The 55880-nt window shown below is 64.2% G+C and carries 58 protein-coding genes and 1 pseudogene (1 of these 59 running past the window's edge); 2 read left to right on the forward strand and 57 right to left on the reverse strand.

Going from position 1 to position 55880, the window contains the following annotated elements; genetic code table 11:
* The 13 genes and pseudogenes from ACNFCI_RS08435 to ccmA form a co-directional block, all read right to left on the reverse strand.
* Positions 1–216: pseudogene (locus ACNFCI_RS08435) on the reverse strand (IS256 family transposase); the annotation flags it as partial.
* Positions 217–384: 168 nt separating this feature from the next.
* Positions 385–1173: a PhzF family phenazine biosynthesis protein gene (locus tag ACNFCI_RS08440; protein WP_084858196.1), complete on the reverse strand. Its 789-nt coding sequence runs from the start codon at positions 1171–1173 to the stop codon at positions 385–387.
* Between the two features lie 51 nt (positions 1174–1224).
* Positions 1225–2163, reverse strand: a complete 939-nt coding sequence (locus ACNFCI_RS08445; protein ID WP_368830007.1) for an NAD(P)-dependent oxidoreductase — start codon at positions 2161–2163, stop codon at positions 1225–1227.
* Between the two features lie 102 nt (positions 2164–2265).
* A complete protein-coding gene (locus ACNFCI_RS08450; RefSeq protein WP_084858198.1) occupies positions 2266–2685 on the reverse strand; it encodes a hypothetical protein in 420 nt (139 codons plus the stop codon).
* Between the two features lie 12 nt (positions 2686–2697).
* Positions 2698–3891, reverse strand: a complete 1194-nt coding sequence (gene ccmI, locus ACNFCI_RS08455; protein ID WP_084858199.1) for a c-type cytochrome biogenesis protein CcmI — start codon at positions 3889–3891, stop codon at positions 2698–2700.
* Positions 3884–4360, reverse strand: a complete 477-nt coding sequence (locus tag ACNFCI_RS08460; RefSeq protein ID WP_368830008.1) for a cytochrome c-type biogenesis protein CcmH — start codon at positions 4358–4360, stop codon at positions 3884–3886. Before ACNFCI_RS08460 ends, ccmI begins: the two co-directional genes overlap by 8 nt.
* On the reverse strand, positions 4357–4893 hold the full coding sequence (locus tag ACNFCI_RS08465; RefSeq protein ID WP_084858201.1) for a DsbE family thiol:disulfide interchange protein: 537 nt from the start codon (positions 4891–4893) through the stop codon (positions 4357–4359). The genes ACNFCI_RS08460 and ACNFCI_RS08465 overlap by 4 nt, the downstream gene beginning before the upstream one ends.
* Positions 4890–6863, reverse strand: a complete 1974-nt coding sequence (locus ACNFCI_RS08470; protein ID WP_172403046.1) for a heme lyase CcmF/NrfE family subunit — start codon at positions 6861–6863, stop codon at positions 4890–4892. Before ACNFCI_RS08470 ends, ACNFCI_RS08465 begins: the two co-directional genes overlap by 4 nt.
* 11 nt (positions 6864–6874) lie before the next feature.
* Positions 6875–7330 carry a cytochrome c maturation protein CcmE gene (gene ccmE, locus ACNFCI_RS08475; protein WP_084858203.1) on the reverse strand — a complete coding sequence of 152 codons (456 nt, stop codon included), beginning with the start codon at positions 7328–7330 and terminating at the stop codon, positions 6875–6877.
* Positions 7327–7503 carry a heme exporter protein CcmD gene (ccmD, locus tag ACNFCI_RS08480; protein ID WP_084858204.1) on the reverse strand — a complete coding sequence of 59 codons (177 nt, stop codon included), beginning with the start codon at positions 7501–7503 and terminating at the stop codon, positions 7327–7329. Before ccmD ends, ccmE begins: the two co-directional genes overlap by 4 nt.
* Positions 7503–8267 carry a heme ABC transporter permease gene (locus ACNFCI_RS08485; RefSeq protein WP_368830009.1) on the reverse strand — a complete coding sequence of 255 codons (765 nt, stop codon included), beginning with the start codon at positions 8265–8267 and terminating at the stop codon, positions 7503–7505. Before ACNFCI_RS08485 ends, ccmD begins: the two co-directional genes overlap by 1 nt.
* Before the next feature lie 46 nt (positions 8268–8313).
* Positions 8314–8991, reverse strand: coding sequence for a heme exporter protein CcmB (gene ccmB, locus ACNFCI_RS08490; RefSeq protein ID WP_411969532.1), 678 nt, complete (start codon positions 8989–8991; stop codon positions 8314–8316).
* Positions 8979–9611, reverse strand: coding sequence for a cytochrome c biogenesis heme-transporting ATPase CcmA (ccmA, locus tag ACNFCI_RS08495; RefSeq protein ID WP_084858206.1), 633 nt, complete (start codon positions 9609–9611; stop codon positions 8979–8981). The genes ccmB and ccmA overlap by 13 nt, the downstream gene beginning before the upstream one ends.
* 178 nt (positions 9612–9789) lie before the next feature.
* Here ccmA and ACNFCI_RS08500 point away from each other — a divergent pair, with 178 nt between their 5' ends.
* Together ACNFCI_RS08500 and ACNFCI_RS08505 are read left to right on the forward strand one after the other, a co-directional pair.
* Positions 9790–11355 carry a flagellar hook-length control protein FliK gene (locus tag ACNFCI_RS08500; protein WP_368830010.1) on the forward strand — a complete coding sequence of 522 codons (1566 nt, stop codon included), beginning with the start codon at positions 9790–9792 and terminating at the stop codon, positions 11353–11355.
* Positions 11352–11681 (forward strand): EscU/YscU/HrcU family type III secretion system export apparatus switch protein, encoded by a 330-nt coding sequence (locus tag ACNFCI_RS08505; protein WP_368830011.1) that lies wholly within the window; start codon positions 11352–11354, stop codon positions 11679–11681. The genes ACNFCI_RS08500 and ACNFCI_RS08505 overlap by 4 nt, the downstream gene beginning before the upstream one ends.
* 179 nt (positions 11682–11860) lie before the next feature.
* Here the strand turns inward: ACNFCI_RS08505 and ACNFCI_RS08510 are convergent, their stop codons facing one another.
* The 44 genes from ACNFCI_RS08510 to flgJ all read right to left on the reverse strand — a co-directional run.
* A complete protein-coding gene (locus ACNFCI_RS08510) occupies positions 11861–12256 on the reverse strand; it encodes a DUF2802 domain-containing protein (RefSeq protein WP_084858209.1) in 396 nt (131 codons plus the stop codon).
* Between the two features lies 1 nt (position 12257).
* Positions 12258–12737: a chemotaxis protein CheW gene (locus ACNFCI_RS08515; RefSeq protein ID WP_016393802.1), complete on the reverse strand. Its 480-nt coding sequence runs from the start codon at positions 12735–12737 to the stop codon at positions 12258–12260.
* A gap of 40 nt (positions 12738–12777) precedes the next feature.
* Positions 12778–13641, reverse strand: a complete 864-nt coding sequence (locus tag ACNFCI_RS08520; protein WP_324815535.1) for a CheW domain-containing protein — start codon at positions 13639–13641, stop codon at positions 12778–12780.
* On the reverse strand, positions 13641–14429 hold the full coding sequence (locus ACNFCI_RS08525) for a ParA family protein (protein WP_084858211.1): 789 nt from the start codon (positions 14427–14429) through the stop codon (positions 13641–13643). Before ACNFCI_RS08525 ends, ACNFCI_RS08520 begins: the two co-directional genes overlap by 1 nt.
* Positions 14430–14521: 92 nt before the next feature.
* Positions 14522–15379 carry a flagellar motor protein MotD gene (gene motD, locus ACNFCI_RS08530; protein WP_084858212.1) on the reverse strand — a complete coding sequence of 286 codons (858 nt, stop codon included), beginning with the start codon at positions 15377–15379 and terminating at the stop codon, positions 14522–14524.
* 3 nt (positions 15380–15382) lie between these two features.
* Positions 15383–16123 carry a flagellar motor protein gene (locus ACNFCI_RS08535; RefSeq protein WP_084858213.1) on the reverse strand — a complete coding sequence of 247 codons (741 nt, stop codon included), beginning with the start codon at positions 16121–16123 and terminating at the stop codon, positions 15383–15385.
* On the reverse strand, positions 16123–17253 hold the full coding sequence (locus tag ACNFCI_RS08540) for a protein-glutamate methylesterase/protein-glutamine glutaminase (protein WP_084858214.1): 1131 nt from the start codon (positions 17251–17253) through the stop codon (positions 16123–16125). Before ACNFCI_RS08540 ends, ACNFCI_RS08535 begins: the two co-directional genes overlap by 1 nt.
* A gap of 45 nt (positions 17254–17298) precedes the next feature.
* Positions 17299–19527, reverse strand: coding sequence for a chemotaxis protein CheA (locus ACNFCI_RS08545; RefSeq protein WP_324815529.1), 2229 nt, complete (start codon positions 19525–19527; stop codon positions 17299–17301).
* Between the two features lie 12 nt (positions 19528–19539).
* Positions 19540–20328 carry a protein phosphatase CheZ gene (locus ACNFCI_RS08550; protein ID WP_084858216.1) on the reverse strand — a complete coding sequence of 263 codons (789 nt, stop codon included), beginning with the start codon at positions 20326–20328 and terminating at the stop codon, positions 19540–19542.
* 18 nt (positions 20329–20346) lie between these two features.
* Positions 20347–20721, reverse strand: coding sequence for a chemotaxis response regulator CheY (locus ACNFCI_RS08555; protein WP_011534888.1), 375 nt, complete (start codon positions 20719–20721; stop codon positions 20347–20349).
* Positions 20722–20825: 104 nt separating this feature from the next.
* The gene (gene fliA / locus ACNFCI_RS08560) at positions 20826–21566 is read right to left on the reverse strand and encodes an RNA polymerase sigma factor FliA (RefSeq protein ID WP_084858217.1); all 741 of its coding nucleotides are present in this window, start codon (positions 21564–21566) and stop codon (positions 20826–20828) included.
* Positions 21563–22396: a flagellar synthesis regulator FleN gene (fleN, locus tag ACNFCI_RS08565; protein ID WP_224456383.1), complete on the reverse strand. Its 834-nt coding sequence runs from the start codon at positions 22394–22396 to the stop codon at positions 21563–21565. Before fleN ends, fliA begins: the two co-directional genes overlap by 4 nt.
* 88 nt (positions 22397–22484) lie before the next feature.
* The gene (gene flhF / locus ACNFCI_RS08570) at positions 22485–23795 is read right to left on the reverse strand and encodes a flagellar biosynthesis protein FlhF (protein WP_368830012.1); all 1311 of its coding nucleotides are present in this window, start codon (positions 23793–23795) and stop codon (positions 22485–22487) included.
* Between the two features lie 11 nt (positions 23796–23806).
* Complete coding sequence (gene flhA, locus ACNFCI_RS08575) at positions 23807–25936, reverse strand: flagellar biosynthesis protein FlhA (protein ID WP_084858220.1); 2130 nt, start codon at positions 25934–25936, stop codon at positions 23807–23809.
* Between the two features lie 184 nt (positions 25937–26120).
* On the reverse strand, positions 26121–27263 hold the full coding sequence (gene flhB / locus ACNFCI_RS08580; RefSeq protein ID WP_368830013.1) for a flagellar biosynthesis protein FlhB: 1143 nt from the start codon (positions 27261–27263) through the stop codon (positions 26121–26123).
* A 2-nt stretch (positions 27264–27265) separates the two neighbouring features.
* Positions 27266–28042: a flagellar biosynthetic protein FliR gene (gene fliR / locus ACNFCI_RS08585; protein ID WP_084858222.1), complete on the reverse strand. Its 777-nt coding sequence runs from the start codon at positions 28040–28042 to the stop codon at positions 27266–27268.
* A gap of 7 nt (positions 28043–28049) precedes the next feature.
* A complete protein-coding gene (gene fliQ, locus ACNFCI_RS08590; protein ID WP_224456386.1) occupies positions 28050–28319 on the reverse strand; it encodes a flagellar biosynthesis protein FliQ in 270 nt (89 codons plus the stop codon).
* Between the two features lie 21 nt (positions 28320–28340).
* A complete protein-coding gene (gene fliP, locus ACNFCI_RS08595; RefSeq protein ID WP_084858224.1) occupies positions 28341–29108 on the reverse strand; it encodes a flagellar type III secretion system pore protein FliP in 768 nt (255 codons plus the stop codon).
* Positions 29108–29542 carry a flagellar biosynthetic protein FliO gene (gene fliO, locus ACNFCI_RS08600; RefSeq protein WP_368830014.1) on the reverse strand — a complete coding sequence of 145 codons (435 nt, stop codon included), beginning with the start codon at positions 29540–29542 and terminating at the stop codon, positions 29108–29110. The genes fliP and fliO overlap by 1 nt, the downstream gene beginning before the upstream one ends.
* A 12-nt stretch (positions 29543–29554) precedes the next feature.
* Complete coding sequence (fliN, locus tag ACNFCI_RS08605; protein WP_084858327.1) at positions 29555–30019, reverse strand: flagellar motor switch protein FliN; 465 nt, start codon at positions 30017–30019, stop codon at positions 29555–29557.
* Between the two features lie 47 nt (positions 30020–30066).
* Complete coding sequence (gene fliM / locus ACNFCI_RS08610) at positions 30067–31035, reverse strand: flagellar motor switch protein FliM (protein ID WP_084858225.1); 969 nt, start codon at positions 31033–31035, stop codon at positions 30067–30069.
* Positions 31036–31044: 9 nt separating this feature from the next.
* Positions 31045–31542, reverse strand: a complete 498-nt coding sequence (fliL, locus tag ACNFCI_RS08615) for a flagellar basal body-associated protein FliL (RefSeq protein WP_084858226.1) — start codon at positions 31540–31542, stop codon at positions 31045–31047.
* 217 nt (positions 31543–31759) lie between these two features.
* On the reverse strand, positions 31760–33019 hold the full coding sequence (locus tag ACNFCI_RS08620) for a flagellar hook-length control protein FliK (RefSeq protein ID WP_368830015.1): 1260 nt from the start codon (positions 33017–33019) through the stop codon (positions 31760–31762).
* A 71-nt stretch (positions 33020–33090) separates the two neighbouring features.
* Positions 33091–33438 (reverse strand): Hpt domain-containing protein, encoded by a 348-nt coding sequence (locus ACNFCI_RS08625; RefSeq protein ID WP_368830016.1) that lies wholly within the window; start codon positions 33436–33438, stop codon positions 33091–33093.
* 60 nt (positions 33439–33498) lie between these two features.
* Positions 33499–35190, reverse strand: a complete 1692-nt coding sequence (locus ACNFCI_RS08630) for a SpoIIE family protein phosphatase (RefSeq protein ID WP_368830017.1) — start codon at positions 35188–35190, stop codon at positions 33499–33501.
* A gap of 7 nt (positions 35191–35197) precedes the next feature.
* Complete coding sequence (locus tag ACNFCI_RS08635; RefSeq protein ID WP_084858229.1) at positions 35198–35503, reverse strand: STAS domain-containing protein; 306 nt, start codon at positions 35501–35503, stop codon at positions 35198–35200.
* 219 nt (positions 35504–35722) lie between these two features.
* Positions 35723–36175, reverse strand: a complete 453-nt coding sequence (gene fliJ, locus ACNFCI_RS08640; RefSeq protein WP_084858230.1) for a flagellar export protein FliJ — start codon at positions 36173–36175, stop codon at positions 35723–35725.
* A 6-nt stretch (positions 36176–36181) separates the two neighbouring features.
* The gene (gene fliI / locus ACNFCI_RS08645; RefSeq protein WP_084858231.1) at positions 36182–37540 is read right to left on the reverse strand and encodes a flagellar protein export ATPase FliI; all 1359 of its coding nucleotides are present in this window, start codon (positions 37538–37540) and stop codon (positions 36182–36184) included.
* Positions 37530–38300 carry a flagellar assembly protein FliH gene (gene fliH, locus ACNFCI_RS08650; RefSeq protein ID WP_368830018.1) on the reverse strand — a complete coding sequence of 257 codons (771 nt, stop codon included), beginning with the start codon at positions 38298–38300 and terminating at the stop codon, positions 37530–37532. Before fliH ends, fliI begins: the two co-directional genes overlap by 11 nt.
* A gap of 173 nt (positions 38301–38473) precedes the next feature.
* Positions 38474–39493 carry a flagellar motor switch protein FliG gene (gene fliG, locus ACNFCI_RS08655; RefSeq protein WP_084858232.1) on the reverse strand — a complete coding sequence of 340 codons (1020 nt, stop codon included), beginning with the start codon at positions 39491–39493 and terminating at the stop codon, positions 38474–38476.
* Positions 39486–41267: a flagellar basal-body MS-ring/collar protein FliF gene (fliF, locus tag ACNFCI_RS08660; protein WP_368830019.1), complete on the reverse strand. Its 1782-nt coding sequence runs from the start codon at positions 41265–41267 to the stop codon at positions 39486–39488. Before fliF ends, fliG begins: the two co-directional genes overlap by 8 nt.
* A 14-nt stretch (positions 41268–41281) precedes the next feature.
* Positions 41282–41614: a flagellar hook-basal body complex protein FliE gene (gene fliE / locus ACNFCI_RS08665; protein ID WP_084858234.1), complete on the reverse strand. Its 333-nt coding sequence runs from the start codon at positions 41612–41614 to the stop codon at positions 41282–41284.
* A 105-nt stretch (positions 41615–41719) separates the two neighbouring features.
* Complete coding sequence (locus tag ACNFCI_RS08670; RefSeq protein WP_368830020.1) at positions 41720–43081, reverse strand: sigma-54-dependent transcriptional regulator; 1362 nt, start codon at positions 43079–43081, stop codon at positions 41720–41722.
* Positions 43081–44298 (reverse strand): sensor histidine kinase, encoded by a 1218-nt coding sequence (locus ACNFCI_RS08675; protein ID WP_084858236.1) that lies wholly within the window; start codon positions 44296–44298, stop codon positions 43081–43083. The genes ACNFCI_RS08670 and ACNFCI_RS08675 overlap by 1 nt, the downstream gene beginning before the upstream one ends.
* A 213-nt stretch (positions 44299–44511) precedes the next feature.
* Entirely contained in the window at positions 44512–45987 is a 1476-nt protein-coding gene (gene fleQ / locus ACNFCI_RS08680; protein WP_084858237.1) for a transcriptional regulator FleQ, read from the reverse strand.
* A gap of 169 nt (positions 45988–46156) precedes the next feature.
* Positions 46157–46450, reverse strand: a complete 294-nt coding sequence (locus tag ACNFCI_RS08685) for a flagellar protein FliT (protein WP_084858238.1) — start codon at positions 46448–46450, stop codon at positions 46157–46159.
* Between the two features lie 17 nt (positions 46451–46467).
* Positions 46468–46863, reverse strand: coding sequence for a flagellar export chaperone FliS (gene fliS, locus ACNFCI_RS08690; RefSeq protein ID WP_084858239.1), 396 nt, complete (start codon positions 46861–46863; stop codon positions 46468–46470).
* Between the two features lie 70 nt (positions 46864–46933).
* Positions 46934–48289: a flagellar filament capping protein FliD gene (gene fliD / locus ACNFCI_RS08695; RefSeq protein WP_368830021.1), complete on the reverse strand. Its 1356-nt coding sequence runs from the start codon at positions 48287–48289 to the stop codon at positions 46934–46936.
* A gap of 80 nt (positions 48290–48369) precedes the next feature.
* Positions 48370–48720 carry a flagellar protein FlaG gene (locus ACNFCI_RS08700; protein ID WP_368830022.1) on the reverse strand — a complete coding sequence of 117 codons (351 nt, stop codon included), beginning with the start codon at positions 48718–48720 and terminating at the stop codon, positions 48370–48372.
* A 78-nt stretch (positions 48721–48798) separates the two neighbouring features.
* Positions 48799–50475, reverse strand: a complete 1677-nt coding sequence (locus tag ACNFCI_RS08705) for a flagellin (protein ID WP_368830023.1) — start codon at positions 50473–50475, stop codon at positions 48799–48801.
* A 370-nt stretch (positions 50476–50845) separates the two neighbouring features.
* Positions 50846–51775 (reverse strand): ketoacyl-ACP synthase III, encoded by a 930-nt coding sequence (locus ACNFCI_RS08710; RefSeq protein ID WP_368830024.1) that lies wholly within the window; start codon positions 51773–51775, stop codon positions 50846–50848.
* Positions 51776–52101: 326 nt separating this feature from the next.
* The gene (locus ACNFCI_RS08715) at positions 52102–53667 is read right to left on the reverse strand and encodes a flagellar hook-associated protein 3 (protein WP_084858244.1); all 1566 of its coding nucleotides are present in this window, start codon (positions 53665–53667) and stop codon (positions 52102–52104) included.
* 14 nt (positions 53668–53681) lie between these two features.
* Complete coding sequence (gene flgK / locus ACNFCI_RS08720) at positions 53682–55724, reverse strand: flagellar hook-associated protein FlgK (RefSeq protein WP_324813548.1); 2043 nt, start codon at positions 55722–55724, stop codon at positions 53682–53684.
* A gap of 10 nt (positions 55725–55734) precedes the next feature.
* Positions 55735–55880, reverse strand: partial view of a flagellar assembly peptidoglycan hydrolase FlgJ gene (gene flgJ / locus ACNFCI_RS08725; protein ID WP_368830025.1) — the final stretch only. 1009 nt of this gene lie beyond the right edge of the window; only the last 146 of its 1155 coding nucleotides appear in the window; the start codon falls outside the window, past its right edge; its stop codon occupies positions 55735–55737.

The following is a 55880-nucleotide window of genomic DNA, read 5'->3' on the forward strand; positions in this document are numbered from 1 at the left end:
ACGTTGATTGGTTTCATCCTCTGGGCGCTGCGCGCCCGGCGGATAACCCAGGTGGTGGCCGAGCTCGGCATGCAGGGCGCGCTCGATCAAGGCCTTCTTGAACGCCGCAGAGGCATCCTCGATAGCCTCTGCAGTCATCAGGCCCTCACCGAACTGCTCCAGCAGTTCTTTGGGGATTTTGGGCAGGTCACGCAAGGGTTTCTTTTTGGTTGGCATACATGCACCTCTTACTCATGTTATGCCCGAACACAAAATTTCTGACACCCTCTACTTTTGCTCTTGGGCAAAAGTAGGCAAAACCGCTGGCTCCTGCATCCGGCCTCCTGACGTCGCGATTGGCGCAACCGGTAACTTGAACGCCGCCAGGAAACCGAAGGCAACCCATCAGATAGAGATCACCCCACGCAGGTACAACGCCCCCCGCCCGCTGATGATCACCCGCCCATTCCCAGGCACCTCGCACCACAACTGCCCCTTGCGCCGGCCGCCCTGCTCGCATATCAGGCTGCGCTTGCCCAGCCGCTCAGCCCAATAGGGCGCCAGCGAGGTATGCGCCGACCCTGTCACCGGGTCTTCGTTGACCCCTACCCGCGGTCCAAACCACCGCGTCACGAAATCGAACCCTCGCCCCGGCGCGGTCACCGCGATACCACGCACATCGAACGCGCCCAATGCCACGAAGTCCGGTGCCAAGGGCTCCAGCAACGCCGCATCGTCGATCACCACCACATAATCATCGGTACGATAAACCGCCCGGACACTGTTCAGCCCCAGCGCCTCGAGTAACCCTTCGGGCACGTCGACCGCCACCGGCTGCTTGGCCGGAAAGTCCATCGCCAGCAACCCATCGCTGCCACGGCTGACCCGCAATTCCCCGCTGCGCGTATTGAACCGCAGCACCGCGGCCTGCTCGCCCAACTGCTCGAACAGCACCCAGGCCGCCGCCAACGTCGCGTGCCCGCACAAATCCACCTCGACGCTGGGCGTGAACCAGCGCAAGTCGAACGCCTCGCCATTGCGTACGAAATACGCCGTCTCGGAAAGGTTGTTCTCCTCAGCCACACGCTGCAGCGTCTCATCCGGCAGCCAACACTCCAACGGCACCACTGCCGCCGGGTTGCCACCGAACGGTGTGGCAGAAAACGCATCGACCTGGAAGATCTCGAGTTGCATGCAAAAGCTCCTCATGCCCGGCCTCAGGCCCGGCAGGTTCAGGGGAAAGGGTCAGGAACGGACCGGGGTCAGCACCGGCTCACCGGCAAAGAACGCCTGCAGGTTAAGGAGCACCAGGTTCACCGTATCCCGTGCCGCATCCGGTGATTGGCCGGCCACATGAGGTGTGAGTACGGTATTGCCGAGCACCTTGAGCGCATCGGGCACGGCAGGCTCGTCATCGAAGACATCCAGTGCGGCGCCTGCGATCGCACCTCGGCTCAGGGCATCGACCAGGGCCTGGGTATCGACCACGCTGGCCCGGGCGATGTTGACCAGATAGCCGTCCGGCCCCAACGCTTGCAGCACCTGGGCATCGACCAGGTGGCGGGTGGCATGCCCCCCGGGCGTCGCCACCACCAGGATATCCACGGCCTCGGCCAGGCTCGGCACGCTGTCATGCCAGGTGTAGGGCACGTCGCGACGCGGCGTGCGGCTGTGGTAGCTGATACTCATGTCGAAGCCCAGGTTCGCCCGCTTGGCGATCGCCCGACCGACCGCGCCCAGGCCAAGGATCCCCAGGCGCTTGCCGCTCACCGAAGGGCTGAGGACCCGGTTCCATTCCCCCCGGCGCGTGCTGGCATCGGCCCGTGGCACATCGCGCAGCAAGGCCAGCAGAAGCGCCAGGGCATGGTCGGCGACCGCTGCGGCATTGGCGCCGGCACCATTGGTCACGGTAATGCCGCGAGCCGAGGCGGCAGCCAGGTCGACCTGTTCGTAGCCGGCGCCGATCACACAGATGATCCTAAGCGCCGGCAAGGCTTCGATCTCGTTGGCCGTCAGGCCCAGCGGGCCGCGGGTCAGTACCGCATCGACCTGGGCACCGAAGCGCACGATGGCCTCGGCGCGCAATTGCGGCGACGGCGCGCGGATCAGCCGAAAACCGGCCTGCTCGAGTAGCGGCAAATAGTCATCGACGGTTTCCACCAGCACCAGAACGGTCTTGCTCATGCGCCCTCCGGCTCGTGTGCGAGAAGGGATTATGCGTGGGGACCGGCCAGTACAGTCAATGAGAATATTGGGCCATAACTGTACTGTATCGGTAGTCGACGTTTACTGAGCGAACGCCCGACCCAGGCCGCCCGGAACGCCGCTGCTGTCGGTTTCCTGCCAAGGGCCCTCGGGGCTCAGCGACCAGCTCCAGCCATTGTTCCAGCGGTAGTAGGTGCGCTGGCGATAGAAGGTGTTGGGCTTGTTTTCAAGCACATAGACGCCCATGCGCGGGTCCCAGTGGCTGGCGCCGCCCGGCGGCGGTGCGAAGCTGGCGGAGGTGCGCGGCATGGCCTTGGGCGCGCTGGCCGGTTTACTCGGCCGGGTGCTCGGCTGCCCGCTCGGCGCCGGCTTGATCACCGGCCCCTGGCGCGGCGGCGCGGTTTCGACCGGCGGCCACGGCTCGTCGCTTGGTTGTTGCACCGTACAGGCGGAAAGACCCAGTGCCAGGGTGATCAGGGTCAGACGGACGGCGCTGTTCATGCAAATGCTCTCTTATTGATCTGGGCTGTCGATAGTCAGGTGCTGGGCTGCCTCGGTATGGGTGGACAGCGGCGCGCTCTGGCCGATCCACTCGCCCCGGGTCGGTTGGCCGGCACGGGACACACGGGCAACCAGTTGGACCTCACTGAAGTCCGACAGTTTCATCTGCGGCATCATCGCATCGGCGTCGGACAGCTCCACCTCCAGCGGCAACTGAGCCACCGTCACGCGCTTGGCCGCAACGGGCATGGGCGGGCCATTGCTGGCACGGGCGAAGATGAACACCGTGTCGCCGGGCTTGACCTTGTCCTTGAGCTTGTCGGCCAGTGTCACCCGTACCTTCAGGCGAGCAGCCTCGGGCGCTGCCGCCGGTTTACCGCCCACCGCCTGCAGCCTTTCGGCGGCACGGTCGATGCCGCCCTGAAGCGCGGCGCGTGAAGCGTCGCCCTCGGGCAATTGCGCCAGCAGGCGCTGCCAATAGTCGATCGCCTCCTGGTAGCGCTCGCCCTCGAACGCGGCGATCCCGCGCAGACCAAGGCTGGTCACCTCCTTGGGGTCGGCCTTGAGCGCTTCGTCGGTCAGGGCCTGCACCTGCTCGCTGAACTGCTTGTTCGCGGCGAAATACAAGGCCTGGGCCCACTGGCCAAGCAACTCGGGCTGGCGACCGGCCAAGGCGACGGCGCGCTCGAAAATACGTGCGGCGTCGGCCGGGCGCTGCTCGGCCATGTAGGCGCGGCCAAGGAAGTACAGACCCTCTGCCGAGTCCGGCTGGGCCTGCACGGCACGCTCCAGGCGCGTGGTCATTTCTTCCATCGATTGCGGCGCCTGGGCGAACTCGCGGGTCAGCTCGACCTTGTCGACGGCGCCGAAATGCAGGTACAGCCCAAGGCCCATCGCCGGCACCAGGACCGCCGCCAGCAGCGGCAGCGCCTTGCCCAGATGGCCCTGGCGCGACGCCTCGGCGCCCTCGGTATCGGCCAACAGTTCACGGGCTGCCTCGTCACGCCCCTTGGCCAGCTGATCGGCATCGAGCACGCCGGCTTCCTGCTGGGCCGCCAGCTCGGCGACCCGCTCCTGGTACAGGGCGACATTGAGGGCAGTACGGTCTTCTTCCTGCTGCTGGCGGCGGCCGCGCAGGGTCGGGATCAGCAGGAAAGCCAGGGCGGCGAGCAACAGCAGGCCCGCGCTAAGCCAGAATTCAGTCATGGGTCTGTTCTTTATCCAGCAGTTTGGCGAGGCGCTCGCGTTCTTCAGGCGACAATTGCTCGGTCGAGGCCGCTACCGGCCCGCGACGACGGCGCACGATCAGCGCTAGCACCACGAAGCCCGAGGCCAGGAGGATGCCCGGGCCGAACCAGAGCAGCCAGGTGCGGCCGGTGAGCGCCGGCTTGTAGCGCACGAAGTCGCCATAGCGATCGACCATGAAATCGACGATCTGCTGGTTGCTCTTGCCTTCGCCGAGCATGCGGAAGATCTCCCGACGCAAGTCGGCTGCGATCGGCGCATTGGAATCGGCGATGTCCTGGTTCTGGCACTTGGGGCAACGCAGCTCCTTGGTCAGTTGCTGGTAGCGCTCGCGCTCGGCGTCATCGCGGAACTGGTAGGTATCGATGGCGGCCCGGGCCACACCGGCCACGCCCAGGACCAACACCGCCACTGCCAACCAGCGCCTCATGGCTTGGCCTCGTCGAGCAGGCCCTGGTACAGCGGCGCCAGTTGTTCACGCCAGACCGTGGCATCGACCACGCCCACGTGCTTGTAGCGGATGATGCCCTTGGCATCGATCAGGAAGGTTTCCGGTGCCCCATACACGCCCAGGTCCAGCCCAAGGCTGCCCTGCTCGTCACGGATGTTCAGCTGGTAGGGGTTATGGAAGTCGGCCAGCCATTTCAGCGCCGCGGCGTTGTCGTCCTTGTAGTTGACCCCGTGGATGACCACGCCCTGCTCGGCGAGCTGGTTCAGGTAAGGGTGTTCGACCTTGCACGACGGGCACCAGGTGGCCCAGACATTGACCAGTGCCGGGCGGCCCTGCAGGTCGGCCGGGGTGAGCGTGCGGTCGCCCTGGACCGAGGCCAGCGAGAAGGCCGGGAACGGCTTGCCGATCATCGCCGAGGGCAGTTCGTCGGGCTTGAGGAACAGGCCCTTGTAGAGGAAGACCGCCATCAGCAGGAACACCGCCAACGGCAACACCATGATCCAACGCTTCATGCAGTTGCTCCAGACATGCCCAGGACATCACGCACCCGGGCCTTGACCTTGACGCGATAGCGTCGGTCGAACGCCGCCAGGAAGCCACCCAGCGCGGTCAGCAGACCGCCCAGCCAGATCCAGCGGACATATGGCTTGATATGCACCCGTACCGCCCAGGCACCGTTGTCCAGGGGCTCGCCGAGGGCGACGTACAGGTCGCGGGTGAAGCCGGCGTCGATACCGGCCTCGGTCATCATCGACTGTTGCACGGTGTACAGGCGCTTCTCAGGGTGCAGCACGGTCACCTCGCGGCCGTCGCGGCTGATGCGCACGGTGCCCTTGTCGGAGATGAAGTTCGGCCCCTCGAAGTGCCGGGCGCCCTCGAACAGGAAGTGATACCCCCCCAGTTCCACGGTCTCGCCCGGCGCCATGCGCAGGTCGCGCTCGGCACTGTTGTTGCTCGACAGCACCACGCCCAGGGCACACACCGCCAGGCCCAGGTGCGCCAGGTGCATGCCCCAATAGCTGCGCGACAAGCCGCGCAAGCCCTTGGCGATGCCCTTGTGACGGGTCTTGTCGAGGATGTCGCGCACGCCCGCCAGTACCACCCAGGCGGCCAGGGCGAACGCGCTCAGGGCCGGCCAGTCGAAGTCGTCGACCAGCAGGCCAGCGACCGGCGCCAGCACCGCGCTGCCCAGCAGCACCGGGGTCAACATGCCCACCAGCCATTTGCCCGGGGTGTCCTTCCAACGCACAACCACGCCGATCCCCAATACCACCATCAGCAATGCCATCAACGGCAGGAACAATGCATCGAAGTAAGGCGGGCCGACCGAAAGCTTCGCCCCGGTCAGGGCATCGAGCACCAGCGGGTAGAGGGTACCGAGCAGAATCATGGACGCCGCCACCACCAGCACCAGGTTATTGGCCAGCAGCAAGGTCTCGCGCGACCACAGGGCAAAGCCCACCTGGCTCTTGACCACAGGGGCGCGCAGGGCGAACAAGGTCAGCGAGCCGCCGACCACGAACAGCAGGAAGACCAGGATGAACACGCCACGGGATGGGTCGGATGCGAAGGCATGCACCGAGGTCAGCACGCCGGAACGGACCAGGAAGGTCCCCAGCAGGCTCAGGGAGAAGGCAGCGATCGCCAGCAGCACGGTCCAGCTCTTGAATACCCCACGCTTCTCGGTGACCGCCAGCGAGTGGATCAACGCCGTACCTACCAGCCATGGCATGAAGGAAGCGTTTTCCACCGGGTCCCAGAACCACCAGCCGCCCCAGCCCAGCTCGTAGTAGGCCCACCAGGAGCCCAGGGTGATGCCGACGCCGAGGAAGGCCCAGGCGACGATGGTCCAGGGCCGCGACCAGCGCGCCCAGGCGGCATCCAGGCGCCCGCCCAGCAGGGCGGCGATAGCGAAGGCGAAGGCCACCGAGAAGCCGACGTAGCCCATGTACAGCATCGGCGGATGGACGATCAGGCCGAAGTCCTGCAACAGCGGGTTGAGGTCGCGCCCGTCGGTCGGTACCTGGGGCAACAGGCGTTCGAACGGGTTGGAGGTGATGATCAGGAACGACAGGAAGCCCACGCTGATCATGCCCATCACCGCCAGTACCCGGGCCAGCATCACCTGCGGCAACTGGCGCGAGAACACCGACACGGCGAAGGTCCACCCCCCCAGGATCAGCGCCCAGAGCAACAGCGAGCCTTCATGCGCGCCCCATACGGCGCTGAACTTGTAATACCAGGGCAAGGCGCTGTTGGAGTTGCTGGCCACATAGGCTACCGAGAAGTTGTCGGTCATGAAGGCATGGGTAAGGCAGGCGAAGGCGAACGCCAGGAAGGCGAACTGCCCCCACGCCGCCGGTCGTGCCAGGCTCATCCACAGGCTGTCGCCGCGCCAGGCGCCGAGCAACGGCACACTGGCCTGCACCACGGCAAAGCAGATCGCCAGGATCATCGACAACTGCCCGAGTTCGGGGATCACCAGGGCCGCATTCATGGCTTGGGCTCCGCGCCGGTGGCCGCCTGGCCGCTCTCCTTCAGGGCCTTGGTGACCTCGGGCGGCATGTATTTCTCGTCGTGCTTGGCCAGTACCTCGTCGGCCACCACCACGCCTTCGGCGTTGAGCTTGCCCAAGGCCACGATGCCCTGCCCTTCGCGGAACAGGTCAGGCAGGATGCCACGGTAGGTGATCGGCACCGACTTGTTGAAGTCGGTGACCACGAAGCGCACGTCCAGCGAGTCGGACGAACGCTGCACCGAGCCCTTCTCGACCATGCCGCCTGCGCGGATGCGGGTATCGAGGGGCGCCTCGCCATTGGCGATCTGGGTCGGGGTATAGAACAGGTTGATGTTCTGCTGCAGGGCGCTCAGGGCGAAGCCGACGGCGATGGCCACGCCGACCAGCAGGCCGAGGATGAGGAACAGGCGTTTCTTGCGCTGCGGATTCACTGGTTGTTCTCCCGGCGCAGACGACGCGCCTCTTCTTGCAGGTAGCGGCGGCGGGCCAGCAGGGGCGCTGCGACATTGAGCGCCAGCACTGCCAGGCAGATGCCATAGGCCGACCAGACGTACAAGCCATGGTGCCCCATGGCGAGGAAATCACCGAAGGATGCGAAACTCATCAGGCGGCCCTCCGACCCAGGCTGTTCAGTACTTCCTCCCGCACCCAGCTGGCACGGGCTTCGCGCTTGAGCACCTCGAGGCGCATGCGCACCAACAGCACTGCGCCGAAGAAGCAGTAGAAACCGAGCGCCGTCAGCAGCAATGGCAACCACATCTCAGCCGGCATGGCAGGCTTTTCGGTCAGGGTGAAAGTGGCGCCCTGGTGCAGGGTGTTCCACCACTCCACCGAATACTTGATGATCGGGATGTTCACCACGCCGACGATGGCCAGCACCGCGCAGGCCTTGGCCGCGCTGTTGCGGTTGCTGATCGCCTGACCCAGGGCAATGATGCCGAAGTACAGGAACAAGAGGATGAGCATGGAGGTAAGGCGTGCATCCCAGACCCACCAGCTACCCCAGGTCGGCTTGCCCCAGATCGCCCCGGTCACCAGCGCCACCGCAGTCATCCAGGCACCGATGGGGGCGGCGCATTGCAGGGCGACATCGGCCAGTTTCATCTTCCATACCAGCCCCACCACTCCAGCCACCGCCAGCAGCACATAGCACGACTGCGCCAGCATGGCGGCCGGCACATGGATGTAGATGATCCGGAAGCTGTTGCCCTGTTGGTAGTCCTGGGGCGCGAAGGCCAGCCCCCAGGTGATGCCGACCAACAGCAGAAGGACGGCGGAAACGGTCAGCCAGGGCAGCATGCGCCCACTGATCGCATAGAACCATTTGGGGGAGCCCAGCTTGTGGAACCACGTCCAGCTCATTTTCATCAGGGTACATCCAGGGTATTTGCCGGGCTTGGAAGCCCGAGACTCGTTATTCGCCGACGCTGATCTTCAGGCCGGCCGCGATCGCAAAAGGTGCCAGTGTCACCGCCAGGGCCGTCAGGCTGGCCAACCAGAGCAAATGGCCGGTGGCGGGCATATTCTGCAATGCCGCTTGCAAGGCGCCACTGCCCAGGATCAATACCGGGATATACAGCGGCAGGATCAGCAACGCCAGCAACAGGCCACCGCGTTTGAGACCGACGGTCAGCGCCGCGCCCACTGCGCCCAGCAGGCTCAGCACCGGTGTACCCAGCAGCAGCGAGCCCAGCAGTACCGGCAGGCAATTGGCGGGCAGGCCCAGCATCAGCGCCAGCAGCGGTGCCAACAATACCAGCGCCAGCCCGGAAAAGATCCAGTGCGCCAACACCTTGGCCAGCACCAGCATTGCCAAGGGGTGCGGCGACAGCACCCACTGTTCCAGCGAGCCGTCCTCGAAGTCGCTGCGAAACAGGCCGTCCAGCGACAGCAGCACGGCCAGTAACGCGGCCACCCAGACCAGGCCTGGCGACAAGGTTTGCAACAATTGTGTCTCAGGCCCGACCGCCAGTGGGAACAAGGCGACGACGATCGCGAAGAACACCAGCGGGTTGGCCAGCTCCGCCGGACGACGACATAACAGGCGCGCCTCGCGGCGCAGCAACAGGATGAATACGCTCATGCCGCCCATTGCCCCAGGTTCAGTTCGCGGTAGCCGGAGGGCTTGCGCTCGAGGTTGTGGTGGGTGGTCAGTACTACCGTCCCCCCCTGCTCGCAGTGGGCCGCCAGGTGTGCCTCGAGCTGGGCCACGCCCTGCTTGTCCAGGGCCGTGAAGGGTTCGTCCAGGATCCACAGCGGTGGGCTGTCCAGGTACAACCGGGCCAGGGCCACGCGGCGCTGCTGGCCGGCCGACAAGGTATGGCACGGCACATCCTCGAAACCCCGCAGGCCTACCGCAGCCAAGGCCTGCCAGATGGCCTCGGCACTGGCCGGCTGGTGCAGGGCGCACAGCCAGGCGAGGTTTTCCTCGGCGGTGAGCAGGTCCTTGATGCCGGCGGCATGGCCGATCCACAGCAGGATACTGGCCAGGGCATGGCGCTGCTCGGCCAGCGGCTGGCCGCCCAGCAGGATCTGCCCGGCCGTCGGCTGCATCAGCCCGGCCAACAGGCGCAGCAGGCTGGTCTTGCCGCTGCCGTTGGGGCCGCTGATCTGTAGCATGTCACCGGGCCGCAACTGGAATTCCAGGTGCTCGAAGAGCAATCGCCAGTCGCGCTCGCAGGCCAGGCCTGTGGCTTGTAGGTGAAGGGTCACGGTTTCGCCTTATACAGGTTGGGCCCAGGCTCGCTGCATGAAGGCGGCAGCGAACCTCGACCCAGTGTCTCAAGTCGCCCCAGCCACTGCCGTTATAGTGGCAATGGCGGACGGGCGGGCATTATTACATGCAACGTCCCGCTGCCAAGAGGGCTGGTCCGACAGGTTGTATACAATCATGACTGAAATCAATAGTCTCGGCGCACAAACCGTGCTGGGCCTGCAAGCCGGCAAGGCCGCGATGACCGGCGAATTGCTGCGTCTGCTACAGCCTCAGCCGGGCTTGATGGCACCCGGCGAGACCGCCCGGGTCGATGTATTGTCGTTGCGCCAGGTCGGCCAGGACTTCCAGTTGTTGCTGCGCCTGACCCTGGCCAACGGCAACCAGACCCAGCTGCAGGCCAGCGCCAGCCAGCCCCTGCCCCAAGGTAGCCAGGTAACCGTCACCCAGACCGAAGGCAACCGCCTTGCAATCCTCGTGCAGCAAGCCAATGCCGGCAACAGTGCGGCCCTCACCCGCCTCGATACAGCCCAGGTGCCGGTCGGCACCCTGTTGCAAGGCAAGGTGCTGACCAGCCAGGCCCTGCCGATGAATCCCGGCGAAGCGGCCAGCTTCCGTTCGCTGGTGAGTCTGCTCAACAGCCCCCAGGCCGGCGCCACCCTGACCATCGACAGCCCGAGGCCGTTGGCGGTGGGCAGCCTGCTCAGCGCCCTGGTACAGGGTGACCAGTCGCTGCGCTTCGTGCCTCTGGGCGGTCGCCAGGATCATCTGGCCATTACTCAAATGCTTGGTGCGCAGCAGAGCCGCCAGGCCTCGCTGCCGGGGTTGCTCGATGCCTTGCAACAACTGGCCCGCGCCCCGAACGGCAACGGCGATCTGCGGGTCAGTGCCGAACGCCTGCTGGCCAGCCTTCCTGAGGCACGGCAACTGGGCGACGCCAAGGCCGTGGCCCAGGCGCTGCAAAGCAGTGGCGCCTTCCTCGAATCGAAGCTGCTGGCAGGGCTGGCAAGCGGCGTGGCAACGGACTTGAAGGCGCAATTGATTCGCCTGGTGGCCCAGGCCATGCCTTCCCTCCCTACCGGGACGCCCTTCAACCCAGCGGTGGCCAATACGCTGGCGCAGGCCTTTCCCGGTATGGCCCGAGGCGCCTTGGGCATGCTCGAGCGCAATACGCCCAAGCCTCACCCCGGCGCATTCCCTCTACCCTCGCGGTTGCTGAAGAGCCTGGAAGAGGAAGGCGACCTGCAGCAGTTGCTGCGCCTGGCCGCCGCCGCCATCGCACGTCTGCAGAGCCATCAGCTGTCCAGCCTGCAGCAAACCGGCATCAACGAAAACGGCAACCTGCTGACCACCTGGCAGTCTGAAATACCAATCCGCCATGGCCAGGAATTCATACCCTTGCAGGTCAAGCTGCAACGCGAGGAAACGCCGGAGCAACAGGCCGACCCGCAACGTGAGCAACGCGATCCGCTGGCGTCGTTGTGGCGTCTCGAACTGGCATTCGACCTGCCACCGCTCGGCCCCTTGCAGGTCCAGGCACAGTTGAACCAGGGTCGGCTCTCGGGCCAGCTGTGGGCGCAGTTGCCCCAGACCGCGCAGCTGATCGAGCGTCAGTTGGGTGAGCTGCGCGAACGGCTGGTGGCCCGCGGCCTGGAGGTCGGCGACCTGGAGTGCCACCCCGGCACCCCGCCGCAAGGGGCACGCACACGCCTGGAACAACGTTGGGTGGATGAAAACGCATGAGCAGCAAGCAACCGCGCCAGGCCATCGCCCTGAGCTACGACGGCCAGCAAGCCCCGACTTTAAGCGCCAAGGGCGACGACGAACTGGCCGAGGTCATTCTTGCCATCGCCCGCGAACACGAGGTGCCGATCTATGAGAATGCCGAGCTGGTGCGGTTGCTGGCGCGCCTGGAGCTGGGGGAACAGATCCCCGAGGCGCTGTACCTGACCATCGCCGAGATCATTGCCTTCGCCTGGCAGTTACGTGGCAAGGTGCCTGCGGGCTTCGATGACGCACCGCCGCCCGAGCGCGACGTCACGCCCACGCAGCTGCGCCTGCCCTCATAGCGCGAAGCTCATTGATCTGACAGAAACCTGTAGGAGCGGCCTTGTGCCGCGATGGGGCGCAAAGCGGCCCTAATATCGGCCATGCCGGTTTCTCGGGCAAACCGTGCACATGAACTCAGGGCCGCTTCGCGCCCCATCGCGGTGCAAGGCCACTCCTACAAAGAGGTCGATGGATCGCTTCACTCGCTGCGATGCAGCTTGCTCATCAGCTCCGCTTCGGCCTGGGTCAGGCCGCAGGTGCGGGTCAGCTCCTCGACGCTGGCACCCATGCCCACCAGCTTGGCCGCCTGGGTGAAGGTCACGCTGTTGGGGTCGCGCTGCTCCAGTTGCTGGAGCTTGTCGGGCAACGGGGCGACCACCGCGCGCAATTCGTGGATCGCCTCGCCCATGCGCACGGTACCGTTCTGGTAGTCGTCCAGGCGCTTGGCCAGGTCCTTGATGCGCTGGTCACGCAGCGCATCGCCCTGGGCCTGCTGGGCGGCCAGCTCGCGCTGGCGCTTGCTGTAGTTGAGGAACAACCACAGGCTCAGCGCCCATAGCAGCGCCAGGAGAAGGACAGCAGCCTCGAAGATCAACTCAGATGTTCTCCAGCTCGGACCACTCTTCCTCGGTCATCATCTTGTCCAGCTCGACCAGGATCAGCAGCTCGCCATTCTTGTTGCACACGCCCTGGATGAACTTGGCCGACTCCTCGTTACCGACATTCGGCGCGGTTTCGATCTCCGATTGGCGCAGATAGACCACCTCGGCGACGCTGTCGACCAGGATACCGACCACCTGCTTGTCCGCCTCGATGATGACGATACGGGTGTTGTCGGTGACGTCGCTGGGCATCAGGCCAAAACGCTGGCGGGTGTCGATCACCGTGACCACGTTGCCGCGCAGGTTGATGATGCCCAGCACATAGCTCGGCGCACCCGGTACCGGCGCGATCTCGGTATAGCGCAGGACTTCCTGCACCTGCATGACATTGATGCCGTAGGACTCGTTGTCCAGACGGAAGGTTACCCACTGCAGGATCGGATCTTCGGAACCTTGTGCAGACGACTTTTTCATTCCCCTACCCCTTGAAATCCGCGCTCGGCGGTGTGTTCGGTCATTGGTGTTTGGCGTGCATCTGCTTGACGGCGCCGCTGGCGATCAACTCAGCCAGTTCGGCGACATCGAGCAAGGCACACATGTGTTCGATCACCGTGCCGGCCAGCCATGGGCGCTGCCCACGCTGGCTGCGCCACTTGATCTCGGCCGGGTCCAGGCGCAGGGAACGGCTGACCTGGTGCACGGCCAGCCCCCATTCATAGCCCTGGACGGAAATCACGTATTGCAGGCCCTGGCGGAAGTCCTCGCGGTAGCGGTCGGGCATGACCCAGCGCGCGGTGTCCAGTACCTTGAGGTTACCCGCCTGGCAGGTCAGGATGCCGAGGAACCAGTCTGGCTGGCCGAACAACGGAGTCAGTTCCTGGCCAGCCAGGCTGTAGATCGAACCCAGGCAGACCAGCGGCACGGCCAGGGTCAGGCCGGCGACATCGAACAACAGGCATTCGAACGGCTCGGCCGCCCAGGCCGGGCGCCCGTCGACAGTCTTGGGCGGCAGCACCGCGCCGGCTGATGGCAAGTGCACATCGACCAGGGGCGCCACAGGCGTGATCACCTCAGCTGCTTTTTCGGCCTCGCCCACGACCTCGGCGGACACCGGCTCAAGCTCGACGGGTGCCAGCACCGAGGGCAGGACCTTGGCCTCGGGCTCAGCGAATGGCCGCAGCATTACAGGGGCATGGGCTTCACGCAGGGCGTCCTGTGCCTGCTCCTGGCGAACCGCCTCGGCAAATTCGTCGCTGGGAGCCGCCTCGGCCGGCCCCGGGAGCGGGTCGAGTTCCTGCGTGGCCTCCTGGAGCAGACCATCGAGGTAGGACTGCAGGGCCAGTTGCGGCTTGGTGGTGGTTTGCCGTGCGGAATTCATCAGGCCACCTGCAGTGCCGATTGTTGGGTGAGCAGGTGCTTGAGCAGCGCCCGGTAAGCGATCAGGCCACGGCTCTTGCCATCGAACTGCGAAGGCGTAACCCCCGCCCGGCTCGCGTCGCGCAGGCGTGTATCAACCGGGATGTAACCCGGCCAGACCTGTTCGCCGTAGTTGTCGCGCAGCACCTTGAGGGTGCCCAGCGAGGCCTGGGTCCGCCGGTCGAACAGGGTCGGCACGATCTGGTAGGGCAAGGCCTGGCGCCGCGAGCGGTTGACCATGGCCAGGGTTCCAACCATGCGCTCGAGCCCCTTGACGGCGAGAAACTCGGTCTGCACCGGGATCACCAACTGCTGGCTGGCCGCCAGGGCGTTGACCATCAGCACACCGAGCAGTGGCGGGCTGTCGATCAAGGCGAAGTCGAAGTCCTGCCACAGCTGCGCCAGACTCTTGGCGATTACCAGGCCCAGGCCACTCTGCCCCGGCGACTGGCGCTCGAGCACTGCCAGCGCGGTGCTCGAGGGCAGCAACGAAATACGCTCGTCGCTGGTCGGCAGCAGCAGTTGCCCGGGCAGGCCCTCGGGTACCGAGCCCTTGTGCAGGAATAGGTCGTAGCAGCTGTGCTCCAGGGCGTCGGGGTTGTGCCCGAAGTAGCTGGTCATCGAGCCGTGGGGGTCGAGGTCGACCACGACCACGCGCTTGCCCGCCTCGGCCAGCAAGCCGGCCAAGGCGATGGTAGTGGTGGTCTTGCCGACGCCACCTTTTTGATTGGCTACTGCCCAGACTCTCATAGGACGACTCATGACTCGTTGATGACGCTGCCCGCTGTGGGAACCGGCTTCGCCGCCTCCCCGCAGGGACACGGTGCCAGAGAATTGACGAGTTATGGCCCCGCCACCGCTGCTGGCGTTGCCGGTGCACTTTGTGTGCCAGCACGGCGCAAAGCCGCATCTGGCGTGGCATTGGCGCTACCGGAACCGGTCAGGCTGCGACGCACCTCGAGGTTACGGGAAATCACCAGGACCACCCGACGGTTGCGGGCCCGGCCTTCGGCGGTGTCGTTGCTCGCCACCGGCTGGTACTCGCCATAGCCCACCGAGGCCATGCGTGCCGGGTTCACACCATTCATGGCCAGCAAGCGGACGATGCTCGCCGCGCGCGCCGACGACAGTTCCCAGTTGGTCGGATACTGGGCCGTGCGAATCGGCAGGTTGTCGGTGAAACCCTCCACGTGCACCGGATTGGCGAACGGCTTGAGGATGTTCGCCACCTTCTCGATGAGGTTGAAGGCCACGTCGCTTGGCATGGCATCGCCACTGCCGAACAACAGCGACGAGTTGAGCTCGATCTCCACCCACAGTTCGTTGCCGCGCACCGTCATCTGGTCGGACTTGATCAAATCGCCGAATGCCTCGCGCACGTCGTCGGCAATGCTTTGCAACGGGTCCACACTGCTCTGCGCCAGGCCCGCATCGGTCTGTTCGCTGTCCTTGACCAGTGGCTCGGCCGGCTTGATGGTCAGCGGGCGTTCGTCGCCGATGGGGATCGGCTTCATGCTGCGCTCGGGGTCGTTGAACACGCCGATCAGCGCCTGGGAAATGACCTTGTACTTGCCCTCGTTGATCGAGGAAATCGAGTACATGACCACGAAGAAGGCGAACAGCAAGGTGATGAAGTCGGCGTACGACACCAGCCAGCGCTCGTGATTCTCGTGTTCCTCGGTATGGCGACGACGGGCCATGGTCTACTCCATGAAGCCTTGCAGCTTCAGCTCGATCGAGCGTGGGTTCTCCCCTTCGGCGATCGACAGCAGGCCTTCCAGGAGCATCTCGCGATAGCGCGACTGGCGCAGGGCGATGGCCTTGAGCTTGTTGGCGACCGGCAGCAGGATCAGGTTGGCGCTGGCCACGCCATAGATGGTGGCGACGAACGCCACGGCGATGCCATTGCCCAACTGCGAGGGGTCGGCCAGGTTGCCCATCACATGGATCAGGCCCATGACCGCGCCGATGATGCCGATGGTCGGCGCGTAGCCGCCCATGCTTTCGAATACCTTGGCCGCCTGGATATCACGGCTTTCCTGGGTCAGGAAGTCGACCTCGAGAATGCTGCGGATGGCCTCCGGCTCGGCGCCGTCGACCAGCAGTTGCAAGCCCTTGCGCGCATAGGGGTCGGGCTCGGCATCGGCCACCCCTTCCAAGCCCAGCAGGCCTTCCTTGCGTGCGGTCAGGCTCCAGTTGACGACCCGGTCGATGCCACCGGGCAGGTCCACCCGGGGCGGGAAGAAGATCCAGCGCAGGATCTGCAAGGCCCGCTTGAAGGCCGGCAACGGCGACTGCAGCAGCGCCGCCGCCAGGGTACCGCCCAGCACGATCAGGGCCGCCGGGCCGTTGATCAAGGCGCCGACATGACCGCCCTCGAGGAAGTTGCCGCCGACGATGGCGACAAAGGCGAGGATCAGGCCGATCAGGCTCAGCACGTCCATCAGATGCACGCCTCGACCAGGTGCTTGCCGATTTCGTCCAGGCTGTACACCGCGTCGGCCAGGTTGGCCTTGACGATGGCCATGGGCATGCCATAGATCACGCAGCTGGCCTCATCCTGGGCCCATACGGTGCTGCCGCCCTGCTTGAGCAGACGTGCACCTTCACGGCCGTCGGCCCCCATGCCGGTGAGCACCACCGACAGCACCTTGTCGCCATAGGACTTGGCCGCAGAACCGAAAGTGATGTCCACGCATGGCTTGTAGTTCAGGCGCTCGTCGCCCGGCAGGATCTTCACCGTGCCTCGGCCGTCGACCATCATCTGTTTGCCGCCTGGGGCCAGCAAGGCCAGGCCCGGGCGCAACACATCGCCGTCCTCGGCTTCCTTGACGCTGATCCTGCACAATTTGTCCAGGCGCTCGGCGAAGGCCTTGGTGAAGGCTGCCGGCATGTGCTGGATGAGTACGATCGGCGCCGGGAAGCTGGCCGGCAGCTGGGTGAGCACCCGTTGCAGCGCCACCGGGCCGCCGGTGGACGTCCCGATGGCCACCAGCTTGTAGGGCTTGCGCTTGGGCGCGGGCGCGTGGCTGCTGCCCGCCGCGCTGCGCGTCACCGGGGCAGCCGGAACGGCGCTGCGGGCCGGCGATGCGCTGCCCAGGCTGCTGGCCGGGGCATGGCTGGCGGGTGCAGGCGTTGGCGTCGCGATGGCCGTGGCATAGCCGCCGAAACGACGGTTGCTGCGCGACAGGGTGTGGACCTTCTCGCACAGCAACTGCCTGACCTTGTCCGGGTTGCGCGAGATATCCTCGAAGTTCTTCGGCAGGTAGTCCACTGCGCCGGCATCCAGCGCGTCGAGGGTGACACGGGCGCCTTCATGGGTCAGCGAGGAGAACATCAACACCGGCGTCGGGCAGCGCTGCATGATGTGGCGTACCGCGGTGATGCCATCCATCATGGGCATTTCGTAGTCCATGGTGATGACATCCGGTCGCAGCGCCAGCGCCTGGTCGATCGCTTCCTTGCCGTTGGTCGCAGTACCGACGACCTGGATCGTCGGGTCGGCCGAGAGAATTTCCGAGACGCGGCGGCGGAAGAAACCGGAATCATCCACCACCAGGACCTTGACTGCCATAAACACTCCATTAGGCGGCGCCACCGCCAGGGTGCGCCACCGAAATCAATAACGCCGCGCGGCGTAACGCTTGAGCATGCTCGGTACGTCGAGGATCAACGCAATACGACCGTCGCCGGTGATGGTCGCACCAGACATGCCCGGGGTGCCTTGGAGCATCTTGCCCAGCGGCTTGATCACCACCTCCTCCTGCCCCACCAGTTGGTCGACGACGAAGCCGATGCGCTGGGTACCGACCGAGAGGATCACCACATGGCCCTCCCGTTGCTCCTCGTGCACCTGGTCCTGGACCAGCCAGCGCTTGAGGTAGAACAGCGGCAGCGCCTTGTCGCGCACGATCACCACCTCCTGGCCGTCGACCACGTTGGTGCGCGACAGGTCCAGGTGGAAGATCTCGTTGACGTTGACCAGCGGGAAGGCGAACGCCTGGTTGCCCAGCATCACCATCAGGGTCGGCATGATCGCCAGGGTCAGCGGCACCTTGATGACGATCTTCGAGCCCTGTCCCTTGGCCGAGAAGATATTGATCGAACCGTTGAGCTGGGCGATCTTGGTCTTGACCACATCCATGCCCACGCCACGGCCGGACACGTCGGAGATCTCGGTCTTGGTGGAGAAGCCGGGGGCGAAGATCAGGTTGTAGCAGTCCGACTCGCTCAGGCGCTCGGCGGCGTCCTTGTCCATCAGGCCCTTTTCCACGGCCTTGGCGCGCAGTACGTTCGGGTCCATGCCCTTGCCGTCGTCGGAGATCGACAACAGGATATGGTCGCCCTCCTGCTCGGCGGACAACACCACATGGCCGGTACGCGCCTTGCCGGAGGCTTCGCGTTCGTCGGGCATCTCGATGCCATGGTCGACGGCATTGCGCACCAGGTGCACCAGCGGGTCGGCCAAGGCTTCGACGAGGTTCTTGTCCAGGTCGGTCTCTTCACCGACCAGCTCCAGGTTGATTTCCTTCTTGAGCTGGCGGGCCAGGTCGCGGACCAGGCGAGGGAAGCGGCCGAAGACTTTCTTGATCGGCTGCATGCGGGTCTTCATGACCGCGGTCTGCAGGTCGGCGGTGACCACGTCGAGGTTGGAGACGGCCTTGGACATGGCCTCGTCGCCGCTGTTCAGGCCCAGGCGCACCAGGCGGTTACGCACCAGCACCAGCTCGCCGACCATGTTCATGATCTCGTCCAGGCGCGCGGTATCGACCCGCACGGTGGTTTCCGCCTCGCTGGCCACAGGCTTATCGCCAGCCGGTGCCACAGCGCGTGCCGGGGCCACGGGCTTGGCAGCGGCAGGCTTGGCGGCTGGGGCAGGCTCGGGTTTGGCGACCGGCTTGCTATCGGCCTTCGGTGCGGCGCTGGCGGCAGCGGGTGCGACAGGCGCCTGGGTGGCCAGCGCATCGCTGGAGAACTTGCCCTTGCCGTGCAACTGGTCCAACAGGGCTTCGAACTCGTTGTCGGTGATGTGCTCGCCGCCCGCCTCGGCAGGGGCTGCCGGGGCGGCAGGTGCGGCCGCACCCGCCAGCGCATCGGCGGCGAAGGTGCCCTTGCCATGCAGTTGATCGAGCAGCGCTTCGAATTCGTCGTCGGTGATTTCGTCGGATGCCGCAGGCGCCGAGGTGCTGGCCGCTGGTGTGGCAGCCACGACTTCAGGGGAGAACTGGCCCTTGCCGTGCAACTGGTCGAGCAGCGATTCGAATTCGGCATCGGTGATCTCGTCACCCTCGCCGCCCACGACCTCGCCCTGCATCTGCTCGGCGGCCTGGGCCTTGACTGCATCGAGGGAGTCGAGCAGCTGTTCGAATTCACTGTCGGTGATGTCCGGCTCGACCGCTGGCACTTCGGCCTCGGCCGCCACCGGCGCCTCGACGGCGGGCGCAGCGCTGTCGGCACCGGCAGGCTCGGCCAGGCGCGACAGCGCCGCCAGCAGTTCCGGCGTGGCCGGGGTGATGTCGCTGCGCTCGCGCACCTGGCCGAACATGCTGTTGACGGTATCCAGCGCTTCGAGGACCACGTCCATCAGTTCCGCATCGACCCGGCGCTCACCTTTGCGCAGGATGTCGAACACGTTCTCGGCGATATGGCAGCACTCCACCAGCTCGTTGAGCTGAAGGAAACCGGCGCCCCCTTTTACAGTGTGAAAACCGCGGAAGATCGCGTTGAGCAAGTCGGCATCTTCGGGTCGGCTTTCCAGCTCGACCAGCTGCTCGGACAATTGCTCGAGGATTTCGCCGGCCTCTACCAGGAAATCCTGGAGGATTTCTTCATCGGCGCCGAAGCTCATTGAACGTGCTCCTTAAAAACCCAGGCTGGACAGCAAATCGTCGACGTCGTCCTGACCGGACACGACATCTTCACGCTTATCGGCATGAATCTGCGGACCTTCACCCCGAGTCGGATGTTTTTCTTGATCTTTTTCAGCGCGCAGTTGCTGGTGGTCGTGTTCGATTCCGGCAAAACGGTCCACCTGGCTGGCCATCAGCACCAACTTGAGCAGGTTGCTCTCCACCTCGGTGACCAGCGCGGTCACGCGCTTGATCACTTGGCCGGTCAGGTCCTGATAGTCCTGGGCCAGGAGAATGTCGTTGAGGTGACCGGCAACCTTGCGGTTACCCTCGACGCTGTGCGTCAGGAAACTGTCGACGCGCTTGACCAGCTCGCGAAACTCAGGCGCTGCGACTTCCCGGCGCATGAAGCGCTGCCAGTCGGCGCTCAGGCTCTGGGCCTCGGCCGCCAGGTCGTTGAGCACCGGCGTGCCGGCCTCGACCAGGTCCATGGTCCGGTTGGCCGCGCCCTCGGTCAGCTTGACCACGTAGGACAGGCGCTCGGTGGCATCGGTGATCTGCGAGACTTCCTCGGCCTGCGGCATGCGCGGGTCAATCTGGAAGCTGACGATTGCACTGTGCAGCTCGCGGGTGAGCTTGCCGACTTCCTGGTACAGGCCACGGTCACGGGTCTGGTTCAGCTGGTGAATCAGCTGCACCGCCTCGCCGAACCGGCCGCGCTCGAGGCTCTCGACCAGTTCCTGGGCATGTTTCTTCAGGGTCGTCTCGAACTCCCCGAGCGATGTATTCATTTGCTCCATGGCGCCCCCTGACGTGACTCAGCCGTTGACGCGTTCGAAGATCTTTTCGATCTTTTCCTTGAGCACCTGGGCCGTGAAAGGCTTGACCACGTAGCCGTTGACCCCAGCCTGGGCGGCTTCGATGATCTGGTCACGCTTGGCTTCAGCGGTGACCATCAGCACCGGCATGCCCTTGAGACGGTCATGGGCGCGTACCTTGCGCAGCAGGTCGATGCCGGACATGCCAGGCATGTTCCAGTCGGTCACAAGGAAGTCGTAATGGCCGTTTTCCAGCATCGGCAGCGCCGTGGTGCCGTCGTCGGCTTCTTCGGTGTTGGTGAAGCCAAGATCACGCAACAGGTTCTTGATGATCCGCCGCATCGTCGAGAAGTCGTCAACGATGAGGATTTTCATGTCTTTGTTCAATTAGACCTCCAAGCAGTCTTTAACGCGCCCGGCCCCCGGGCGCGCGTTCAATCAATTCGGTACAACGTGCAACGACTGCGGCGAACCCTGGCTCAACGCGCCCGCCATTCTCCCAGGCGGCTGCGCAGGCGCGCCGCGCATTGGCTATGCAACTGGCTGACGCGCGACTCGCTGACCCCAAGCACCTCACCGATTTCCTTGAGGTTCAGCTCCTCGTCGTAGTACAGCGCCAGGACCAGGCGTTCGCGTTCCGGCAGGTTGGCGATCGCTTCGGCCAAGGCGGCCTGGAAGCGCTCGTCCTCCAGGTCCCGCGCCGGCTCCAGCTGGCCGCTGGCGCCATCCTCGTGCAGCCCTTCGTGCTCGCCGTCCTGCAGCAGGTCGTCGAAGCTGAACAGGCGGCTGCCCAGGGTGTCGTTCAAGATCCCGTAATAATCATCGAGACTCAATTGGAGTTCGGCAGCAACTTCATGATCTTTAGCGTCACGACCGGTTCTGGCTTCAACGGCACGGATCGCATCGCTGACCATACGGGTATTGCGGTGTACCGAACGCGGCGCCCAATCGCCCTTGCGCACTTCGTCGAGCATGGCGCCACGGATGCGGATACCGGCGTAGGTCTCGAAGCTGGCGCCCTTGCTGGCGTCGTACTTGTTGGCCACTTCCAGCAGGCCGATCATGCCCGCCTGGATCAGGTCCTCGACCTGCACGTTGGCCGGCAGGCGTGCCAGCAGGTGATAGGCGATGCGCTTGACCAGCGGGGCATAACGCTCGACCAGTTCATACTGGGCATCGCGCGCCGCCCTGCTGTACATCTTGTAACCACTCGCATTCATAGTACCGGCCCTGCACTGGTGGGTTGCACCAGGCGCTCGACGAAGAACTCAAGGTGCCCACGCGGATTGGCAGGCAGCGGCCAGCTGTCGACCTTCTGCGCGATGGCCTTGAAGGCCAGCGCACACTTGGACCGAGGGAAGGCCTCATAGACCGCCCGCTGCTTCTGCACCGCCTTGCGCACGCATTCGTCGTAAGGCACGGCACCGACGTATTGTAGGGCGACGTCCAAGAACCGATCCGTGACCTTGGTCAACTTGGCAAACAGGTTGCGCCCTTCCTGCGGGCTCTGCGCCATGTTGGCCAGGACGCGGAAGCGATTCATGCCGTAGTCGCGGTTGAGCAGCTTGATCAGCGCATAGGCATCGGTGATCGACGTCGGCTCGTCGCACACCACCAGCAACACTTCCTGGGCGGCACGGACGAAACTGACCACCGAATCGCCGATCCCTGCGGCGGTGTCGATCACCAGCACATCGAGGTTGTCACCGATCTCGCTGAACGCCTGGATCAGGCCGGCATGCTGCGCTGGCGCCAGGTGCACCATGCTCTGGGTCCCGGAGGCCGCCGGCACGATCCGGACACCGCCAGGCCCCTGCAGCAACACATCGCGCAGTTCGCAGCGCCCCTCGATGACATCGGCCAGGGTGCGCTTGGGCGAAAGGCCCAGCAGGACGTCGACGTTCGCAAGACCGAGGTCGGCATCCAGCAGCATGACCCGCCGCCCCAGGTCAGCCAGAGCCAGGGACAGGTTCACTGAAACGTTGGTCTTGCCGACGCCGCCTTTACCGCCGGTCACGGCGATCACCTGTACGGGATGCATGCTACCCATGTTTGTTCTTTACCTTGTCTCGGGGCCCAGGCCACACAAGGGGTTGGAAAGCGCCCCTTTCGTGTAGGTACTTTGCGATGTCCATTCGTCAACCCACACGCTTGCCAGGGTTGTGGTAGAGATCAGCGAACATGTCGGCCATTGCCTCTTCGCTGGGCTCGTCCTGCAGCTGCACACTGACCGCACGACTGACCAACTGGTGCTTGCGCGGCAAGTGCAGGTCGTCAGGAATGCGCGGCCCATCGGTCAGATAGGCCACCGGCAATTCATGACTGATGGCAAGGCTCAGTACTTCACCGAGGCTGGCCGTTTCATCAAGCTTGGTCAGGATGCACCCGGCCAGGCCACAACGCTTGTAGCTGTGGTAGGCGGCGGTGAGCACCTGCTTCTGGCTGGTGGTCGCCAGCACCAGGTAGTTCTTGGCGGCGATGCCGCGCCCGGCGAGGGTCTCCAGCTGCATGCGCAGGGCCGGGTCGCTGGCCTGCAGGCCTGCGGTATCGATCAGCACCACGCGTTTGCGCAGCAGTGGCTCCAGGGCCTGGGCCAGGGACTGGCCGGGGTCGACGTAGGTCACCGGTACATTGAGGATCCTGCCCAGGGTCTTGAGCTGCTCCTGGGCACCGATGCGGAAGCTGTCCATGCTCACCAGCGCCAGCTGCTGGGCGCCATACTTGAGCACGTAGCGTGCGGCGAGCTTGGCCAGGGTGGTGGTCTTGCCCATGCCGGCCGGGCCGACCATGGCGATCACCCCGCCCTCCTCGATCGGTTCCACCTCAGGCACCTGGATCATCCGCGCCAGGTGCGCCAGGACCATGCGCCAGGCCTGGCGAGGTTCTTCGATCTCGCCGGTCAGCTCGAGCACTTCGCGGGCGATGGGGCCCGACAGACCGATGCGCTGCAGGCGGCGCCAGAGGTTGGCCTGCTGCGGCTTGTTGCCCTGCAGCTGGCCCCAGGCCAGGGAGCCGAGCTGCACTTCGAGCAGCTCGCGCAGGCCCGAGAGCTCCGAGCGCATGGCATCGAACAGGCGCGGGTCGACCGATGCCGGGGCAGGCACGGCAGCCGGGGCCGGCGCATCGACATGGGGTTCGACCAGCGGTTCGGACGCGGTCAGCGAGAGGCCGGCGAACAATTGCCGGTTGCCTTCGTCACCTTCGTGGCGGCTGCTCAGCTCGGCCTGTGCGGTGGCAATGCGCGACTGAGTCTTGCGCAGTTCGTCCTCGAGCTCGATGTTCGGCACTCGCGGAGCCAGGGCAGACAGCTTGTAGTCCAGCGCGGCCGTCAACTCGACACCGCCGGCGATGCGCCGGTTGCCGATGATGGCGGCGTCGGCGCCCAGCTCATCCCGGACCAGCTTCATGGCCTGACGCATATCGGCGGCGAAAAAACGCTTAACTTGCATAACCCACTACCTCAGCCATTGGGGCCCACGGTGGCAACGATGGTGACTTGCTTGTTGTCAGGTATTTCCTGATACGCCAGAACATGCAAATTCGGTACAGCCAGGCGGCCGAATCGCGACAGCATGGCGCGGATCGGGCCGGCGACCAGGAGGATGGCCGGCAGGCCTTGCATCTCCTGGCGCTGGGCCGCCTCGATCAACGAGCGCTGCAGCTTCTCGGCCATGCTCGGCTCCAGGAGAACACCGTCTTCCTGGCCTTGCCCGGCCCTTTGCAGACTATTGAGCAAAATCTGTTCCAACCTTGGTTCCAGGGTGATCACAGGAAGCTCCGACTCAACGCCGACAATGCTTTGCACGATGGCGCGACACAATCCGACGCGCACTGCCGCGACCAACGCGGCGGTATCTTGACTCTTGCCGGCATTGTTGGCGATCGCCTCAGCGATACTGCGGATGTCACGTACCGGAACCTGCTCGGACAGCAACGCCTGCAGGACCTTGAGCAGGCCCGACAAGGAAATGACACCCGGCACCAGTTCTTCAGCAAGTTTAGGCGAACCCTTGGCCAGCACCTGCAACAATTGCTGGACCTCTTCATGGCCGATCAGTTCATGGCAATGCTTCTGCAGGATCTGGTTGAGGTGGGTGGCCACCACGGTACTGGCATCGACCACGGTGTAACCCAGCGACTGCGCCTGGGCACGCTGGCCGACGTCGATCCATACCGCCTCCAGGCCGAACGCTGGGTCGCGCGCGGCGATGCCGTTGAGCGTCCCGAACACCTGCCCTGGGTTGATGGCCAGCTCACGGTCCGGGTAGATCTCGGCTTCGGCGAGGATCACCCCCATCAGTGTCAGACGGTAGGCACTGGGCTGCAGGTCGAGGTTGTCGCGGATGTGCACGGTGGGCATGAGGAAGCCCAGGTCCTGGGACAGCTTCTTGCGCACCCCCTTGATCCGCGCCAGCAACTGCCCGCCCTGGTTGCGATCGACCAGCGGGATCAGGCGGTAGCCCACTTCCAGGCCGATCATGTCGATGGGAGTCACGTCATCCCAGCCCAGCTCCTTGGTTTCCAGGGCACGTTGCGGCGAGGGCAGCAGGTCCTGCTGGCGCTGCGCTTCTTCCTGGGCCTTGAGCTTGGCCTGCTGCTGCTTGCGCCAGACCAGGTAGGCGCCGCCAGCGGCCAACCCGCCAAGGCCGAGGAAGGCGATGTGCGGCATGCCCGGGACCAGACCCATGACAATCATCAACGCCGCCGATACAGCCAGGGCCTTGGGCGAATCGAACATCTGCCGGTTGATCAGCTTACCCATGTCCTCGGAGCTGGAGGCACGGGTGACCATGATCGCGGCGGCGGTGGACAGCAGCAGCGACGGCAGCTGCGCCACCAAACCGTCACCGATGGTCAGCAGGGCGTACACCTTGCCAGCCTCTCCGGCGGGCATGCCATGCTGCAGCATGCCGATGAGCATGCCGCCGATGAGGTTGATGAACAGGATCAGCAGGCCGGCGATGGCGTCACCGCGCACGAACTTGCTGGCACCGTCCATGGAGCCGTAGAACTCGGCTTCCTGGGCGACCTCGGCACGTCGTGCCTTGGCCTGCCCCTGGTCGATGAGGCCGGCGTTGAGGTCGGCATCGATGGCCATCTGCTTGCCGGGCATGGCGTCGAGGGTGAAGCGCGCGCTGACCTCGGAGATACGGCCGGCACCCTTGGTCACCACGACGAAGTTGATGATCATGAGGATGGCGAAGACCACGGCACCGACAACGTAGTTGCCGCCGATCACCACCTCACCGAAGGCCTGGATCACCTTGCCCGCGGCCTGATGGCCTTCGTGGCCGTGAAGCATGACCACCCGGGTGGAGGCGACGTTCAGCGCCAGGCGCAGCAGCGTGGCCACCAGCAGGATCGTGGGAAACGCGGCGAAGTCCAGCGGGCGCAAGGCGTAGACGCACACCAGCAGGACCACGATCGACAGGGCGATGTTGAAGGTGAAGAAGACGTCGAGCAGGAAAGGTGGGATGGGCAACATCATCATTGCCATCATCACCAGCAGCAACAGCGGCACGCCGATGTTGCCCCGGCCGAGGCCGGCCAGGTTGTTTCGGGCGCTGTTGATGAGCTGGGTGCGATCCACCGGGAGTCCTCTATGAAGCAAAACTTTGACGCAATTGGGCGGTTTGGCGGTGGCTTTGCAAGAAGCCTTCCAACTTTGGGTTTAAGACGGCAGGGTTTGTCTTGAGGTAGGCGGCGCCAGCTCGCGATGCGCCGCGCGGGCGGCGCTGGATATCACAGGCGCTGATGCCCTATCGCCCTACACCTCATTCATCCCGCCGCAGATCAGGCGGAATCGGCAGGTCAGGCTTGAGCGGCTCCGGCGCCTTGCCCTTACCCGCCCGGTACTGACGAATCTGGAACACGTAGGCCAGCACCTGCGCCACCGCCAGGTACAACCCCGCCGGGATCTCCTGCTCGAGCTCCGTCGAGTAGTAGATCGCCCGCGCCAGCGCCGGCGACTCGAGAATCTGCACCTTGTGCTCGACCCCGATCTCGCGGATCTTCAAGGCGATGAAGTCGGTCCCCTTGGCCAGCAACAACGGCGCCACCCCACCCTTCTCCGGGTCGTACTTGAGCGCTACGGCATAGTGCGTGGGGTTGGTGATGATCACATCGGCATCCGGCACCGCCGCCATCATCCGCCGCTGCGACACCTCCCGCTGCAACTGGCGGATGCGCTGCTTGACCTCCGGCTTGCCCTCCGAGTCCTTGTACTCGTCGCGCACCTCCTGCTTGGTCATCTTCAGCTTCTTGTGCGTCTGCCACAGCTGGAACGGCACGTCCACCGCCGCGATCAGCAGCAAACCCGCCGCCATCCACAATGCACTCCAACCCACCACCTGGGCACTGTGGATGATCGCCTGTTCCATCGGCTCCTTGGCGATCGCCAGCAACGCCTGGCGGTCGTTGGCCAGCACCAGCAGTGCCACCACGAGGATCACGAAAAACTTGGCCAGGGCCTTGAGCAGCTCGGTCAGCGAGTTCATCGAAAACATGCGCTTAATCCCCGAAAGCGGGTTCATGCGGCTGAACTTCGGCTGCAACAGGCTCCCGGAGAACAGGAACCCGCCCAGGGCGACCGGCGCGATGAGGGCGATCACGAACAACAGGATCAGGACCGGCTGAACGGCCCAGATCGCCATCTTGCCCGAGGTGAGCAGAAACACGCCCATGGCGCTTTCATCCACCAGCACTTCGCGGGGCAGGCTGAAGTTCAGGCGCATCAGGTCCAGCAGTGTCTCCCCCAGGTAGCCGCCGAACGCCAACAGCCCGCCGGCGCCGCCCAGGGTCACCGCCACGGTGTTGAGCTCCTTGGAGCGGGCGATCTCGCCCTTCTCGCGCGCATCGCGCTTGCGCTTGTCCGTGGGTTCTTCTGTCTTGTCCTGACCGCTTTCGCTCTCTGCCATGTTCAGCGCGCCCGTGCCAGTTCACGCAGCCATTGCAGCGCTTCGCTGGCCAATGCCTGGTAATGGGAAAGGACATCGGCGAGGCCGACCCAGAAGATGCCCATGCCCAGCACCAGGGTCAGCGGGAAGCCGATGGAGAAGATGTTCAGTTGCGGCGCCGCCCGGGTCATCACGCCGAAGGCGATGTTGACCACCAGCAGCGCCGTGATCGCGGGCAGGATCAGCAACAGCCCTGCGCCGAATACCCAGCCCAGGCGCCCGGCCATCTCCCAGAAATGATTGACCACCAGGGCATTGCCCACTGGCAGGGTGGTGAAGCTTTCGGTCAGCACCTCGAACACCACCAAGTGGCCATTCATCACTAGGAACAGGATGCTCACCAGCATGGTCATGAACTGGCTGATCACCGCCACGTTGACGCCGTTGGCCGGGTCGACCATGGACGCGAACGCCATGCCCATCTGCACCGCGACGATCTGCCCGGCCACCACGAAGGCCTGGAACAGCAACTGCAGCGCAAAGCCGAACAACGCACCGACGATGATCTGCTCCCCGCACAACAGCACGCCACGCAGGCTCAGCGGGTCGATCTCGGGCAACGGCGGCAGGCCTGGGACGATCACCACCGTGATCGCCAGGGCCACGTACAGGCGAATGCGCATCGGCAGCATGCGCGTGCCGAAGATCGGCATGGTCATCAACACCGCGGCCACCCTGAACAGCGGCAGGATGAAGGTGGCGACCCAGGTGCCGATCTGCGTGTCGGTCAGCTCCAGCATGGGGGCCTCAACCGATCAGCTGCGGGATGCTGGTGTACAGGCCAATGAAGTACTCCATGAACTTCTGCACCAGCCAGGGCCCGACGACGATCAGCGTCACCAGCATCACCAGCAGGCGCGGCAGGAAGCTCAGGGTCTGTTCGTTGATCTGCGTGGCGGCCTGGAACATCGCCACCACCAGGCCGACCAACAGGCTTGGCACCACCAACACCGCGACCATCAGGGTGGTCAGCCAGAGGGCATCGCGAAACAGGTCTACGGCCACTTCAGGTGTCATGCAAGGCTCTCCTTGGCGGCGTCACACGCCACCGAAACTGCCGGCCAGGGTACCCATGATCAGCGCCCAGCCATCGACCAGCACGAACAGCATGATCTTGAACGGCAGCGAGATGATCAGCGGCGACAGCATCATCATGCCCATGGCCATCAGCACACTGGCCACCACCATGTCGATAATCAGGAACGGGATGAAGATCATGAAGCCGATCTGGAATGCGGTCTTGAGCTCCGAAGTGACGAACGCCGGCACCAGGATGGTCAGCGGCGCCTGCTCGGGGCTGGCGATGTCGGTGCGCTTGGACAGGCGCACGAACAGGTCCAGGTCGCTCTGCCGGGTCTGCGCCAGCATGAAGTCCTTCAACGGCCCCTGGGCCTTGTCGATCGCCTGCTGGGCGGTCAGCTGTTCGTTCAGGTAGGGCTGCAGGGCATCCTGGTTCACCCGGTCGAACACCGGCGCCATGATGAACAGCGTCAGGAACAACGCCATGCCGGTGAGCACCTGGTTCGAAGGCGTCTGCTGCAGGCCCAGGGCCTGGCGCAGGATGGAGAAGACGATGATGATGCGGGTGAAGCTGGTCATCAGGATGACGAACGCCGGGATGAAGCTCAGCGCCGTCATGATCAGCAGGATCTGCAGGCTGACCGAATATTCCTGCTGCCCGTCCGGCCCGCTGGACAGGGTGATGGCCGGCACCGACAACGGGTCGGCGGCCACCGCCAACGGCGCAGCCAGCAGCAGCGCGAGCGGCAACAAGGTGCTCAACAGGATGCGCAGAGCGCCACTCATCACGTCTTGTCCTTCTGGTCCTTGCCCATCAGCTCGAGCAACCGCTGGGCGAACTCCGGCGTGGCCGGGCGGGCACCGGCGGGCACCTCCACGGGTTCTGCCAGCACATGCAACGCCTCGATGCTGCCGGGGGTATGGCCGATGAGGATCTGCTCCTTGCCCACCTGCACCAACAGCAGGCGGTCACGCGGGCCGATGGCGCGGCTGCCGACGATCTCGATGACCTGGGTGCCACGGGGCGCTGCGCCCTGCATGCGGCGCAGCAGCCAGGCGAGGAAGAAGATCAGGCCGACCACCAGCAACAGGCCGAAGACCATCTGCGCTAGCTGCCCTCCCAGGCTGCCAGGGCTGGCCGGCGCCGGCGCGCCCGTCTGGGCCGCCGCGATCACCGCCTCGCTGGCCAGCAACGTACCGAGGGCCGTCAGGCCCCGCATCGCGCCCTTCACTCAGCGCAGCTTCTTGATGCGTTCGCTGGGGCTGATCACGTCGGTCAGGCGGATGCCGAACTTCTCGTTGACCACCACCACTTCGCCATGGGCGATCAGGGTGCCGTTGACCAATACGTCCAGCGGCTCGCCGGCCAGGCGGTCGAGCTCGATCACCGACCCCTGGTTGAGCTGCAGCAGGTTGCGGATGCTGATCTCGGTGCTGCCCACTTCCATGGAGATGTTCACCGGGATATCCAGGATCACGTCCAGGTTCGGCCCTTCGAGGCTGACGTTGTCGCTGGGCCGCGGGGAGCTGGCGAACTCTTCCATGGGCAGGCGACCCGCGCCCGGCTTGCCGCTGTCGGCCGCCAGCAGCGCGTCGATGTCGGCTTGGCCGGCGTTGCCGGTTTCCTGCAGGGCAGCCGCCCACTCATCGGCCAGGGCCTGTTCCTCCGGGGAGGTGATCTCGTTTTCGTTAGCCATGATGTCCTCGACAGGCATTCAATTCGGAAATAGCGACCGGCACGCCGTCAGCGGCGTTCGATCGGGTCGATGATCTGCAGCGACAAGGTGCCCTTGTGCGAGCCCAGGCGCGCCTTGAACGACGGCACGCCGTTGGCCCGCAGCACCAGGTGCTCGGGCAGCTCGACCGGGATCACATCGCCCGGCTGCATGTGCAGGATGTCGCGCAGCTTCAGCTGGCGACGGGCCACGGTGGCCGACAGCGGCACGCTGACGTCCAGCACGTCCTCGCGCAGGGCCTTGACCCAGCGTTCGTCCTGGTCGTCCAGGTCGGACTGGAAGCCCGCATCGAGCATCTCGCGCACCGGTTCGATCATCGAGTACGGCATGGTCACGTGCAGGTCCCCGCCACCGCCGTCCAGCTCGATGTGGAACGTCGACACCACCACCGCCTCGCTGGGGCCGACGATGTTGGCCATGGCCGGGTTGACCTCGGAGTTCATGTACTCGAAGTTGACCGGCATGATCGCCTGCCAGGCTTCCTTGAGGTCGACGAAGCACTGGTCCAGGACCATGCGCACCACCCGCAACTCGGTCGGGGTGAACTCACGCCCCTCGATCTTGGCGTGCCGCCCGTCGCCGCCGAAGAAATTGTCCACCAGCTTGAACACCAGCTTGGCGTCGAGGATGAACAGCGCGGTACCACGCAGCGGCTTGATCTTGACCAGGTTCAGACTGGTCGGGACATACAGCGAATGCACGTATTCGCCGAACTTCATCACCTGCACGCCACCGACCGCCACGTCGGCGGAACGACGCAACAGGTTGAACATGCTGATGCGAGTGTAGCGGGCGAAGCGCTCGTTGATCATTTCCAGGGTCGGCATGCGTCCGCGGACGATCCGGTCCTGGCTGGTCAGGTCATAGCTCTTGACGCCGCCGGGTTCGCTGGCGCTTTCGGTTTGTACCAGCCCATCGTCGACGCCATGCAAGAGGGCGTCGATTTCATCCTGGGACAGCAGGTCCTGCACGGCCATCTGGGGCTCCTACTGCAATACGAAATTGGTGAACAGCAGCTGGTCGATGACCGGCTTGCCGACTTCCTTCTGCGCCACTTCCTGGACCACCGCGGTAGCCTTCTGGCGCAGCATCTCCTGGCCCACCGAACTGGCAGCCAGGGTGTCGAAGCCTTGACCGGAGAACATCATCACCAGGTTGTTGCGAATGACCGGCATGTGCACTTTGAGCGCATCCAGGTCGGCCTGGTTGCGACCTTGCAGAGTGATGCTCACCTGCATGTAGCGCTGGCGCCCGTTCTGGTTGAAGTTGACCACGAAGGCCGGGGCCAGGGGTTCGTAGATCGCCGCGGGCTTGGCGTTGGCCTGGGCAGGGTCGGCCGCCGGGGCCGACTCGCTCTTGTGCATGACGAACCAGGTGGCGCCCACGGAGAGACCGACCGCCAGGAGCAGGGCCAACACCAACAACAGGATCAGCTTGAGTTTGCCTTTTGTGGCGGGGTCTTTGACTGCTTCGCTTTTCGCCATGCCAATAATCCGTCGTCCATCGGGGTTTCAGGGAGGATGACGGGGGTTGAGCAAGTGTTATGCCAGATTTGATACGGCGCTTGTCCGGCAGATGGCAGATCCGGCCCCATCGCCGGCAAGCCGGCTCCCACAGGTACGGTGGCGCCTCCGAAAACAGCGCTGGACAGGTGGGAGCCGGCTTGCCGGCGATGAGGCCGGTCAGAGCCGGAAAGGAATGTCAGGCGTAGTAGTCCACCGCACTGTCGCCGATGACCACCTGCGGCTCGATCGGCCGTGACGCCTCGGCCACTTCACCCTCCTCGCCGCCCCCGGCCATGGCACGCCGCGCCGCGACGCCCGAGAGGTTCGAACCGTCCTGCTGCCCCGCCTGTTGCTGCTGCCCACGGGACTGGTCGGCGACATTCACGTCCGGCTGCGCCAGGCCTTGCTGGGCGAACAGTTCGCGCAGGCGATGCACCTGGCTGTCCAGCGCGTCGCGCACGCCGGCATGGCCGCTGATGAAGGTGACCTGGGTGGATTGGTCCGTCGCCACATTGACGCGGATGTCCAGGCGGCCGAGCTCGGCGGGCTCGAGCTGGATATCGGCGGATTTCAGGTTCTGGCTGGACAGGTACATCACCCGGTTCACCAGCCCTTCGGCCCAAGCGTTCTGGTGCATCGGCAACGGCTGGTGCAGCGGGCTGGTCGGTACGGCGTTGGCGGTTTTCGGTGTGGCGGCCTGGGTCAGGCTGGCCAACCGGTCGGCGAAGTCATCGACGCGGGTGTCGCTGCCGGCTCCCTTGATGTCCTTCAGGCCATCTTCGAGCAGTTCGCCGAACGCCTTGTCGCCCGGCTGCGACTGGCCACGCTCGGCGTCCACCGGGTCGACCAGGTTCGCCAAGGTATTGACGGCGGCCTGGCCGTCCTCGGCCTGGGCGGCATTGTCTGGGGAGGCGGCATGGGTGGACGTCGTACCCTTGGCCTGGGCGCTGTGCTCCAAGGCCAGGCGCAAGGTCGGCAGGTTGGCCAACGGGTCGGCCTCGGGATCGAACGGCTCAGCGCTTGCCTCTTCTTCGGGCAAAGGCTCGGCAGGTGACTGGACGGCCGCCTGCAACACAGGCGCCACCGCTTCGGCCTGGGCCTGGATCAACTGCGCACCGGGTTGCGCGTCGGTGACCTGGCCGGCCACTAGGTTGGCATCAAGAGGGCTGCTATCGCCAGCGCCTTGCGTCTGTTCGGAAGCTGGCAAGGTATTGCCGGCTTCGGCAACCGGTTGCGCTTCCTTCGGCTGCTCCTTGCCGCCGGCGGCGTCGTCGCGCGCGTCCTTCGGCTTGGCCTGGGCCGCCTTGTCATCGCCCCCTTGGCGCGCCATCACCTGGCCGAAGCCATCCCCCGCCTGATTGCCCGCCGATTGCGGCTTGTCGGCCGTCGCGACACTGCCGCGTGACGGCTTGGCCAGGGCATTGGCTTGCAACAGTGGGTTGGGTGCGACAGGCATTGAAAGGTCTCCGCGCCGGAAATCGTGAAAATCGTCCAGGCAAAGACAGGCAAGACTCGCGCCAGGTTTGCTCAGCCGGCGGAAATACGTTGTTGCTCACTGCGATAGAAGCGTTGCACCTCCAGGTATTCCTGGTCGATGCGGTTGATCAGGTCCTCGATTCCATACAAAGGTCGCTGCCGCACCCGCTCCTCGAGCTGGCGGCACAACTCGGCGAGCCCGACCGCCCCCATGTTGCTGCTGCTACCTTTGAAGCTGTGCGCGGCCTGGCCCAGCTCCTCGGTGCTCTTGGCACCATGCAGCTGGTTCAGGCGTCGCTCGGAGTCTACGAGGAAGGTTTCCAGCAATTGCAGGTAACCATCCTCCATGACCTCTTGAAGATCCGCGAGGACCTTCTGGTCGATATGCATGTCAGTCACTTGTTCACTCCCTTGATCAAGCTCGATCGTACCTGCCTGGGCAGGGCCCGCGCCGAACACCTACCAGCAGAATACCACTCGTGCGCAACGACCGCCTTCCAGCCATTCGGCGCCCTGGCAGAGGCTGCGGACCAATTGTACGCCCCGCCCGCTCAACCCATGTTCCGCTGGGTGGCGGGACAACACCCGTGTCACGTCGAAACCTGCGCCACTGTCGCGTACTGCTACTGTCAGACGGCCGCCTGCAGGCAAGGGTTCAACTTCCAGGTCGATGCGTACGAAGCCGTCCAGCGCTTGCCCCAGGCGCAGGTTGCGCTGGCGGTAGTACTCGGCGAACCCCTGGGCATCGTGCTTGAGCCGTGAATCCAGGCCCAGCACCCCATGTTCGAGTGCATTGGTATACAGCTCGCTGAGGACGGTATGCAAGAGCCCACTGCTTGGCCGCAGGCCGTGGATTTCCTGCAACAGTTGTACTAGGTATGGCACGGGATTGAAACGTTTCAAGCTCTCGGCCTGCAGCTCGAAATGCAGCGACCAGTTCAAAGGGCTGCCATGGCCATTGTCAGCGTAGCCCGTCGGCACCGGCACCTGCCGTTGCGGCTCGATCATGGCGATGTCGCACAGGCTGATATCGTCTCGCCGGCGCCCACCGAAACGTTCCAGGGCGCGCATGACATCGTCGAGCAAGCACGCAGGATCATGACTTCCTGCCAGAACCGCCTGCAAGCCCGATACACCGAACAACCGGTCCTGATCGTCACAGGTGTCGACCACGCCGTCAGACAGCAACAACAGCCGCTCGCCGACTGCCAACGGCAACACCTCGGTACTGTCGTCGAACCGCTCCGGCGCCAGGATCCCCAGCGGCAGGTGGCGGGATACCAGGGAGGCCATCACCTCACCGGTGGCCGACAGGTGATAGGCGTCCGGCATGCCACCGCTCCACACCTCCACCCTGCCGCGCTCGAAGCTCAGGTTGAGCATCACTGCGCAACAGAACATGTCCACTGGCAGGATGCTCTTGAGCTTGGCGTTCATCTCGCGCAGCGTGTGCGCCACACCATAGCCCTTGGCGCTCATGCCATAGAACACTTCAGCCAGCGGCATCGCGCCGATCGCCGCAGGAAGGCCATGGCCGGTGAAATCGCCGAGCAGCACCTGCATATCACCGCAAGGGGTATAGGCAGCCAGCAGCAGGTCGCCGTTGAACAAGGCGTAGGGCGATTGTCGGTAACGAATGTTGGGCGCACGCAGGCAACCGGAGTGCGCCACCTTGTCGAACACAGCCTTGGCTACGCGCTGTTCGTTGAGCAGGTGATGGTGATGCCGGGTGATCTGGTCGCGTTGCTCCAGTACCGTGGCATGCAGGCGACGCAAGCGGTCCATGGCGCGGATCTTGGCGCCCAGGATCACGGCGCTGTAGGGCTTGGCCATGAAATCATCGCCGCCGGCCTCCAGGCAGCGCACCAGGGCGTCTTCTTCGTTCAACGAGGTCAGGAAGATGATCGGCACGAAGGCCTCGCCGGCCAGCGCCTTTATCCGCCGCGCCGCTTCGAAGCCGTCCATGACCGGCATCAGCGCGTCGAGCAACACCAGGTGGGGGCGCTGTTCGGCGAACATCGCCACGGCCTGCTCGCCGTTCTGCGCGGTGAAGACTTCATGCCCCTGACGCCGGACGATCTGCGCCAGCAGTAGCCGGTCCGCCGCGCCATCCTCGGCAATCAGCACGCTCAGCGCCCGTTCGGCCGGCATGATGGGCTCAGCTGATATCGAACAGTTTTTCGAAGTTGGAGATGGCGAGGATCTTGCGCACGTCAGGGCTGGTGTTGATCACGCTGATGCAGGCATCTTCGCCGCCTTCGTGGTCACGCAACAACAGCAGCATGCCCAGGGCGGAGCTATCGAGGTAGGTGGCATCCTTGAGGTCGACGACCACCGAGTCCGGACGCACAGGCTGGCGTTCGTAGGCATTGCGAAATTCTTGGTGCCTGCCGAAATCGAAACGGCCCTTGACCTTGATCGTCAGTTTTTTCTCGTCCTTTGAAAAATCGGACTCCACAGCCATGCCAGCGATTCCTTCGATGAAGATGGCGAATACGATCCTAGAAGGTTTAGCAGCCCGGCCCGGAGCCTGCAAGTTGGGTTTGCGGGGGCCTTGCAGACCCCATCGCGGGACAAGCCCGCTCCCACAGGTTGTACTGTCCGCAAAAAGTTGGGTGCCTTCATCCAGGCTCGGCGCTTCACCTTGCCTGTGGGGCTTGTCCCGCGATTGGGCCGAAACGCGTTACAGATGCCGCTCGCGCGGCAGGCGCTGGGACAATTCATCCAGCAACTTCTGCTCGCGCTTGTCCTCGGCACGCCGGGCCTCGTCCTGGTAGCGCTGCACCAGCTTGCGCAGCCCCTCTACGCGGGCGTGAGCCTGCTGCCAAGTGTCTCGGGCATTGTTGAGGTTGTTCTGGTGCCAGGTCAGGCTCTGGCGCTGCTGGGTCATGGCGGTCTCCAGCTGCCCCAGGAAGCGCTGGTAGTTGACCAGCCAGTTGCCGTTCACCCCTTGCCCACCACGGTCGATCCACTGCAGCTGGTAGTCCTCGCGAAAACGCTCGAGCTCGGTCAGCTTGGCCTGGGCCAGGGCCACCTGCTGCTGGAAATGCCCCAGGCGCTGGGCGGCCTTGCGCTCGGCCTCCTCGGCCATGTCCACCACCGGCGCCAGGCGCGCGGCTCGACTGGGCAGCCCCATGACCTATCAGCCTCCCACCGGCGCTGCGAAGATTCCGTGAAGCTGCTCGCGACTCTGTGTCATGCCGACATTCTCCTGCAACCCCTGGCGCAGGAAGCCCACCAAGCGCGACTGCAAGGCGATGGCCTGGTCGGTTTCCGGGTCGCCGCCAGCGACATAGGCACCCACGCTGATCAGGTCGCGGCTTTGCGACAGGCGCGACCACAGCTGCTTGAACTTCTGCGCCTCGCGCAGGTGCTCGGCATCGACCACCTGGGGCATGACCCGGCTGATCGACGCTTCGATATCGATGGCCGGATAATGCCCCTCCTCCGCCAGCCGCCGGGACAGCACGAAATGGCCATCGAGCACGCCCCGCGCCGAGTCGGCGATGGGGTCCTGCTGGTCGTCACCTTCGGACAACACGGTATAGAACGCGGTGATCGAACCACCGCCGGGCTCACCGTTGCCGGCCCGCTCCACCAGCTTGGGCAGCTTGGCGAACACCGACGGCGGGTAGCCACGGGTCGCCGGCGGCTCGCCGATGGCCAGAGCGATTTCCCGCTGGGCCTGGGCGAAACGGGTCAGCGAGTCCATCAGCAGCAGCACGTTCTTGCCCTTGTCGCGGAAATACTCGGCGATACGTGTGCAGTACATGGCCGCACGCAAGCGCATCAAGGGCGCATCATCGGCAGGCGATGCCACCACCACCGAGCGCTTGAGCCCTTCTTCGCCGAGGATATGCTCGATGAATTCCTTCACCTCGCGGCCCCGTTCGCCGATCAGCCCGACCACGATGATCTCGGCCTCGGTGAAGCGGGTCATCATGCCCAGCAAGACCGATTTACCTACGCCGGTGCCGGCGAACAGGCCCAAGCGCTGCCCCCGGCCAACCGTGAGCAGGCCGTTGATGCTGCGAATGCCCACGTCCAGCGGCTGGCTGATCGGGTCACGGTTGAGCGGGTTGATGATCGGGCCGTCCATCGGCACCCAGTCCTCGGCCTTCATCCCACCCTTGCCATCCAGGGCACGACCGGCACCGTCGAGCACACGCCCGAGCATGCTCATGCCCATGGGCAGGCGGCCGCCCTCGTCCAGCGGCACCACCCGGGCCCCAGGGGCGATGCCGGCGACGCTGCCGACCGGCATGAGGAAGATCTTCGAACCGGCAAAGCCCATCACCTCGGCCTCGACCTGGACCGGGTGGTGGCTGTCGTCGTTGATCACCAGGCAACGCCCGCCCACGGCAGTGCGCAGGCCCTCGGCCTCCAGGGTCAGGCCGACCATGCGCAGCAGGCGGCCCTCCACGATCGGCTGGTCCGGCAGCTTCACCGCCCCGGCGTAGCTGCCAAGGCGCTTGGCGAAGCTGGTGCGCTCAAGACGCATCGCCGTGCTCCAGGTCCACCGAGAGGTCCGGCGCCGCCGGGTGCAGGCCTTGCTCGTGCAACTGGTCGAACAATTGCGCCAGGGCTTTCTCGGTACGCGTCTCCATGGTCGCGTCGATACGGCTGTGCAGCGTTTCGATGCGGCAGCCCCCTGGCAGCAGGGCCTCGTCCTCGAGCAGCTTCCAACGCTCCTCGTGGCGCTCGCGCAGGGCCTTGATTTGCTCGAAGTCCTGGGGGTTGAGGTGGATACGGATGTTATCGGCGCCCATCGGCAACAGCTTCAGCGCCTCGCGCAGCACGTGGGTGATCTGGCTCGAGTCGCTGTGTAGCTCGCGACCGATCACCTGGCGCACCATGTGCGCCACCAGGTGCACCAGACCTTTTTCGATCTCTTCGTCCTGCTCGGCGATTGGCTCGAGCAGGTGGCCCATCAAGCGCTCCAGGCTACCCAGCTTGGCTGCCAGGGCCGCTTCGGCCTCCTGCCGAACCTTCAGCTGGGTGCTGTGAAAGCCCTCGCGCTCGCCGGTGGCGAAGCCTTCGTTGTAGGCCTCCTGGCGAATGGCCTCGAGCTCCTCGAGGGTCAGCGGCTGGACGTCTTCCAGCGGCACTTCCTCGACTTCCTCCTCGACGACCTCCGGCTCAGGTTCAGGCTCCGGCTCAGGTTCCGGCTCCGGGTCGAAGCTGGGCAGCGGCCAGACGTCGACACCCTCGAGGTCGCGGGCGCGGATCAGGTCGCTGGGGTGGGATTCTTTGGTGGGCATGTTCTTCAGGTACTCATCAACGAGCAACGCCATTTGGTGTAGGAACGGCCTTGTGCCGCGAAAGGGGTGCGACGCAGCCCCGGCAATCTATGCAAAAACGCTGAAATCCAGGGGCTGCTTCGCAGCCCTTTCGCGGCACAAGGCCGTTCCTACAGGAGCTGGCGCAGATTGGATCAGATCATTTCCTCGGCGCCCTTGCCGCCGAGCACGATTTCGCCCGCCTCGGCCATGCGCCGTGCGATGGTGAGGATTTCCTTCTGCGCCGCCTCGACATCGCTGACCCGCACCGGGCCTTTGGCCTCCAGGTCGTCGCGCAGCAGCTCCGAGGCCCGCTTGGACATGTTGCGGAATATCTTGTCCTTGACCTTCTCGTCGGCCCCCTTGAGCGAAACCACCAGCACATCGGAGGACACCTCGCGCAACAGCGCCTGGATACCACGGTCGTCCACGTCGGCCAGGTTGTTGAAGACGAACATCAAGTCTTCGATCTGCTCGGACAGGTCGCCGTCGATCTCGCGGATCGAGTCCATCAGCTGGCCTTCCACCGAACTGTCCAGGAAGTTCATGATGTCGGCTGCACGCTTGATGCCGCCCAAGGTGGTACGCGCGGCGTTGGAGTTGCCGGAGAACTGCTTCTCGAGGATCTGGTTGAGCTCCTTGAGCGCCGCCGGCTGCACAGTGTTGAGCGACGACACGCGCAGGATGATGTCCAGGCGCACCTTGTGGTCGAAGTTGCTCAGCACCTCCCCGGCCTGGTCGGGGTCCAGGTAGGCGACCACGATCGCCTGGATCTGCGGGTGCTCGTAGCGGATGACATCGGCCACGGCACGCGGCTCCATCCACTTGAGGCTGTCCAGGCCGCTGGTGTTGCCGCCGAGCAGGATGCGGTCGATCAGGCCATTGGCCTTGTCTTCGCCCAAGGCCTGGTTGAGCATCTTGCGGATATAGCCGTCCGAGCCCACGCCCAGGCTGGTCTGGTCGCCAACGATCTCGACGAACTCGCTCATCACCTGCTCGACCTGCTCGCGGTGCACGTTGCCCATCTGCGCCATGGCCACGCCGACCCGCTGCACTTCCTTGGGCCCCATATGGCGCAGCACCTGGGCGGCGTCGGTCTCGCCCAGGGACAGCAGGAGGATCGCCGCCTTGTCGACGCGGCTCAGCTTGGCGGTAACGGCTCGGTTGTCACTCATCGGCGTTGATCCACTCTTTCACGACCTGGGCTACGCGGCCCGGGTCTTCGGCCACCAGGCCTTTGATTGCGTTGAGCTGTGCTTCGTAGCCCTCGCTGGGGCTAGGCAACAGAATGCTTTGCGGGCCACCGAGGGTGACGCGGTCGTTGGCCAGTTCGCCATCCAGACCGATCATCCCGCCCAGCTCCATGTCGCTGTCGGTAGCGGCGGCCTGCTTGCCACCGCCGGTGATGTTGTTGAGCACCGGGCGCAGCACGCCGAACACCAGCACCAGGATGAACACCACGCCCAGCACTTGCTTGACGATGTCCCAGAACCACGGCTGCGAATAGAACGGAATGTCGGCCAGCTCCACGCCACGGTCGGCGGAGAACGGCACGTTGACCACGGTCACGCTGTCGCCGCGGCTGGCATCGAAGCCCACCGCGTCCTGTACCAGGCGGGTGAAGCGTGCCAGGTCTTCGGCGCCCCAGGGCGCACGGGTGGTCTCGCCGGTGGCGGCATCGACCTTGACCTGGTCGTCCACCACCACCGCCACCGACAGGCGGGTCAGGCGACCCTGCTGCTGGCGGGTATGGCTGATGGAGCGGTCCAGCTCGAAGTTCTTGGTGGTCTGCTGACGCTTGTCGGCCGGGTACGGCGCGAGCATCGGCTGGCCGGTGGCCGGGTCCATGATCTGCTGGCCGTTGGCATCGACCAGCGGTTGCCCGGGCTGGATCGCGCCTGCGGGCGGTGCAGCGGCCGTGGCGTTTTCAGGGGCTGCGGCTCCGGCCGGCGGCTGGTTGCTCAAGGCACCCGGTACGCCTTGCGGCGGCTGGCTGCTGGTGCGCTGCTCGTTCACCGACTGTTCGCTGCGCAGGGCCGGCTGGTCAGGGTTGAACTGCTCGGAGGTGGACTCCACCGCGCTGAAGTCGACGTCGGCGGACACCTCGGCCTTGTAGCGGTCGTTGCCCAGCACCGGCTGCAGGATGTTGTGCACGCGCTGGGTCAGCAGGCCTTCCATGCGGCGGCTGTAGTCGAACTGCTTGCCGGCCATGGTCAGGGCGTTGTCCTGCAATTGGTCGGACAGCAGGTTGCCCTTCTGGTCGACCACGGTGACCTGGGACTTGTCCAGCTCCGGCACGCTGGTGGCGACCAGGTTGACGATGGCCATCACCTGCCCGGCTTCCAGGGCTCGGCCCGGGTACAACTCGACCAGTACCGATGCACTGGGCTTGCGCTCGTCGCGTACGAACACCGAGCTCTTGGGGATCGCCAGGTGTACCCGGGCGGCCTTGACGTTGTTCAGGCTGGAGACGGTACGCGCCAGTTCGCCTTCCAGCCCCCGACGGTAACGGGTGGCCTCCATGAACTGGCTGGTGCCAAGGCCCTGCTCCTTGTCGAGGATCTCGAAGCCGATGTTGCCATCGCTGGGCGCTACGCCTGCAGCCGCGAGCTTCATGCGTGCGCGGGACAGGTCGTCGGCCTTGACCAGCAAGGCGCCGGAGTTGGGCTCCACGCGGTAGCCGATGTCGGCCGAGGCCAGGGTGTCCATGACCTGCTTGGCATCCATGCCTGCCAGGCTGCCGTACAGCGGCCGGTAGTCCGGCTGCTGCGACCAGAGCACCACGGCAAAGCCGATCGCCACGCTGGCGGCCAACCCGACCAACAGGCCGACCTGACGCAGCATGGGCATCTGCGAGATGTTTTCCAGGAACGCCATGCCGAACAGCGGCGGCTTGGCCGCTGGCGGACCGCTCTTGGCGGGGGCGTTATCGACGACTGCTTCGGCCATGACCTACCCTGCCCTCAAACCGGCATCTGCATGATGTCCTGGTACGCCTGGACCAGTTTGTTACGCACCTGGGTCAGGGCCTGGAACGATACGGAGGCTTTCTGCGAAGCGATCATCACGTCGGTCAGGTCGACACCGCTCTTGCCGATCTCGAAGGCGTTGGCCAGCTGGGTGGAGGCCTGTTGGGTCTCGTGCACCTTGCCGATGGCCTGGCCGAGCATGTCGGCGAAGCTGCTCTGGCCCGGGGCCAGCTCAGGCGCAGCCGCGACCTTGGGCTGGGACATGGCTTCGGCCTGCATGGCCCGCATGTCCAGCATCAGACGATTGAATTCAACACCTTGGGTCATGGATCTCTTCTCTCCGGCGGCCGCATTTTTTTGACGCTCATGCAGCGAATGGGCTGGAACTAGCAACAAGAGTGCCAGCCCTGCACGCAGCCCATGAAAGACTCGTCAGCCGTACAGGCTGGCCTCGACGTCGAACCCGGCATCACGCATTTGCGCCAGCTTGTAGCGCAGGGTACGCGGGCTGATTCCCAGCCGTTCGGCGGCTTCCTTGCGTCGGCCTCGCTCGGCGCGCAGGGTGTCGATGATCATCTGGAATTCGTGGCGACGCATGTCGTCGCCCAGCCCGCCCGGCTCGGCAGGCGCCTCGTTCACGGCCTGCTTGGCAGCGGGCAGGGGGATGACCCCCGCCAGACAGAAATCCGCCGCCTCGATCAACCCGCCCTGCTGCAGGATCAAGGCCCGCTGCAAGGCGTTGTCCAGCTCGCGCACGTTGCCCGGCCAGGCATACCCCTGCAGGCACGCGCGCGCCTCGGCCGACAAGCGCACCGGGGCATGTTTCATCTTCGCCACATGGCGTGCCAGCAGGCGTTCGGCCAACGGCAGGATATCGGCGCTGCGCTCGCGCAACGGTCGCCAGGCCAGCGGGAAGACTGACAAGCGATAGTAGAGGTCTTCACGGAAGCGCCCGGCAGCCACCTCGCCTTCGAGGTCGCGGTTGGTGGTGGCCAGCACGCGGATATCCAGGGCGATCGGTTTGCGCCCACCCACCCGCTCGACCTCCCGCTCCTGCAGTACACGCAGGAGCTTGGCCTGCAGGCCAAGGGGCATTTCGGAAATCTCGTCGAGCAGCAAGGTACCGCCGTCGGCCTGCTCGAACTTGCCCGCCTGGGCGGCGATGGCACCGGTGAAGGCGCCCTTCTCGTGGCCGAACAGGGTCGCCTCGAGCATGTTGTCGGGGATCGCCGCGCAGTTGATCGCCACGAAGGGTTGCGCCGCACGGGTCGATTGCTGATGGATGTAACGCGCCAGGACTTCCTTGCCGGTGCCGGACTCGCCGGAGATCAGCACGGTGGAATCGCTGCGTGCCACCCGCGCCGCTAGCTCCAGCAACTGCCGGCTGGCCGGCTCGCAGGCCACCGGACCCTCTTCGCCCGCACCGCCCACGCGGCCGGCGGCGTGGCGCTCCACCAGGCTGATCAAGGCCTTGGGCTCGAACGGTTTGACCAGGTAGTCGACGGCACCTTGACGCATCGCCTCGACGGCCCGCTCCACGGCCGCATGGGCCGTCATCAGCAGCACCGGCAACTGCGGATGCAGGCAGCGCAGTTGCGCCAGCAACTGGTGCCCGTCCATGCCCGGCATGTTCACGTCGCTGACCACCAGGCTGAATGCCTCGCCGGCAACGGCCTCGAGTGCCTCTTCGCCACTGCCCACGGCACGGTAGGCGAAACCGCCGATTTCCAGGGTATCGCCCAGCGCCTGGCGCAGGACGCGGTCGTCCTCCACCAGCAGGACCTTCACCGTCATTACACGACCTCCCGTGGCCGACCATCGATCAACGGCAACACTACTTGCACGCAAGTGCCGCGCCCGACCTTGGAGCGAATGCCCAGGTTGCCCTGGTGCGCACGCACCACAGCCTTGACCACTGCCAGGCCCAAGCCAGTGCCGGTGGTCTTTGTGGTGAGGAAGGGTTCACCCAGGCGAGCCAGCAGGTCAGCATCGATGCCGCAGCCGGCATCGCTGACGCACAGGAGCAAGGCCTGCTCGCGGCGATACAGGTGGACCTTGAGGCGCGCCGGGCCCTGGCTGGCCTGTAGCGCATTCTCGATCAGGTTGAGCAAGGCACCGACCAAGGTGTCGCGGTTGCACAACAATTCACCCAGGTGGCTGTCGCACTGCCAGCGTACTGCATGCCCCTGGACATGGGGTTGGGCGGCCTGCTGCAAAGCCTGGAACAACGCCTTGGGGCTGATACGATCGCCCAGCGGCAACTCGCCACGGGCAAACACCAGCATGTCACGGACCTGGTGCTCCAGCTCGTGCAAGCGTTCCTTGAGGTTGCCGGCAAAACGCTGGCGGGTTTCCCGCGGCAGGTCTTTCTCTTCATCAGCCAAGTGGCTGGCATAGAGCATTGCCGCCGACAATGGCGTGCGAATCTGATGGGCCAGGGAAGCGACCATGCGCCCCAAGGACGACAAACGCTCGTGACGTGCCAATTGGTCCTGCAGGCGACGGGTTTCAGTCAGGTCGTTGAGCAGCACCAGCTGCCCGGGCTCGGCGTCCAAGGAACGGGTGGCGATGGACAGGCGTCGACCGTCGCGCAGGGAGACTTCGTGGCCGTCGTCCTTACGCGGCGCGAAGCTGCGCGCGATTACCTGGCGCCACAGCTGGCCCACCAGGGGCTCGCCCAGCAGTTCGCAGGCGGCGGGGTTGGCCTCGCGCACATAGCCCTGGGCATCGATCACGATCACCCCGCCGGGCAGTAGGTCGAGCAGGTTCTGCAGCCGGTTGGCCAGGCGCTCCTTCTCGTCCAGCTCGGCCATGCGCTGGGCACTGACCACTGCCAGCTCGCCCTTGAGTTCGCTGACCCGCGCTTCGAGCAGGCTGTAGGACTCGTTGAGCTGGCTGGACACCTGGCTGAACAGGGCGAACGCCTGCTCCAAGCCCTGGCGGCTGGCCTGCTCGACCGGGCTGCGCCCGTGCGATTCGGAGGTTCGGGAGATGTGGGCGGCCTGGGGCATCGTGCTCTCTCGCGTGGCTGACCGTCATAAAACCGGTATGTTGCCAGCGGTGTAGCAATAGGCGTGCCGGGTATGCATCTCCCGGGACGCTCTGCTCTGCCCCTATCGCCGGCAAGCCGGCTCCCACAAGGTTCGGCGTGTTCGGCCTCTGTGGGAGCCGGCTTGCCGGCGATGGGCTGCAAAGCAGCCCCGATTGTGCAAAAGCAACAGGCGTCAACCTTCCGCCTGATCGTCCCCTTCTCGACGGCTCATGCCGTACTTGCGCATCTTCTCCACCAGCGTGGTGCGGCGGATACGCAGGCGCTCGGCGGCCCGCGCGACGATGCCGTTGGCGTCGTCCAATGCCTGCTGGATCAAGCCCTGCTCGAGATTGCCCAGGTAGTCCTTGAGGTCCAGCCCTTCAGGCGGCAGCATCGCGTGGCCAGTGAAGTTCGGTGCATGGCCATTGATCGCCGCACGCTCCTCAAGGTCGCTGCGCAGGCTGTCGACCAGCTGCTCGTCCTCGTCGTCGACGTAGCGGAATTTCTTCGGCAGCTCGGAAACCCCGATCACCCCGTACGGGTGCATGATCGCCATGCGCTCGACCAGGTTGGCCAGCTCACGCACGTTACCCGGCCAGCCATGGCGGCACAGGGACATGATCGAGGCCGAGTTGAAGCGGATCGAGCCGCGCTTCTCGTGCTCCATGCGCGAGATCAACTCGTTCATCAGCAGCGGGATGTCCTCGACCCGCTCACGCAGCGGCGCCATCTCGATGGGGAAGACATTCAGGCGGTAGTACAGGTCTTCGCGGAAGGTCCCTTCCTCGATCATGGTCTCGAGGTTCTTGTGGGTCGCCGCGATGATGCGCACATCGATGCTCTGGGTCTTGTTGCTGCCCACCCGCTCGAAGGTGCGCTCCTGCAGTACGCGCAGCAGCTTGACCTGCATCGGCAACGGCATGTCGCCGATCTCGTCGAGGAACAGGGTACCGCCGTTGGCCAGCTCGAAACGCCCGGCCCGGCTGGTGATCGCCCCGGTGAAGGCGCCCTTCTCGTGGCCGAACAGCTCGCTCTCGAGCAACTCGGCCGGGATCGCCCCACAGTTGACCGGCACGAACGGCGCCTCGCGGCGCTTGGAATGGTAGTGCAGGTTGCGCGCGACCACTTCCTTGCCGGTGCCGGACTCGCCGAGGATCAGCACGCTGGCATCGGTGTCCGCCACCTGCTGCATCATCTGCCGCACATGCTGGATGGCCCGGCTGGTCCCCACCAGGCTGCGGAACAAGTTCGGTTCGCGCTGGCGGCCGCGCTCGCGGGCCTGGTCGTACATCTCGCGGTAGACCTGGGCACGGTGCAGCGAATCGAGCAACTGGCTATAGCTCGGCGGCATCTCGAGGTTGAACAGCACGCGACGGCGCAGGTCTTCCGGGAACTCCGCAGAAGAAATTTCACCTAAAAGCAGAACCGGAAGGAACTCATCCCAGGTTGCCACTGTCTTAAGGAGCCCCAGTACACCGCCTGGAGCATTCACGGTCCCGATCAACACGCATAGTACGTCACGACTCGAAGACAAAGACTCTACCGCCTGCTGCCAATCTTGGCTGGAGCAGGAGAGGTTTTCTTCGCCTAGAAAATTCAGGACCACCGCCAGATCGCGGCGGCGTTCGCTGTCGTCATCGATCAGGAGGATCTTGGTTTCACGCCACATGCGTTAGCAACTTCCCTAGTCATTTCGACGCCCGAGGGCGTGCTCGACATCATTCCGACTGAAATGATTCAGTGCTCGGACGTCTGAATTTGCGAAAACAGTCACTAGTTAAGTCAAAAAACCGCGCACAGTCAAATTAATGGCGCGCGATTCTCTGTACCGTCCAGCGTCAGCTGAACAGATGGTATACCTTTGCGGCGCTCTTCGCTTGGGTGATCGCAGTCATCTCGTCGACTATCGATTGACGTTCACCACTTGCAATTTCAATTAGTTGGCGATAGACGTCGAGCAAGGCCTCGAGCTTTTCCCGCACCACACCCTCTTCGCCCACCTCCCCCTGCAGCAACTGGTCGAGCGCTTCCCGGCAGGCCAGGTCCAGCTCGCCGATCACCACCCAGTCACGGGCCAGCATGGCCTCGCTCAGGGCCTGGCGGGTCGCTTCGATTCGCTGCAGTGCGCTCATATCAGTGTCCTCGCGCCTTATTGCTCGGCGCTGGCGATAGCATCCCAGCCGCTCTTGACGGTAATCATCAATTGCGCGACTTCGTCGATGATAGCCAGGTCGCTGTGCAGGTTGGCCTGGGTCAGGCGGGTGGCCATGTAAGCGTAGAGGCTGTCCAGGCGCTCGAGGTCGTCCGGGTTCTCGGCTTTTTCCTTGTCCAGGCCTTCACGCAGGCCGCCAATGATGTCGATCGCCTTGCCCAGCATGAGGCCCTTCTGCGCCACGTCGCCCCGGCTGATCGCACCCTTGGCCTGGGCCATGCGATCGAGCGCACCTTCCATCAGCATCTGCACCAGGCGGTGCGGCGTGGCTTCGGAAACCTGGGCGTGGGAATTGACCTTCTGGTACTGACGAAGGGCTCTCATCGGGTGCATGGTGGTTCCTCATCGAACGGGGCAGCGAACAGGCCGGATACCCAATGGATCGGCCGTTCGCAGGTTTTCTTTAGCGGTCTTTGTTGGGGTTGTTCAGGGCGTTGAGCGTGGTCATCACGCTGTCGCTGGTACCTTTGAGCTGAGCGACCAGAGTGTCCATGGCGTTGTACTTCTTGCTCAAGGTCTGGGTCAGGGTCTCGATGCGGCGATCCAGGGAGGCCTGGGATTCTTCGAGCTCCTTGAGCTGCTTGGTCAGGCTGTCCTGGCGCGTGGCGAGAATGCCGCCGGCCTTGGTGTAGTCGTCGGTCGCGGCGGTCATACGGCTGAGCAGGCCATCCTTGCCGGTGAACAGGCCGCTGATGTCGGCACCGTAGGTCTTGACCGCGGCATTCCACTTCTTCTCGTCGAGCTCCAGCAGGCCGGTCTTCTGCACGGTGTTGATACCGAGCTGCGACAAGGTGCGCAGGCCACCGGAGCCCATGCTGCGAGACACTTCGCTGCGGATCGAGTTGACCAGCGAGCGCATGGTCGAATCACCGGTCAGGGTAGCGCCCTTGGCGCTTTCATCGTTGGCGCCGGTGGTGACCTTGGTTTGCGTGTTGATGGCAGTCATCAACGCGTTGTAGGCGGTCACGAACGACTGCACCGACGCCTTGAGGGTGTCGTTGTTGGTCGACACCGAAAGGCTGGACTTGCCGGCGGCCACCAGCTCGATATTCACGCCACTGACTGCGCCGGTGATCGTGTTGGACTTCGACTCCAGGGCCAAGCCATCGAGGGTGTACTTGGCATTCTGCGGCTTGGCGATCACCTGGGTGTCGGTCGCCAGCTCCGAATCACCACCCAGGGTCAGGTCGGTCCCCTCCCCCATCTTGGTGGACGAGAACACCAGGCGAGAACCGCTGGCATCGGTGACGATGTTGGCGGTGATGCCCTTCGATTGCAGTTGGCCGTTGATCGTGTCGCGCGCCTGCTGCAAGGTCGCACCGGCGGCGATGCTGACGCTGTAGGTGGCATCGCCTTGGCCGATGGTCAGGGTTTGCGCCTCGCCCGAGCTGTTCACCGATGTGGAGGTGCCGCTGTAGACCTTGCTGGCGATCTTCGAGGCGGTCGCCAGCTGGGTGACTTCGAGGGCGTAGTTGCCGGCAGAAGCGCCGTCGGCCAAGGTGATCTTGGCCACCTTGTCATCCGACGATGTCGCGGCAAGGCCGTTGAAGCTCGCCTGGGTATTGAGCTTGGCAATGGCCGCGCGGAAGGTTTCCAGCGCACTCTTGATCGTGCCGATAGCCGACAATGTGGTGGTGGCGGTGGTGGTCTGGGTATTGATCTGCTGCTGCTTGGGCGCCTTCTCGGCATCGGCCAGGGCCTTGACGATAGCCTGGGTGTCGATCCCGGAACCAATACCACTGACGGTTGTGCTCGCCATCTTCACTCTCCTTTTTCGGTGACCGTCGTTTTTCCGACGAAAACGCGTCCGTGCTGCTTTACAACAAAAGCCGTGCCAACTCAGGCCTGGGTATCGAACAACAGGCTGTTGGCGTCCTTGAGGTTCTGCGCCAGCTTCAACGCCACTTCGGACGGCAGCTGGCGAATGACTTCGCCGCTTTGACGGGCGATGACCTTGACCACCACCTGGCCGGTGGCGTCATCAATCGAGAAATTGAGTTGCCGCTCCGAGGCTTTCACGAATTCCTGGATGGCACTGACAGCCTGCTCGAGGACGATACGGTCCGCAGGCGGGTCTTGCTTGTCGTCCAGCTCGCTGGCGGGCTGGACAGGTTCCTGACGCTTGGCCGGCAATGCATCGGCAGCGACAGGCGTCGGGTAGGACAGGCCCAGTTTCACGCTCATATCCATGTCTGGCACCTCTTGTGAATGAAAAGACGAAAGGGGCGCGTCGCCGCACCCCTCCGTCAACTACTCAACCGATCAGGATCAGCCCAGCAGTTTCAGTACCGACGACGGCAGCTGGTTGGCCTGGGACAGGATCGCGGTGGAAGCCTGTTGCAGGGTCTGCTGCTTGGTCAGCTCGGCGGTTTCAGCAGCGAAGTCGGCGTCCTGTACACGGCTGCGAGCAGCGGTGGAGTTTTCCGAGATGCTGTTCAGGTTGGCGACGGTGCTGTCGAAGCGGTTCTGAACGGCACCCAGCTGGGCGCGCTGGCTGTCGACCTGGGCGATGGCGGCGTCCAGGGCTTGGATGGCGATCTGCGAATCGTCGGCCTTGCTGATGCTCAAGTTGGAAACGGTAGTTTCCATGGTAGTAGCAGTCGCAGTTGTGGGAGACAAGCCCAAAGCCTTTAGGCCTGTACCTTGGCTACCGTCGCTCACCGAGATGTCCTTATCAGAGAAAAGCTTGAGAGTACCATCGGTATTTTTGCTTGCGGTGACGCCAGTGCTGGCGCTGTTAATGCTGGAAACAATGTCATCCATGGTGGAGCCAGCCTTCAACTTTACCTCAACCCCATTGAGGGTGACCGAAGTATCGCTACCAAGCTTGGCTTCAGTAGTACCGGCACTCAAGCCCAACTTTGCCAGTGCACCTGGACCAGTAGTGGCGTTGCTACCATTGGCGAGGTCAATCGCCTTACCATCTGCGGAGGTCAGCTCAAGCCGGCCATTAACGTTTGCGGCCTTAACACCAGTAACATCGCTAATAGCGGTGGCGTTAATTTTGCCTACGACATCGTCAATGTCATCGCCAGCAGCCAAATCGACAGCAGTGCCGTTAATGCTGATTTGTGCGTCACTTCCCAAGCCGCTAGCGGCTGTCGCGGTAAGGGCAGCAGTTACACCGGCGTTTGTAGACTGTCCAATGGTGAAGTCACTGGCCGAACTAAACACCAATTTACCAGTACCATCATCGGAGGCAGTTACCCCAGTGGTGCCAGTTTGAGCATTAATCTTGCCAATTGCTGCAGCAATATCATCACCGACAGCCAATGCTACAGTAGTGCCATTCACGTTGATGCTGTCACCCGCTACAATGGTGCCGAAGGCTGCAGCGGCAGTTGCTGTGGCGTTGGTCGCAGTGAATGGAGCACCGATTGTTTTGGCACTGAGCTCAGTAGTACCTCCTGCAACAGTAGCCTCGCTGAAGGTGCCCTTCAGTCCGGTAGCGCTGATATCTTTCATACCAAACGAAATAGTTTCGTTTGAGTTCGCACCGATCTGGAAACTAACGTTCTGGAAAGAACCATCCAGAATGTTACGACCACCGAAGGTAGTGGTGTTGGCGATACGGGTCAACTCACCGGACAGAGCAGTGAACTCCTGCTGCAGGGAAGCACGGTCATCGCTGCTGTTCGAACCGTTGGCCGACTGCAGGGCCAGTTCGCGCATACGCTGCAGGATGGAGGTGGATTCCTGCATCGCGCCTTCAGCGGTCTGGGCGATGGAGATGCCGTCGTTGGCGTTCTTCACGGCAACGCTCAGGCCTTTGATCTGGCTGGTCAGGCGGTTGGCGATCTGCAGGCCAGCGGCGTCGTCCTTGGCGCTGTTGATTTTCAGGCCGGAAGACAGGCGGGACATCGAAGTACCCAGTGCGTCGGAAGCACGGTTCAGGTTCTTCTGAACGCCCAAGGAAGTGATGTTGGTGTTAACGGTTAAAGCCATGACGAATTCCTCGTTGGATGGATACAGCGGCTTCCGGCCTTGGCAACCGCCGGGTGTGGCCTAGAGAACCTTCGTAATGGTTATCGTCGGGAGCGGCGGTTGCTTGAGGGCTTTTTGCAAAAAAAAATGCCATTACAGTGCCACCCTTAGAAATCAGAGGGTTATGGGGGGAGCCATAGGCTTGTGGAAGGGGTTTTGGATTCGTTGGCTGTACCGGCCCAATCGCGGGGCAAGCCCGCCCCTACAGGCTCAGGCGCAACGGCATACACCCTGTGGGAGCGGGCTCGTCCCGCGATTGGGCCGGCAAACCCGAGGCACAAAAAAAGCGCCTGGCGGAAAACCCGCCAGGCGCTTTTTTCAACAACCGAGGTCAGTCGCGATAGAGAATCGCCGAACCCCACGACAGACCCACGCCGAAGCCGCTGATGGCCACACGCTTCCAGGCGCTGTCGAACATGTGCTTCTGCAGCAGCAAGGGCACGCTGGAGGACACGGTGTTGCCAGTCTCGAGCATATCCTTGACGAACTTCTCGGGGTGTTCTTCCTCGAAGCGTCGCGCCACGGCGTCGACGATCGCCGCGCTGCCCTGGTGGATGCAGAACGCATCGATATCTTCGGACTTCAAGCCACTGGCATCGAGCAGCTCATGCAGGTGCGCCGGCACCTTGACCAAAGCGAAGTTGAATACCTGGCGGCCGTTCATGAAGAAGGTGCCATCGCTGACCTTCAGATGCTCGGCACCCGAACCGTCGGTGCCGAAACGGGCTTCGCCCAGCTGCCAGACCGCACCCTCGCCCATCCAGGTGGCGGTGGCGGCATCGCCGAACAGCATGGTGGTGTTACGGTCTTCGGGGTCGACGATCTTCGAATACGGGTCGGCGGTGATCAGCAGGCCGTTCTTCAGGCCGGTCGCCTGCATGAAGCCTTTGATGGCGTACAGGCCATAGACATAACCGGAGCAGCCCAGCGACACGTCGAAGGCCGCCACACGGGTGGACAGGCCCAGCTTGTCCTGGACGATGGCGGCGGTATGCGGCAGGCCTTCCTCGTCACCGTTCTGGGTGACCACGATCAGCACATCGATCGACTGCGGGTCGAGCTCCGGGTTGTTGGCGAACAAGGCCCTGGCGGCCTCGACGCACAGGTCGGAGGTTTCTTGCGCTTCATCCTTGCGCGGCAGGAAGGATGCACCGATCTTGCCGAACATGAACGCTTCGTCCTTGCCGAACTTCGCACCCTGGACGTAGTTGTCCAGGCCAGCGGTGGGCACGTAACTCGCGATGCTTTTGATGCCAATCATTCTGGCTTCCCAATGAAAACAGCCAAAGACCACCACTCGATGAATTGAGGGCGCCAAATACCGGGGCGATGCCACCGTGGGTTCGAGACAGGCCGACTACCAGGTACGCCGCTCGCACACCGGTAACAAAATGCTGCAGCAGCTGCTGCATAGAATACAGGGAAGATGAACGTTTTGACTCATTAGTCACATTGAATTGCTACGAAAGCCGTGCCAAGGGGCAGAGGCAGCCTCTGTAGAAGCGGCCTTGAGCCGCGAAAGGGCTGCGTAGCAGCCCCGGCTTTTCAGCGCCACCATCGGATATCGCCGGGGGCGCGCTAGCTGAATCAGAGCTTGTTGAACAGGCTCAGTTGGGAGATGCGCGCAAAGGCCAGCTGCGAGGCCTCGAGCATTGCCTGCTGCAAGGTCAGGGTGATGGTGGCCGAGGCCATGTCGGTGTCACCGATGGCGCTCTGGGTGCTCTTGTTGGCCAGGTCCAGGCTGGTGTTCTCCTGCAGCTGGATTTCCAGCGAGTTGCCCCGCGCACCGATGGAGCCGCGGGTGATGTCGATACGCTCGCGGGCGCTGGCCAGGTTGGAGATCGCCGAGTCGGTGGCCGACTTGAGCGCGGCTTGCGCCTGGGGGCTGTCCACCGGCTGCTCCAGGGCGCTGCGCAGCTGGCCCAGGGTATCGAGCACGTTCTGGGTGCGATGGGTGTTGGCGGTGACCGAGAACTGGTCGCCTTCGCCGGGCGGCCCGTCGAGCTGGAAGGTGACACCCGCCACGGTCAGGCTGTTGCTCGCATCCAGGGTACCCGTGGCCACCGGTTTGCTGTCGGCCGAATACGGCTGCGCATACAGGGCGAACTCGGTGTCGCTGGTGAATTTGATCACCGCGCCGTCACTCGGGAAGGTGCTGCGGTACTTGTCGCCATCGGTGATGGTGGTACCGGTGACCTGCGCCGTCGAACCGTTACCGGCGCTGCGGGTGGCGGTCAGGGTGTCGGGCTTGGCCTCGACGGTGAAGCTGTGGTTGGCGATGGCGGTGTCCGGGTCGTCGCCTTCCTGCAGGTTGATGTCGATCTCGAACTCGACACCGCGCAAGGAAATGATGTCGCCGCCTTCGGCGTTACGGTCGAACTTGCCGTTGGTCGGGGTTTCGCTGGTGATATCGTTGCCCGCGGCGTCGGTGACGCTGTATTCGGTGGCGCTCTTGAAGGTGATGGTGTACGGCTGCCCTGCCCCGAACTTGTCATTGTAGGTGTTCACCGAACCCAGCAACCCCTGGGACAGGCCGACACGGCCATCGTCGGGCAGCGGCGCGGTCAGGTTCGACTGGGTGCGGCTGTTGTTGATGGCCTGGTCGAAGATGCTGTAGCCGCTGTCGTTGGTGGCCAGGTGCAAGGTATCGGACACCTGCAAGCTGAGCTGGGTCTGGTCGCCGCGGTAGCTGTAGGTGCCATCGCTGTTGCGCACATAGGGCGGCGAGGAGGTCTTGGAACCGCCGAACATGTAGTCGCCATTGGCGTCGCGGGAGTTGAGCAGGCCGAAGACGTTCGCCTCGATCTCCTTGATCTCCTTGCTGATCGAGGTGCGGTCGGCGTCGCTCAGGCCGCCGTTGCCTGCCTGGATCGCCAGTTCGCTGGCACGCTGCAGGGCGTCGTTGATGGTCGAGAGCACGCTCTCTTCCTGCAGCAGCGCATTGTTCACCGTTGTCATGTTGGCGCTGTATTGCCCCAACAGCGCACTCTGCTGCTGCAGCAGCAACAAGCGAGCAGCCCCCACCGGGTCGTCGCCGGCGGTCTGGATGCGCGACTTGGAGGTGATCTGCTCCATGGTCTTGGCCGTACTGGAGAAATTCCTCGAGTAGGTGTTGGCGTTGGTCTCATAGAACTGAGCAGTTGAAATACGCACGGTCAGCTACTCCTTCAGAGGGCGTTGATCAAGGTGGAGAAGGTTTCTTGCGCGGTCTTGATGATCTGCGACGACGCGGTGTAGTAGTGCTGGAACTTCACCAGGCTGGCGGCCTCGTCATCGAGGTTGACCCCCGACACGGCACTGCGGCTTTCGCGGGCCGACTTGAGCACGGCTTCGGTCGCCGTGCTGTCGATGCCAGCCTGGCTGGCCTTGGCCCCTACCCGCTCGACCAGCGAGGCGTAGGCGGACGTGAAACTGATGCCGCCACCGGAGCCGGTACCTACGGTCGACTTGGTTTGCAGGCCGAGCAAGGCGTTGGCATTGCGGTTATCGGACTTGCCATCGGCGTTGAACGACAGAGTGAAGCTGTCATTGGCCGTCGGGTTGCCGCCGATCGTGGTGTTCACGGTGAACGAACGCGGCTGGCCGTCGCTGCCGATAATCGGGTTACCCGCGCTGTCGAGCATGGGCACGGCGATGGCCAGCTCGTTGTCCTGGCCCGGGACGATGCTGCCCGTGCCGATCTGGGTGCCCTTGGCGTCGAACACCGCATACCCCTGCGAGCCATCGCTGGCAGCCTGGAACACCACGCGCACCGGCATCGAATCGCGGATGGACTTCTGGATCAGCGCGGTGTCGGCACCGCCGTAGATATCCAGGTTGTCGCCCAGCACCGGCTGGGTGATGGTGCCGGTACCGCCATTGCCGCTACCAGCCGTGGCACTGATCGGGCCGGCGAAGGCCAGCTTGTTGGCATCGGTGAGCACGGTACTGATCGAGCCGGCCGCAGCCCGGGTGGGAATGACCTTGAAGCTGTCGCCGGCGGCCAGGTTGCCACCCTTGAGCTTGAGGCTGAAGCCATCGATCACCGGCGCTGGGTCAGCATTGAGGTCGAAGCTGCCCATGTCGGTGCCGTCCGAACGGCGCACGCTGTACTGCGTGCCGCTGGTGAACTTCACCTCGTAGTCGTAGGTGGTCAGCGCGCCACTGTCGGCGATGGTCACGTCGAGGTTGCCGGAGCCTGCGCTGTTGTTGGAAGAGGCCAGGCTGCGCTGGGCGATGGCCGTGGCGCTGTTGATGCTGGAGAACAGGCCGCTGCCGAACTGCCCGTTGATGTCCAGGCCCTGGCCCAGCTGGCTGTTGATGCTGTCGGCGACCACCAGGGCCACCCGCCCCAGCTCGTTCATCGAGGGGATCAGCACATCGCTGCGATAGCGCAGCAGGCCGCCGATCTGCCCACCACTGACCACCGAGGTGACATCGGAGCTGAAGTTTTCGTAGTTGACCTGCAAGCCGTACTGGCTCTTGTCGGCCGCACCCGGGGCGACCGACAGCGTGTTGGCACGGTAGCCGGTGACCAGCGACTGGCCAGTGCCCAGGTACACGTCGTAGTTGCCGTCACGCTCCTGCACAGTGACACCCACCAGCTCGTTCAACTGGCGCACAGCTTCGCTACGGGCATCGAGCAGGCTATTGGGCGTGTTGCCTGAGGCGGACAACTCGGTGATCTGCTTGTTGTACTCGGCGATGCTGGCAGTCAACTTGTTGACCTGCCCGGCCAAGGTGTCCAGCTGCGAATTGATCACCTCGTTCTGCTGGCTCAACTGGCTGGAAACCGAATTGAAGCGGTTGCTCAGGGTCTGCGCCTGGGTCAACAGCAATTGCCGCGACGCCACGTCGCTGGGCTTGGCGGCAGCAGTCTGCAAGGCCGAGAAAAAGGCGGTGAGCACCGAGCTGATTCCGGTGTCGCGGTCGGCCAGCAGCTTGTCCACGGCCGTGATCTGGTCCTGGTAGGCGACAGCGTCGGCCTGCAGCGAGGTCGCGGTCTGCAACTGGTTGTCCAGGTATGCGCTGTAGATGCGGCGAACGTCGGAAATGGTCGTGCCGGTACCCAGGAAGCCTGCGCCGATGTTCTGCACCGGGCCTGCATGCTGGATCGCCTGCTGGCGCGAATAACCGGCGGTGCCGGCATTGGCGATGTTGTTACTGGTAACCGACAACGCCGCCTGGCTGGCATTCAGGCCGCTCAGGCCGATCGAAATCAGGTTCGACATGCTTCAATCCTTATAAATTCGTGGTTCTGCCAGCCATGGCGTATTGCGGGGTTGGCTGCATCTGCCGGGCAATGCTGATGATCTTCTTCGCGTAGCCGGGGTCGGTCGCGTAGCCGGCCTTCTGCAGCTCTCTGGCGAACTGTTCGGGGTTATCGG

Source organism: Pseudomonas sp. NY15356 (assembly GCF_048068175.1).
In the GTDB taxonomy this organism is placed as follows: Bacteria; Pseudomonadota; Gammaproteobacteria; order Pseudomonadales; family Pseudomonadaceae; genus Aquipseudomonas; species Aquipseudomonas putida_K.

Excerpts from the sequence above, each read along its gene's own strand:
- ACNFCI_RS08440 (WP_084858196.1), bottom strand. The coding sequence starts at position 1,173 with ATGCAACTCGAGATCTTCCAGGTCGATGCGTTTTCTGCCACACCGTTC.
- ACNFCI_RS08445 (WP_368830007.1), bottom strand. The coding sequence starts at position 2,163 with ATGAGCAAGACCGTTCTGGTGCTGGTGGAAACCGTCGATGACTATTTG.
- ACNFCI_RS08450 (WP_084858198.1), bottom strand. The coding sequence starts at position 2,685 with ATGAACAGCGCCGTCCGTCTGACCCTGATCACCCTGGCACTGGGTCTT.
- ccmI (WP_084858199.1), bottom strand. The coding sequence starts at position 3,891 with ATGACTGAATTCTGGCTTAGCGCGGGCCTGCTGTTGCTCGCCGCCCTG.
- ACNFCI_RS08460 (WP_368830008.1), bottom strand. The coding sequence starts at position 4,360 with ATGAGGCGCTGGTTGGCAGTGGCGGTGTTGGTCCTGGGCGTGGCCGGT.
- ACNFCI_RS08465 (WP_084858201.1), bottom strand. The coding sequence starts at position 4,893 with ATGAAGCGTTGGATCATGGTGTTGCCGTTGGCGGTGTTCCTGCTGATG.
- ccmD (WP_084858204.1), bottom strand. The coding sequence starts at position 7,503 with ATGAGTTTCGCATCCTTCGGTGATTTCCTCGCCATGGGGCACCATGGC.
- ACNFCI_RS08485 (WP_368830009.1), bottom strand. The coding sequence starts at position 8,267 with ATGAAAATGAGCTGGACGTGGTTCCACAAGCTGGGCTCCCCCAAATGG.
- ccmB (WP_411969532.1), bottom strand. The coding sequence starts at position 8,991 with ATGGGCGGCATGAGCGTATTCATCCTGTTGCTGCGCCGCGAGGCGCGC.
- ACNFCI_RS08500 (WP_368830010.1), top strand. The coding sequence starts at position 9,790 with ATGACTGAAATCAATAGTCTCGGCGCACAAACCGTGCTGGGCCTGCAA.
- ACNFCI_RS08505 (WP_368830011.1), top strand. The coding sequence starts at position 11,352 with ATGAGCAGCAAGCAACCGCGCCAGGCCATCGCCCTGAGCTACGACGGC.
- ACNFCI_RS08515 (WP_016393802.1), bottom strand. The coding sequence starts at position 12,737 with ATGAAAAAGTCGTCTGCACAAGGTTCCGAAGATCCGATCCTGCAGTGG.
- ACNFCI_RS08520 (WP_324815535.1), bottom strand. The coding sequence starts at position 13,641 with ATGAATTCCGCACGGCAAACCACCACCAAGCCGCAACTGGCCCTGCAG.
- ACNFCI_RS08525 (WP_084858211.1), bottom strand. The coding sequence starts at position 14,429 with ATGAGAGTCTGGGCAGTAGCCAATCAAAAAGGTGGCGTCGGCAAGACC.
- motD (WP_084858212.1), bottom strand. The coding sequence starts at position 15,379 with ATGGCCCGTCGTCGCCATACCGAGGAACACGAGAATCACGAGCGCTGG.
- ACNFCI_RS08535 (WP_084858213.1), bottom strand. The coding sequence starts at position 16,123 with ATGGACGTGCTGAGCCTGATCGGCCTGATCCTCGCCTTTGTCGCCATC.
- ACNFCI_RS08540 (WP_084858214.1), bottom strand. The coding sequence starts at position 17,253 with ATGGCAGTCAAGGTCCTGGTGGTGGATGATTCCGGTTTCTTCCGCCGC.
- ACNFCI_RS08545 (WP_324815529.1), bottom strand. The coding sequence starts at position 19,527 with ATGAGCTTCGGCGCCGATGAAGAAATCCTCCAGGATTTCCTGGTAGAG.
- ACNFCI_RS08550 (WP_084858216.1), bottom strand. The coding sequence starts at position 20,328 with ATGGAGCAAATGAATACATCGCTCGGGGAGTTCGAGACGACCCTGAAG.
- ACNFCI_RS08555 (WP_011534888.1), bottom strand. The coding sequence starts at position 20,721 with ATGAAAATCCTCATCGTTGACGACTTCTCGACGATGCGGCGGATCATC.
- fliA (WP_084858217.1), bottom strand. The coding sequence starts at position 21,566 with ATGAATGCGAGTGGTTACAAGATGTACAGCAGGGCGGCGCGCGATGCC.
- fleN (WP_224456383.1), bottom strand. The coding sequence starts at position 22,396 with ATGGGTAGCATGCATCCCGTACAGGTGATCGCCGTGACCGGCGGTAAA.
- flhF (WP_368830012.1), bottom strand. The coding sequence starts at position 23,795 with ATGCAAGTTAAGCGTTTTTTCGCCGCCGATATGCGTCAGGCCATGAAG.
- flhB (WP_368830013.1), bottom strand. The coding sequence starts at position 27,263 with ATGGCAGAGAGCGAAAGCGGTCAGGACAAGACAGAAGAACCCACGGAC.
- fliR (WP_084858222.1), bottom strand. The coding sequence starts at position 28,042 with ATGCTGGAGCTGACCGACACGCAGATCGGCACCTGGGTCGCCACCTTC.
- fliQ (WP_224456386.1), bottom strand. The coding sequence starts at position 28,319 with ATGACACCTGAAGTGGCCGTAGACCTGTTTCGCGATGCCCTCTGGCTG.
- fliP (WP_084858224.1), bottom strand. The coding sequence starts at position 29,108 with ATGAGTGGCGCTCTGCGCATCCTGTTGAGCACCTTGTTGCCGCTCGCG.
- fliO (WP_368830014.1), bottom strand. The coding sequence starts at position 29,542 with ATGCGGGGCCTGACGGCCCTCGGTACGTTGCTGGCCAGCGAGGCGGTG.
- fliN (WP_084858327.1), bottom strand. The coding sequence starts at position 30,019 with ATGGCTAACGAAAACGAGATCACCTCCCCGGAGGAACAGGCCCTGGCC.
- fliM (WP_084858225.1), bottom strand. The coding sequence starts at position 31,035 with ATGGCCGTGCAGGACCTGCTGTCCCAGGATGAAATCGACGCCCTCTTG.
- fliL (WP_084858226.1), bottom strand. The coding sequence starts at position 31,542 with ATGGCGAAAAGCGAAGCAGTCAAAGACCCCGCCACAAAAGGCAAACTC.
- ACNFCI_RS08620 (WP_368830015.1), bottom strand. The coding sequence starts at position 33,019 with ATGCCTGTCGCACCCAACCCACTGTTGCAAGCCAATGCCCTGGCCAAG.
- ACNFCI_RS08630 (WP_368830017.1), bottom strand. The coding sequence starts at position 35,190 with ATGCCGGCCGAACGGGCGCTGAGCGTGCTGATTGCCGAGGATGGCGCG.
- ACNFCI_RS08635 (WP_084858229.1), bottom strand. The coding sequence starts at position 35,503 with ATGGCTGTGGAGTCCGATTTTTCAAAGGACGAGAAAAAACTGACGATC.
- fliJ (WP_084858230.1), bottom strand. The coding sequence starts at position 36,175 with ATGGGGCTGCCCAGTCGAGCCGCGCGCCTGGCGCCGGTGGTGGACATG.
- fliI (WP_084858231.1), bottom strand. The coding sequence starts at position 37,540 with ATGCGTCTTGAGCGCACCAGCTTCGCCAAGCGCCTTGGCAGCTACGCC.
- fliH (WP_368830018.1), bottom strand. The coding sequence starts at position 38,300 with ATGCCCACCAAAGAATCCCACCCCAGCGACCTGATCCGCGCCCGCGAC.
- fliG (WP_084858232.1), bottom strand. The coding sequence starts at position 39,493 with ATGAGTGACAACCGAGCCGTTACCGCCAAGCTGAGCCGCGTCGACAAG.
- fliF (WP_368830019.1), bottom strand. The coding sequence starts at position 41,267 with ATGGCCGAAGCAGTCGTCGATAACGCCCCCGCCAAGAGCGGTCCGCCA.
- fliE (WP_084858234.1), bottom strand. The coding sequence starts at position 41,614 with ATGACCCAAGGTGTTGAATTCAATCGTCTGATGCTGGACATGCGGGCC.
- ACNFCI_RS08670 (WP_368830020.1), bottom strand. The coding sequence starts at position 43,081 with ATGACGGTGAAGGTCCTGCTGGTGGAGGACGACCGCGTCCTGCGCCAG.
- ACNFCI_RS08675 (WP_084858236.1), bottom strand. The coding sequence starts at position 44,298 with ATGCCCCAGGCCGCCCACATCTCCCGAACCTCCGAATCGCACGGGCGC.
- fleQ (WP_084858237.1), bottom strand. The coding sequence starts at position 45,987 with ATGTGGCGTGAAACCAAGATCCTCCTGATCGATGACGACAGCGAACGC.
- ACNFCI_RS08685 (WP_084858238.1), bottom strand. The coding sequence starts at position 46,450 with ATGAGCGCACTGCAGCGAATCGAAGCGACCCGCCAGGCCCTGAGCGAG.
- fliS (WP_084858239.1), bottom strand. The coding sequence starts at position 46,863 with ATGCACCCGATGAGAGCCCTTCGTCAGTACCAGAAGGTCAATTCCCAC.
- fliD (WP_368830021.1), bottom strand. The coding sequence starts at position 48,289 with ATGGCGAGCACAACCGTCAGTGGTATTGGTTCCGGGATCGACACCCAG.
- ACNFCI_RS08700 (WP_368830022.1), bottom strand. The coding sequence starts at position 48,720 with ATGGATATGAGCGTGAAACTGGGCCTGTCCTACCCGACGCCTGTCGCT.
- ACNFCI_RS08705 (WP_368830023.1), bottom strand. The coding sequence starts at position 50,475 with ATGGCTTTAACCGTTAACACCAACATCACTTCCTTGGGCGTTCAGAAG.
- ACNFCI_RS08710 (WP_368830024.1), bottom strand. The coding sequence starts at position 51,775 with ATGATTGGCATCAAAAGCATCGCGAGTTACGTGCCCACCGCTGGCCTG.
- flgK (WP_324813548.1), bottom strand. The coding sequence starts at position 55,724 with ATGTCGAACCTGATTTCGATCGGCCTGAGCGGCCTGAATGCCAGCCAG.